55 protein-coding genes, 1 tRNA gene and 1 pseudogene (1 of these 57 only partly in view) are annotated in these 56,592 nt (G+C 61.0%); 47 read left to right on the forward strand and 10 right to left on the reverse strand.

Translation table 11 applies throughout. The annotated features are described in order from the left end of the window. The first annotated feature begins 334 nt into the window (after positions 1-334). The 3 genes from cobT (at position 335) to AC097L_RS20445 (ending at position 5,330) form a co-directional block, all read left to right on the forward strand. Positions 335-1,363 carry a nicotinate-nucleotide--dimethylbenzimidazole phosphoribosyltransferase gene (gene cobT / locus AC097L_RS20435; RefSeq protein WP_479588561.1) on the forward strand — a complete coding sequence of 343 codons (1,029 nt, stop codon included), beginning with the start codon at positions 335-337 and terminating at the stop codon, positions 1,361-1,363. 201 nt (positions 1,364-1,564) lie between these two features. Then, on the forward strand, positions 1,565-3,817 hold the full coding sequence (locus AC097L_RS20440) for a sensor domain-containing protein (RefSeq protein WP_479588562.1): 2,253 nt from the start codon (positions 1,565-1,567) through the stop codon (positions 3,815-3,817). After that, positions 3,747-5,330, forward strand: coding sequence for a diguanylate cyclase (locus AC097L_RS20445; protein WP_479588563.1), 1,584 nt, complete (start codon positions 3,747-3,749; stop codon positions 5,328-5,330). The genes AC097L_RS20440 and AC097L_RS20445 overlap by 71 nt, the downstream gene beginning before the upstream one ends. Here AC097L_RS20445 and nth read toward each other — a convergent pair. Together nth and AC097L_RS20455 are read right to left on the reverse strand one after the other, a co-directional pair. Continuing rightward, positions 5,300-5,944, reverse strand: coding sequence for an endonuclease III (gene nth / locus AC097L_RS20450; protein ID WP_479588564.1), 645 nt, complete (start codon positions 5,942-5,944; stop codon positions 5,300-5,302). The two genes, AC097L_RS20445 and nth, sit on opposite strands and share 31 nt — an antisense overlap. Positions 5,945-5,963: 19 nt before the next feature. After that, positions 5,964-6,764, reverse strand: coding sequence for an HDOD domain-containing protein (locus tag AC097L_RS20455; protein WP_479588565.1), 801 nt, complete (start codon positions 6,762-6,764; stop codon positions 5,964-5,966). A gap of 180 nt (positions 6,765-6,944) precedes the next feature. Between AC097L_RS20455 and AC097L_RS20460 the strand changes: the two genes are divergently transcribed. After that, on the forward strand, positions 6,945-8,120 hold the full coding sequence (locus tag AC097L_RS20460; protein WP_479588657.1) for an aminotransferase-like domain-containing protein: 1,176 nt from the start codon (positions 6,945-6,947) through the stop codon (positions 8,118-8,120). Positions 8,121-8,220: 100 nt separating this feature from the next. Here AC097L_RS20460 and AC097L_RS20465 read toward each other — a convergent pair whose 3' ends face one another. Further along, the gene (locus AC097L_RS20465) at positions 8,221-9,501 is read right to left on the reverse strand and encodes an NRAMP family divalent metal transporter (RefSeq protein WP_479588566.1); all 1,281 of its coding nucleotides are present in this window, start codon (positions 9,499-9,501) and stop codon (positions 8,221-8,223) included. Between the two features lie 240 nt (positions 9,502-9,741). On the opposite strand from AC097L_RS20465, the pseudogene tnpA reads away from it, so the two are divergent. Continuing rightward, positions 9,742-10,201, forward strand: a pseudogene (gene tnpA / locus AC097L_RS20470) (IS200/IS605 family transposase). Positions 10,202-10,374: 173 nt separating this feature from the next. After that, positions 10,375-11,091 (forward strand): hypothetical protein, encoded by a 717-nt coding sequence (locus tag AC097L_RS20475; protein WP_479588567.1) that lies wholly within the window; start codon positions 10,375-10,377, stop codon positions 11,089-11,091. Here AC097L_RS20475 and AC097L_RS20480 read toward each other — a convergent pair. Further along, positions 11,080-11,790 carry a tetratricopeptide repeat protein gene (locus tag AC097L_RS20480; protein WP_479588568.1) on the reverse strand — a complete coding sequence of 237 codons (711 nt, stop codon included), beginning with the start codon at positions 11,788-11,790 and terminating at the stop codon, positions 11,080-11,082. The genes AC097L_RS20475 and AC097L_RS20480 overlap by 12 nt on opposite strands. A 124-nt stretch (positions 11,791-11,914) precedes the next feature. Then, a complete protein-coding gene (locus AC097L_RS20485) occupies positions 11,915-13,111 on the reverse strand; it encodes an amino acid aminotransferase (RefSeq protein ID WP_479588569.1) in 1,197 nt (398 codons plus the stop codon). Between the two features lie 203 nt (positions 13,112-13,314). On the opposite strand from AC097L_RS20485, the gene AC097L_RS20490 reads away from it, so the two are divergent. The 11 genes from AC097L_RS20490 to AC097L_RS20540 all read left to right on the forward strand — a co-directional run bounded on the left by AC097L_RS20490 (position 13,315) and on the right by AC097L_RS20540 (position 22,741). Continuing rightward, on the forward strand, positions 13,315-13,980 hold the full coding sequence (locus AC097L_RS20490) for an ion channel (RefSeq protein WP_479588570.1): 666 nt from the start codon (positions 13,315-13,317) through the stop codon (positions 13,978-13,980). 121 nt (positions 13,981-14,101) lie between these two features. Next, positions 14,102-16,210, forward strand: a complete 2,109-nt coding sequence (uvrB, locus tag AC097L_RS20495; protein WP_479588571.1) for an excinuclease ABC subunit UvrB — start codon at positions 14,102-14,104, stop codon at positions 16,208-16,210. A 250-nt stretch (positions 16,211-16,460) separates the two neighbouring features. Beyond that, complete coding sequence (iscR, locus tag AC097L_RS20500; RefSeq protein WP_479588572.1) at positions 16,461-16,997, forward strand: Fe-S cluster assembly transcriptional regulator IscR; 537 nt, start codon at positions 16,461-16,463, stop codon at positions 16,995-16,997. Between the two features lie 58 nt (positions 16,998-17,055). Then, the gene (locus AC097L_RS20505; RefSeq protein WP_479588573.1) at positions 17,056-18,273 is read left to right on the forward strand and encodes an IscS subfamily cysteine desulfurase; all 1,218 of its coding nucleotides are present in this window, start codon (positions 17,056-17,058) and stop codon (positions 18,271-18,273) included. Positions 18,274-18,297: 24 nt separating this feature from the next. Further along, positions 18,298-18,702, forward strand: a complete 405-nt coding sequence (iscU, locus tag AC097L_RS20510) for a Fe-S cluster assembly scaffold IscU (protein WP_479588574.1) — start codon at positions 18,298-18,300, stop codon at positions 18,700-18,702. A gap of 2 nt (positions 18,703-18,704) precedes the next feature. Next, a complete protein-coding gene (gene iscA / locus AC097L_RS20515) occupies positions 18,705-19,028 on the forward strand; it encodes an iron-sulfur cluster assembly protein IscA (protein WP_479588575.1) in 324 nt (107 codons plus the stop codon). 71 nt (positions 19,029-19,099) lie between these two features. Continuing rightward, complete coding sequence (gene hscB / locus AC097L_RS20520; RefSeq protein ID WP_479588576.1) at positions 19,100-19,612, forward strand: Fe-S protein assembly co-chaperone HscB; 513 nt, start codon at positions 19,100-19,102, stop codon at positions 19,610-19,612. 27 nt (positions 19,613-19,639) lie between these two features. Continuing rightward, positions 19,640-21,505, forward strand: coding sequence for a Fe-S protein assembly chaperone HscA (hscA, locus tag AC097L_RS20525; protein ID WP_479588577.1), 1,866 nt, complete (start codon positions 19,640-19,642; stop codon positions 21,503-21,505). Between the two features lies 1 nt (position 21,506). Further along, complete coding sequence (fdx, locus tag AC097L_RS20530) at positions 21,507-21,845, forward strand: ISC system 2Fe-2S type ferredoxin (protein ID WP_479588578.1); 339 nt, start codon at positions 21,507-21,509, stop codon at positions 21,843-21,845. A 58-nt stretch (positions 21,846-21,903) separates the two neighbouring features. Beyond that, positions 21,904-22,617 (forward strand): DNA polymerase III subunit epsilon, encoded by a 714-nt coding sequence (gene dnaQ / locus AC097L_RS20535; RefSeq protein ID WP_479588579.1) that lies wholly within the window; start codon positions 21,904-21,906, stop codon positions 22,615-22,617. A 49-nt stretch (positions 22,618-22,666) separates the two neighbouring features. Next, positions 22,667-22,741, forward strand: a tRNA-Val gene (locus AC097L_RS20540). A gap of 87 nt (positions 22,742-22,828) precedes the next feature. Here the strand turns inward: AC097L_RS20540 and AC097L_RS20545 are convergent. Then, a complete protein-coding gene (locus tag AC097L_RS20545; protein ID WP_479588580.1) occupies positions 22,829-23,284 on the reverse strand; it encodes a hypothetical protein in 456 nt (151 codons plus the stop codon). Between the two features lie 299 nt (positions 23,285-23,583). Between AC097L_RS20545 and AC097L_RS20550 the strand changes: the two genes are divergently transcribed. The 4 genes from AC097L_RS20550 to AC097L_RS20565 are packed head-to-tail and all read left to right on the forward strand — an operon-like array spanning position 23,584 to position 27,513. After that, entirely contained in the window at positions 23,584-24,432 is an 849-nt protein-coding gene (locus AC097L_RS20550; protein ID WP_479588581.1) for an undecaprenyl-diphosphate phosphatase, read from the forward strand. Beyond that, positions 24,422-25,447 (forward strand): FtsH protease activity modulator HflK, encoded by a 1,026-nt coding sequence (hflK, locus tag AC097L_RS20555; protein WP_479588582.1) that lies wholly within the window; start codon positions 24,422-24,424, stop codon positions 25,445-25,447. Before AC097L_RS20550 ends, hflK (AC097L_RS20555) begins: the two co-directional genes overlap by 11 nt. A gap of 8 nt (positions 25,448-25,455) precedes the next feature. After that, complete coding sequence (hflC, locus tag AC097L_RS20560) at positions 25,456-26,340, forward strand: protease modulator HflC (protein WP_479588583.1); 885 nt, start codon at positions 25,456-25,458, stop codon at positions 26,338-26,340. An 18-nt stretch (positions 26,341-26,358) separates the two neighbouring features. After that, on the forward strand, positions 26,359-27,513 hold the full coding sequence (locus AC097L_RS20565; protein WP_479588584.1) for a TerC family protein: 1,155 nt from the start codon (positions 26,359-26,361) through the stop codon (positions 27,511-27,513). Between the two features lie 2 nt (positions 27,514-27,515). On the opposite strand, the gene AC097L_RS20570 is transcribed toward AC097L_RS20565, so the two are convergent. After that, a complete protein-coding gene (locus AC097L_RS20570; protein ID WP_479588585.1) occupies positions 27,516-28,271 on the reverse strand; it encodes a PP2C family protein-serine/threonine phosphatase in 756 nt (251 codons plus the stop codon). A 99-nt stretch (positions 28,272-28,370) separates the two neighbouring features. Between AC097L_RS20570 and AC097L_RS20575 the strand changes: the two genes are divergently transcribed. Together AC097L_RS20575 and AC097L_RS20580 are read left to right on the forward strand one after the other, a co-directional pair. Next, the gene (locus AC097L_RS20575) at positions 28,371-28,574 is read left to right on the forward strand and encodes a YdcH family protein (RefSeq protein WP_315241545.1); all 204 of its coding nucleotides are present in this window, start codon (positions 28,371-28,373) and stop codon (positions 28,572-28,574) included. Then, a complete protein-coding gene (locus AC097L_RS20580; protein WP_479588658.1) occupies positions 28,574-30,601 on the forward strand; it encodes an ATP-dependent DNA helicase in 2,028 nt (675 codons plus the stop codon). Before AC097L_RS20575 ends, AC097L_RS20580 begins: the two co-directional genes overlap by 1 nt. Here AC097L_RS20580 and AC097L_RS20585 read toward each other — a convergent pair. Next, entirely contained in the window at positions 30,564-31,370 is an 807-nt protein-coding gene (locus AC097L_RS20585) for an outer membrane protein assembly factor BamD (RefSeq protein WP_479588586.1), read from the reverse strand. The genes AC097L_RS20580 and AC097L_RS20585 overlap by 38 nt on opposite strands. Before the next feature lie 32 nt (positions 31,371-31,402). Between AC097L_RS20585 and AC097L_RS20590 the strand changes: the two genes are divergently transcribed. The 22 genes from AC097L_RS20590 to AC097L_RS20695 all read left to right on the forward strand — a co-directional run bounded on the left by AC097L_RS20590 (position 31,403) and on the right by AC097L_RS20695 (position 53,032). Then, positions 31,403-32,416: an RluA family pseudouridine synthase gene (locus tag AC097L_RS20590; protein ID WP_479588659.1), complete on the forward strand. Its 1,014-nt coding sequence runs from the start codon at positions 31,403-31,405 to the stop codon at positions 32,414-32,416. A 147-nt stretch (positions 32,417-32,563) separates the two neighbouring features. Continuing rightward, positions 32,564-33,238 (forward strand): SMC-Scp complex subunit ScpB, encoded by a 675-nt coding sequence (gene scpB / locus AC097L_RS20595; RefSeq protein ID WP_479588587.1) that lies wholly within the window; start codon positions 32,564-32,566, stop codon positions 33,236-33,238. Next, positions 33,225-34,493 (forward strand): pseudouridine synthase, encoded by a 1,269-nt coding sequence (locus AC097L_RS20600; RefSeq protein ID WP_479588588.1) that lies wholly within the window; start codon positions 33,225-33,227, stop codon positions 34,491-34,493. Before scpB ends, AC097L_RS20600 begins: the two co-directional genes overlap by 14 nt. A gap of 140 nt (positions 34,494-34,633) precedes the next feature. Continuing rightward, positions 34,634-35,062 (forward strand): nucleoside-diphosphate kinase, encoded by a 429-nt coding sequence (gene ndk, locus AC097L_RS20605; protein ID WP_367849884.1) that lies wholly within the window; start codon positions 34,634-34,636, stop codon positions 35,060-35,062. 26 nt (positions 35,063-35,088) lie between these two features. Continuing rightward, complete coding sequence (gene rlmN / locus AC097L_RS20610) at positions 35,089-36,330, forward strand: dual-specificity RNA methyltransferase RlmN (protein WP_479588589.1); 1,242 nt, start codon at positions 35,089-35,091, stop codon at positions 36,328-36,330. A gap of 3 nt (positions 36,331-36,333) precedes the next feature. After that, positions 36,334-37,203 (forward strand): type IV pilus biogenesis/stability protein PilW, encoded by an 870-nt coding sequence (gene pilW / locus AC097L_RS20615; protein ID WP_479588590.1) that lies wholly within the window; start codon positions 36,334-36,336, stop codon positions 37,201-37,203. Continuing rightward, positions 37,196-38,041, forward strand: a complete 846-nt coding sequence (locus AC097L_RS20620) for a helix-turn-helix domain-containing protein (RefSeq protein WP_479588591.1) — start codon at positions 37,196-37,198, stop codon at positions 38,039-38,041. Before pilW ends, AC097L_RS20620 begins: the two co-directional genes overlap by 8 nt. Continuing rightward, positions 38,041-39,327, forward strand: a complete 1,287-nt coding sequence (gene ispG / locus AC097L_RS20625; protein WP_479588592.1) for a flavodoxin-dependent (E)-4-hydroxy-3-methylbut-2-enyl-diphosphate synthase — start codon at positions 38,041-38,043, stop codon at positions 39,325-39,327. The genes AC097L_RS20620 and ispG overlap by 1 nt, the downstream gene beginning before the upstream one ends. Before the next feature lie 81 nt (positions 39,328-39,408). Continuing rightward, positions 39,409-40,701 carry a histidine--tRNA ligase gene (gene hisS / locus AC097L_RS20630; protein ID WP_479588593.1) on the forward strand — a complete coding sequence of 431 codons (1,293 nt, stop codon included), beginning with the start codon at positions 39,409-39,411 and terminating at the stop codon, positions 40,699-40,701. 87 nt (positions 40,702-40,788) lie between these two features. Beyond that, positions 40,789-41,496, forward strand: coding sequence for a YfgM family protein (locus AC097L_RS20635; protein ID WP_479588594.1), 708 nt, complete (start codon positions 40,789-40,791; stop codon positions 41,494-41,496). An 8-nt stretch (positions 41,497-41,504) separates the two neighbouring features. Continuing rightward, entirely contained in the window at positions 41,505-42,632 is a 1,128-nt protein-coding gene (bamB, locus tag AC097L_RS20640; protein WP_479588660.1) for an outer membrane protein assembly factor BamB, read from the forward strand. A 30-nt stretch (positions 42,633-42,662) separates the two neighbouring features. Further along, entirely contained in the window at positions 42,663-44,003 is a 1,341-nt protein-coding gene (gene der, locus AC097L_RS20645) for a ribosome biogenesis GTPase Der (protein ID WP_479588595.1), read from the forward strand. 114 nt (positions 44,004-44,117) lie between these two features. Beyond that, positions 44,118-44,372 (forward strand): RNA chaperone Hfq, encoded by a 255-nt coding sequence (hfq, locus tag AC097L_RS20650; RefSeq protein ID WP_295955116.1) that lies wholly within the window; start codon positions 44,118-44,120, stop codon positions 44,370-44,372. Between the two features lie 107 nt (positions 44,373-44,479). Continuing rightward, positions 44,480-45,649: a GTPase HflX gene (gene hflX, locus AC097L_RS20655; RefSeq protein WP_479588661.1), complete on the forward strand. Its 1,170-nt coding sequence runs from the start codon at positions 44,480-44,482 to the stop codon at positions 45,647-45,649. 20 nt (positions 45,650-45,669) lie between these two features. Beyond that, positions 45,670-47,055 (forward strand): FtsH protease activity modulator HflK, encoded by a 1,386-nt coding sequence (gene hflK / locus AC097L_RS20660; protein ID WP_479588596.1) that lies wholly within the window; start codon positions 45,670-45,672, stop codon positions 47,053-47,055. A 9-nt stretch (positions 47,056-47,064) separates the two neighbouring features. Continuing rightward, positions 47,065-47,976, forward strand: a complete 912-nt coding sequence (hflC, locus tag AC097L_RS20665; RefSeq protein ID WP_479588597.1) for a protease modulator HflC — start codon at positions 47,065-47,067, stop codon at positions 47,974-47,976. A gap of 2 nt (positions 47,977-47,978) precedes the next feature. After that, the gene (locus AC097L_RS20670) at positions 47,979-48,173 is read left to right on the forward strand and encodes a DUF2065 domain-containing protein (RefSeq protein ID WP_479588598.1); all 195 of its coding nucleotides are present in this window, start codon (positions 47,979-47,981) and stop codon (positions 48,171-48,173) included. Between the two features lie 185 nt (positions 48,174-48,358). Then, positions 48,359-49,507: an ATP phosphoribosyltransferase regulatory subunit gene (locus AC097L_RS20675; protein WP_479588599.1), complete on the forward strand. Its 1,149-nt coding sequence runs from the start codon at positions 48,359-48,361 to the stop codon at positions 49,505-49,507. Between the two features lie 13 nt (positions 49,508-49,520). Beyond that, complete coding sequence (locus tag AC097L_RS20680; RefSeq protein ID WP_479588600.1) at positions 49,521-50,861, forward strand: adenylosuccinate synthase; 1,341 nt, start codon at positions 49,521-49,523, stop codon at positions 50,859-50,861. Positions 50,862-51,072: 211 nt separating this feature from the next. Then, entirely contained in the window at positions 51,073-51,597 is a 525-nt protein-coding gene (locus tag AC097L_RS20685; RefSeq protein ID WP_479588601.1) for a phosphoribosyltransferase, read from the forward strand. Between the two features lie 23 nt (positions 51,598-51,620). Continuing rightward, on the forward strand, positions 51,621-52,829 hold the full coding sequence (locus tag AC097L_RS20690) for a PLP-dependent transferase (protein ID WP_479588602.1): 1,209 nt from the start codon (positions 51,621-51,623) through the stop codon (positions 52,827-52,829). Positions 52,830-52,861: 32 nt separating this feature from the next. Beyond that, positions 52,862-53,032 carry a hypothetical protein gene (locus tag AC097L_RS20695; protein ID WP_479588603.1) on the forward strand — a complete coding sequence of 57 codons (171 nt, stop codon included), beginning with the start codon at positions 52,862-52,864 and terminating at the stop codon, positions 53,030-53,032. Here the strand turns inward: AC097L_RS20695 and AC097L_RS20700 are convergent, their stop codons facing one another. Then, entirely contained in the window at positions 53,033-53,656 is a 624-nt protein-coding gene (locus tag AC097L_RS20700; protein WP_479588604.1) for an arylesterase, read from the reverse strand. Positions 53,657-53,671: 15 nt separating this feature from the next. Here AC097L_RS20700 and AC097L_RS20705 point away from each other — a divergent pair, with 15 nt between their 5' ends. Together AC097L_RS20705 and rlmB are read left to right on the forward strand one after the other, a co-directional pair. Then, positions 53,672-54,352, forward strand: a complete 681-nt coding sequence (locus tag AC097L_RS20705) for an ABC transporter ATP-binding protein (RefSeq protein ID WP_479588605.1) — start codon at positions 53,672-53,674, stop codon at positions 54,350-54,352. A 234-nt stretch (positions 54,353-54,586) separates the two neighbouring features. Further along, on the forward strand, positions 54,587-55,321 hold the full coding sequence (rlmB, locus tag AC097L_RS20710) for a 23S rRNA (guanosine(2251)-2'-O)-methyltransferase RlmB (protein WP_479588606.1): 735 nt from the start codon (positions 54,587-54,589) through the stop codon (positions 55,319-55,321). Positions 55,322-55,603: 282 nt separating this feature from the next. On the opposite strand, the gene AC097L_RS20715 is transcribed toward rlmB, so the two are convergent. After that, a protein-coding gene (locus AC097L_RS20715) for a phospholipase D-like domain-containing protein (RefSeq protein WP_479588607.1) crosses the window boundary here: on the reverse strand, positions 55,604-56,592 show its 3' portion. Its footprint extends 409 nt past the window's final position; only the last 989 of its 1,398 coding nucleotides appear in the window; the start codon falls outside the window, past its right edge — the gene reads right to left on this strand; it ends in the stop codon at positions 55,604-55,606.

The following is a 56,592-nucleotide window of genomic DNA, read 5'->3' on the forward strand; positions in this document are numbered from 1 at the left end:
GTCTTGAAGGTGAAGGGTTCGTAGGTCGGGTCGATGGCGACTTTGAGGTCTTTGCCTTGCGCCAGGGCGGCAGCAGCGAGGGCGGTCAATGCGAAAGTCAGTAGGAGTTTTTTCATCAATATTTCCTGGTAATTCAGTTACAAAAAGTGAAGGCACATACACACCATAACCCATAAATTTTAGGTTCCAAAATGGTGCATTCTTGCTGGTGTTTGCCCTTAACAGCGCTGTTGCGGTGAACGCAATTCCCATACCAGCGGCGCTATTAGGCGCGGTAATGCCCGTTTTTTCATGTAATGTGCAGGACTTTTGTTGTGAACCACGAGCCCCTTGTATGACCTTGTCTGACCTGTCCAATCCCGCCCTGCGCCGAGCCCTGCAAACCAAACTGGACCAGAAAACCAAGCCCCTGGGTTCGCTGGGCGGTCTGGAAGCGCTGGCCCTGCAATTGGGCGAAATTCTGGGTACCGATGCGCCCCAATTGGTGCAGCCCCAGCTAGTGGTGTTTGCGGGCGACCACGGACTGGCGGCGCGTGGTGTGTCGGCCTACCCCAGCGATGTGACCTGGCAGATGGTGGAGAACTTTCTGGCCGGCGGCGCCTGCGTGAGCGTGTTGGCGCGCCAGCACGGGATTGCCCTGACGGTGGTGGACTGCGGCGTGCGCCACGATTTTGCGCCACGCCCCGGCTTCCTGGATTACAAGATCGCCTACGGCACCGCCGACTCCCTGAACGAAGCCGCCATGGGCGCGGCCGAATGCGAACGGGCCATCGCCCAGGGCCGCGCGATTGTCAAAAGCCTGCCGGGTAACGTGCTATTGCTGGGTGAAATGGGTATTGGCAATACTTCGGCGGCATCGCTCCTGATGGCGCGCCTGACCGGGCTGCCGATTGCCGACTGCACTGGCGTTGGCACCGGGCTGGACGATGCGGGTCTGCAGCGCAAAGTGGCGGTGCTGGCCCAGGTGCTGGAGCGCCATGCCGCTGTCCACGACCCGCTACATGCCTTGGAGGTGTTTGGTGGTTTCGAGATGGCCACCATGCTGGGTGCGGTGCTGCAGGCGGCCGAAGAGCGGCGGGTGGTGGTGGTGGATGGCTTCATCACCACGGCGGTGGTGATGGTGGCGCATGCGTTGCAGCCGCTGGTGCTGCAGCGCTGCGTGTTTGCCCACCGCTCAGGCGAGCATGGGCACAGCCGGATGCTGGACAACCTAGGTGCGCAGCCGCTACTGGATGTGGGACTGCGGCTGGGCGAGGGCTCGGGTGCGGCGCTGGCCTGGCCGCTGCTGCAATCGGCCTGCCTGGTGCTGGCCGAGATGGCCAGTTTTGCCTCTGCAGGTGTGTCGCAAAGCGGAGCCGTATAAGGCGATTTGCTATTGAATAAATAGCTAATAGCGTATATAAAATATACGCTGGATGCCGATTTTATGCCTAATTTTTCTTGCTGCAGACGGCGGTAGGCAGCGCTGCTGTATGAGGGTTTGCATGGTTAATGGCGCTCTAAACTTGTTCACTATTTCGCATGCTGGTTGGTAAACTGGATTGAATACTTCCACAATGCGACCATGCAAACCTCAAGCCTGCTTGCTGTTGTTGACCGGGAAGCCGACCCGCTAGGCGCAGGCCATGGCCGCACCCAGGAAAACCCCTTGTACCAGTTGCTGCAGGTGGTGAACCAGAGCGACAACGCCTTTATCGTGGGCGGGCCCGACACCCGTATCACCTTTGCCAATGCGGGCTTTACCAGCATGTTTGGCTATACCCTGGAAGAGGTACTGGGCCGCACCGTCAGCACCACCTTGTCTGGGCCCCATACCGACATGCAGGTAGTCGAACGCATCAAACAGCAGCTGCTGCTCCCCGGCGGGGGCCGTGCCGACATCTTGCTGTACACCAAGGCTGGGCGACCACTGTGGGTGTCTGTCGTGGCGAATCCTTTGTTCGATGCAGACGGCAAGTTCTCTGGTGTGGTGGGCGTGCTGACCGACATCACCCAGACCAAAATGCACGAGGTGCTGCAGTACAAGTTGCTGCATGCCATGGCCGAAGAGTGGCCGCTGCCGCAGTTGATGGACTTGGTGTGCCGCGAGGTAGAGCGTATTGCCCCTGAAGTGGTTGCTTCGATTTTGGCGGTGGATTGGCAAGGCCAGTTGCAGCCCTTGGCCGCACCCAGCCTGCCCATTGAGTTTTCCAACGCTATCACCGGTGCCTGCATCGGCCCGAATGTCGGTTCGTGCGGTGCGGCAGCCTGGCGTGGCGAGCCGGTGGCCGTGACCGACATCGCCAGTGACCCGCTTTGGGCTCCTTACAAACACCTGATCCTGCCTTATGGGCTCGTGGCCTGCTGGTCTAGCCCGATCAAGGCCCATGATGGTCGGGTGCTTGGCACCTTTGCGTTTTACTACCGCACCCAGCGCGGCCCCGATGCCCTGCACCAGCGGCTGATCGACGTCAGCCTGCACCTGTGCGCGCTGGCCATGGAACGGGAGGAGTCGCGTGCCCATATCCACCATCTGGCTTTTTATGATGCGCTTACCAGTCTGCCGAACCGAAAAATGCTGCGTACCAAGGCCGAGCGGGCGGTGGCCGAGTCGCAACGCGCACAGGAGCCGCTTGCCCTGTTATTTGTCAATATCGACCGCTTCAAGCATGTCAATGAAGAGCAGGGCCACGGCGCCGGCGATGCGCTGTTGAGCGAGATCGCCAACCGACTCAGCCAGGAGGTGCGGGGCCGCGATTTGGTAGGCCGCCAAGCGGGTGACGAGTTTGTGGCCGTACTTTCAGAGTGCAGTACCGAGCAAGCCGCTGCAGCGGCCGAGCGTTTGCTGGCCGCTATTGCCGCACCCCTGACATTGCCCTCTGGGGCAACCTTGCACCCCAACGCCAGCGTGGGTGTCGCCATGTTTCCCGAGGATGGACAAGACTTCGACACGCTGCTGCGCCAGGCCGATCTGGCCATGCACCAGGCCAAGCACGACGGGCGCGGCTGCCTGCGCTTCTTCAACGATGCCATGAACCGCCGCACGCTGGAACGGTTGTCGCTGGAGGCCGCACTGCGCGAGGCGCTGCGCCTGGGGCAGTTGCGCCTGCACTACCAGCCCCAGGTCAGCGGCCCGGCGGGTTCGGTGCTGTATGGCGTGGAGGCGCTGGCCCGATGGGACCATCCGCAATTGGGTGCCGTGTCACCGGCACAGTTCATTCCGCTAGCGGAAGAATGCGGGCTGATCGACGAGCTCACCCGTTGGGGTTTGGGCGAGGCTTGCCGCCAGATGGCCGACTGGCGCGCGCGCGGCGTGGCCGTGCCCCGGGTGGCGGTGAACGTGTCGGCCCGCAATTTTCAGAACCCCGGTCTCCCCGGTCTGGTGGCCGGGCTGCTGCGCCAGCACGGCCTGTGCCCGCAAGACCTTACGCTGGAGATGACCGAAAGCGTGGCCATGGACACCACCGAAGGCGTGTCCGCCACCATTGAGGCAGTGCAGGCCTTGGGTGTACACCTCTCGCTGGACGACTTTGGCACCGGCTATTCGTCGCTGGGCTACCTGCACCACCTGCCGATCCACGAGCTGAAGCTCGACAAAAGCTTCGTGCAAGATTTGGCCGAGAACGCCGTCGCCCAGGCCCTCACCAACACCGTGCTACGCATCGGTGATGGCTTGAACCTCACCGTGGTGGCCGAGGGCGTGGAAACCGAGGTGCAGGCCGACTTTCTGATTGCGCGCGGCTGCCCGGTGCTGCAAGGGTATTTGTATGCCCGCCCGCTCTCAGCCGATGGTCTGGAGCAGTGGTTGGCTGTGCGGCGTGTCCATAGTGAAGCCTGATCCTTCGCCGGAGGCATTGCAAAACCACCTGGGTTTCGCGCGCCGTAGCTATTTTTCGCGCATGGCCGGGCTGGCCCTGGGGTTCTTGATGAGCGGCGCAGTTTTTGTCCAGAATGGTGCGCCTGCGTGGGTGTGGATTGGCCCGGTGTTGCATTGTTTTGTGGGTCCCCATGTGGCGTGGTGGCTGGCACGCCGTGCAGCCAACCCGCGCGAGGCCGAGCGCCGCAATCTGTTGGCAGACCACTTTCTGGGTGGCATGTGGATGGTGCTGATGCAGTTCAACCTGTTGCCCAGCGTGCTGACGGTCAGCCTGCTGAGCATGGACTCCATGGCCGGGGGTGGCACGCGCTTAGTAGTGCGTGGTCTGGTCTGGCAGGCCTTGGGCGTGCTGCTGGGCGTGGCCTTGTTTGGGCTGCATGTCCAGCCAGATGCCGCCCGCTGGACTGTACTGGCCTGCCTGCCATTGCTGGTGTGCCAGCCTATTTTGATCAGCCATATCGCGCGCAAAGCCATCCACCGGCTAAAAAAACAAAGCTTGGCCCTGGAGCACCAAAGCCAGCACGACGGTTTGTCGGGCCTGTACAACCGTACCCATTGGGAGCAGCTGGTGCGCGCCGAGTTTGCGCGGTTTCGCCGCCAGGGCAAACCTGCCGTGCTGGTGATGGCCGATCTGGACCATTTCAAGCGTATCAACGACCTGCACGGCCACGCGGCAGGCGACCAGGCCATCTGCCGCTTTGCCGATGCCCTTAGTCGTGTGCTGCGGGAGACCGATGTTTGCGGCCGCTACGGTGGCGAAGAGTTTGGTGTGCTTTTGCCCATGACCTCGGCCCCTGCTGCCCGGGATGTACTGGACCGGCTGCGCCGCGATCTCTACGACCAGCCGCTGCTGGACAGCGTGCTCGTCACCGCCAGCTTTGGCGTGGCCGAGCTGACCGCCGACGTACCCAATGTGGAAGCCTGGTTGCGACTGGCCGATCAGATGCTGTACCGGGCCAAACACCGAGGCCGCGACTGCGTGGTAGTGCTGGGCGAAGATGTTGCTACCCAGCCAGGTGCGCTGGTGCCCATGTCTGTACGCACCAGCTACAGCACCCCGGCGGCGCTGACCGATCCGTTGCGGGTGGCACAGCTTCTGGCAGGTCTAGACATCGGCGAAGCGCCGTTTGCGTTGTTTGACCCATCCGACCGGCTTGCGGTGGCGAACCCGGCATTCATCAGTTTGTATGCTGTGCAACATGATACGGTCAGCTTTGCCGACATCGTCCGTTACAGCCATGCCCAGCAGGTCGGTCCGCGCATTGCCACCAATGACATCGAAGCCTGGCTGCGGGCTGCGGATGGCAAACGGCGTAGCCAGCCGCAGCGCAATTTTGTAGTGGATATGGTCGATGGGCGCTGGTTCCATTTGTTTGAAACCTCGTACAGCGACGGCTGGCTGATGGTGGTGATGTTTGAAACCCGTGCGCCCACCGTTGGCGTTCAGCCTGCTTCTGCCACCGTCTTGGGCTGAAAGTCGCAAAACTGCGCCACGCCGCACTGCCAGCACAGCGGCTTGCGGGCCTGGCAGACGTAGCGGCCATGCAGGATCAGCCAGTGGTGCGCGTCCACCATGTAGGCAGGCGGGATGCGTTTGAGCAAGCCTTTTTCCACCTCCAGCGGGGTTTTGCCCGGTGCCAGCCCGGTACGGTTGCCCAGGCGAAAAATATGTGTGTCCACCGCCATGGTGGGCTCGCCAAAAGCTACGTTTAGCACCACGTTGGCGGTCTTGCGGCCCACGCCAGGCAGCGCTTCCAGCGCCTCGCGGCTGCGCGGCACCCGGCCGCCATGCAGTTGCACCAGCATCTGGCAGGTTTGCAGCAGGTGCCGGGCCTTGCTGTGGTACAGACCTATGGTTTTGATATAGCCCTCCAGCCCGTCCAACCCCAGGTTCAGAATGGCCTGCGGTGTGTTGGCCACTGGAAATAGGCGGCGGGTGGCCTTGTTGACCCCCACGTCGGTGGCCTGGGCCGACAGCAGCACGGCGGTAAGCAGCTCGAACACACTGGTGTACTCCAGTTCGGTCACCGGCATGGGGTTGGCGGCCTGGAGAGTGGCAAAAAATCCGGCAATGGCGTCGCGTTTCATGCCGGGATTACACCCCAGATCAATTGACTTGGATGAACGAGTCGGGCAGGGGGAACTTGGTGCGCATCCACTCGGGGTTGAGTTGCAGTTTCTTCACCACTTCTTCGGGCAGCGCGTCCAGCATCTCGGGGCCACCGGGGGGCATATCGGCCAGCAGCATGGCCAGGTGGACGATGCCGCCCAAGCGGTTGAAGGGCTTGGCTTCCAGGGGCTCAGAACTGGTGTCCAGCGCCCGCACGATCTCGGCAGGAAAGTTCCAGCGGCGGGCCAGCTCGGCAGTAATCTGGCCTTCGCTGAAGCCGATCAGGCGTTGCTCGCGTTCCCAGCGCCCACCGGGCTGGTGCGGCAGTTTTTCAATCTCGGCCAGGCTGTCGGGCTGTACCTGGGCAATCATCAATTCGCCCAGCCGCACCATCATGCTGGCCAGCCAGGCTTCGCTGCCATCCAGCCCCAGGTGGGCGGCCAGCCACTGGGCGTAGCCTGCACTCACCATGCAGCTGCGCCAGAACTCGGCACGGCTCAGTCCATCGACTACCGGAAACGCATCGCCCATGGACGCTGCCAGGCCCAGTGTGCGCACCCGGCCCATGCCCACCAGGCTGATGGCATCGTCCAGCGAGCTGACGCTGCGGCTCAGGCCAAAACTGGCGCTGTTGGCCAGCCGCAAAAGCTTGGCCGTGAGCGTAGAGTCTTTGGCGATGATGGCTGCCACCTGCGGGCCGGTCGCATCGTCGTCGTTCAGCGTGCGAATCAGCGCATGCGCCACTTCGGACATGACGGGCAATTTGACCGTTTGAAAAAATACCGCGATGTCGGGCATATGGTGCGTCCTGTGTTTTAAATTGGAATTAATTGCTTACATCCGACCCTATTCTGAACGATTTATGGTTCGCTTTTGGGTATGTAAAGTCCGCATTGCGTCGGCGCAGAACCGCAGTGTGCCGATTGGCGACAATAGCGGCCCCAAAGCGAGTACATCCCCATGCCATTGCCTGTTTCCCTGCCGTTTGCCCAGCGCCTCCAAAACGTTGAAACCTCTGCCATCCGCGAACTTTTCAAGCTGCTGGGCACGCCCGGCATCATCAGCTTTGCGGGTGGTTTCCCCGACCCGGCGCTGTTCGATGTGGAAGGCATTGCTGCGTCCACCGCCGCCGTGCTGGCCACAAACCCCGGCCCGGTGCTGCAGTACGGTGCTACCGAGGGTTTCAACCCGCTGCGCGAGCAACTCAGCCGTTTCATGGCCCACAAAGGCGCGACAGTGGCCCCGGACGGCCTGATAGTCACCACCGGCAGCCAGCAGGCGCTGGACCTGGTGGGCAAAACCATGATCAACCCCGGCGACACGGTGATCGTGGAAGCGCCCACTTTTTTGGCCACCATCCAGTGCTTCCGCCTGTACGGCGCCAAGCTGATTGGCGCACCTATTGACGCGAACGGTGTGGACGTAGACGCGCTGGAAAAACTGATCGACCAATACAAGCCCAAACTGGTCTACCTGATTCCCACCTTCGGCAACCCCAGCGGGGCCACGCTGAGCCTGGAGCGGCGCAAACGCATCCTGGAAATTGCGGTGCGCACCCAGACGCTGATCGTCGAAGACGACCCCTACGGTGAGCTGTACTTTGACCAGCCGCCCCCGCCCAGCATGCTGGCCCTGAGCGACGGCGTGCCCGGTAGCCGCGAGTGGCTGGTGCACTGTGGTTCGATGAGCAAAATCTTGAGCCCCGGCCTGCGCGTGGGCTGGATGATCGCCCCGCCCGCACTGCTGGCCGTGGCCACCATGTGCAAGCAGTTCAGCGATGCCCACACCAGCAACCTGACCCAGGCCACCGCCGCCCACTACCTCACTCTGAACCGCCTGGACGGTGCCTTGGCCGTGGTGCGCACCACCTACGCCGAGCGCGCGCGGGTGATGGCTGCCAGCCTGCAACGCGAATTGGGTTCCGCCATTGCCTTCAACGCCCCACAAGGCGGCATGTTCTTTTGGGCCCGCCTGACCGAAGGGCGCGATGCCAGCGCTTTTGCCAAGCGCGCCATCGAGAAACTGGTGGCCTTTGTGCCCGGCGCGCCCTTCTTTGCGCACGACCCGGATGGGTCCACCCTGCGCCTGAGCTTCGCCACAGTGGGCGTGGACAAGATTGAAGAGGGCATTGCGCGGCTGGCGCAGGCTCTGTGAGCCGCTCTTCGCTTAGATTGAATTTATAGAAAAAATGGCTCCAGCGCAGTCTTTACCTATGCTGATAGCTATTTATTTGATAGCAATAGCGGAGCCAGGCCTACATGGTCAAAAACATGGCCACAACGGCTAAGGCCATCATCAGCGTGGCTAGCCAGCCGAGCAGCTTCAAGGGGGTTGAAATCGCAAATTTCCCCATAATTTCGGGCCGTACGGCCATCAGCATCATCACAAACATAATTGGAACGGAAATAACCCCATTGATCACTGCGCTCCAATACAGGGCTTTGATCGGGTCCATGGGCGTAAATCCAAGTGCGATGCCAATCACAGTGGATACCGCAATAATTGCGTAGAAGCGTTTGGCGTCCATTGGCGCACGTTCAAGGCTGTTTTTCCACTGGAATGCACCGGCCATGGCATAGGCGGAAGACCCGGCCAAAACGGGAATTGCCAGCAGCCCGGTGCCGATAATCCCTGCGCTGAATAGCAAGAAGGCGAAATCTCCGGCAATTGGGCGTAATGCGGTGGCGGCTTGTGCCGAGGTTTGGATATCGGTCACGCCATGCAGGTTCAAGGTGACTGCCGTAGTCAAGATAATAAAAAAAGCCACCAGATTCGAAAACCCCATGCCCATATAGGTATCAATTTTGATACGTCTTAAATTGGCGGCTGCCTGCTCTGGCGCGCTGATCAATGGCCGGGCCTCGGGGTTGGCCAACTGCTCCTCTACTTCCTGCGATGCCTGCCAAAAGAATAGATACGGGCTGATGGTGGTGCCAAACACCGCCACCACGGTAGTGACGTACTCGGGCTTCCAGGACATTTGGGGAAACACGGCTTTGGCAAATACCTGCATCCAAGGGGTATGCACGGCAAATGTCGTGGCCACGTAAGCCAATAAAGCCAGTGTCAGCCATTTCAAAATGCGTACATAGCGCCGGTATGGAATAAATACCTGCAGTAGCAAAGAGATAAGGCCAAAACCAATGGCGTATATTTGTGCTGGTCCACCAAAAATCAGTTTTAAGGCTTCGCCCATAGCCGAAACATCGGCGGCGATGTTAATCGTATTGGCAATCAACAATAGCCCCAACACGCTGTATAAAAGCCACGCAGGATAATACAGTCGGATATTGCTGGCCAAGCCATGGCCACTCACCCGGCCAATTCTGGCGCTGACGATTTGAATGCCCACCATCAAGGGGTAGGTAAATAAAACCGTCCACAGCATATTGAAGCCAAATTGCGCACCCGCTTGAGAATAAGTGGCAATGCCACTGGGGTCATCATCGGCTGCGCCTGTAATCAAGCCGGGCCCTAGTTTCTTCAACCATGAGTTTTCAGCTTTTGCTGTATTAGCCCGTGTGGATGGGTTCATTTGTGTACGTTTATCTATGAAAAATAGCTACCCGATTTTGCGACCTATTGAAGTGGTAGGGTGGAGAGATTCAAAAACTTTGCAAACTACACCAGGGTTTGCATTAATAGGGTAAATCCAATCGGTAATCTCCCGGCTATTCCGAGGTGACAGCAGAGGTTTGACGTATGCGTATGTATGGGATGTCCATCCTGGAAACTCTAATCGTGAGCCGCCAAGCAAACGAAAGGAGAAACCAAAATGGACGAGATAGAAAGCCTAAACCACACGAAATGGGAGTGCAAGTACCACGTGGTATCCATCCCAAAGGGAAGCCGCAAGGTGCTGTACGGCCAGCTACGGGAAGAACTCAAAGAGGTCTTCCGGGGGCTGGCGCGGCAAAAGGAGTGCTGGATAGAAGAAGGGCACTTGATGCCCGACCCACGTACACATGCTGATTGCGATCCTGCCCAAGCACGCGGTATCACAGGTAGTGGGGTATATCAAAGGAAAAAGCGACATCCATTTGGTGCGGACGTACGGAGAAAGCAGAAGAAACTTCACGGGCCAAAGTTTCTGGGCACGGGGGTACTTCGTATCCACGGTGGGGCGAGACCAAAAAGGGATCCGCCGCTACATCAGGAACCAGGAAAAGGAAGACGAGCGGTTGGCGCAGCTCGGATTGTGGAGATGGGAAGGTAGGTTGCCACCGAAGAGGTAGCGCAAAGAGCTGGGGCCGCGTTAGCGACCTCGTTTAGCCGCTTTGAGCGGCTCACCAATTGAAAACCCCCGGCTTTGCCGGGGGATGGTTATTGCAATCTAGGTGCCAGTCGGGCCGGGGGGGCGGGCATTGGCTATGCTGTGCGTTGTCAAAACCTGCCCCGCCTGCGCCCTATGCACCACATCACCTTCCGCTGCGACCCTGCGTTGATCGACCTCTTGCCGCGCCCAGTACCGGCCAAACAGACCTTACCCGGTTGGCTGCGGGCTATGCCGTCCAAGGCGTTCTCAGAGTTGCACGGACGCGACATCCGCACCGTCAAGCAGTGCCCGCCGTTTGTCGATGCCATGGGCCACGGCTTCATGGTGCTGCTGCCCTGCGATGTGCGGGTGGAGGGTGGCCGCTTTAGCTGGGACTGGGACTTGCCGCCGCTGGCGGTAGAAGCCCATCCGCGGGCACCGCTGAGCTTTCATGTCCCGGCGCAGCTGGCGGGCGCGCCGTTCCAGCAGGGCCAGGCCTCGGCCTTGAAGTTCAACAGCTTTTGGACCATTGAGCTGGAGCCGGGCTGGTCGCTGTTTGCCACCCATCCGGTGAACCGCGACGATCTGCCTTTTCGCCTGCTCACCGGCCTGGTGGATGCGGACCGGTTCAGCGATGCGGGCATCAACTTTCCCGCCATGTGGACCGCGCCGGATTTCAGCGGTGTACTGCCCAAAGGTACGCCCATCGCCCAGTGCTTTGCCGTGCCACGGGCCGCGCCCACGTTGGTGTTCGAGGCGTTTACGCCGGAGCGCACGGCCCGCTATGACGCGCTGGTGGGTGAGGTGCTGGCTACGCCGGGCATTTACCGCAAACGTTTTCGCGCCAAGCGCGGGGGCTCAGGCCAATAGTGCGCGCAGCGCGGCCAGATCCAGCCACAAGGCCCCGTGCGGGCTGGAGGTGAGGGCCTGGGCAATGCGGCCAAAAGTGTCGGGCCGCAAGCGGTAGGCCTGGCGGTAGGCCTGCATCGCGTCGGGCAGCTGGTCCAGCTCTTGCAGCGCGATACCCAGATTGACGGCGGCTTCGGCATGGCTGGGCTGGTGCTGCAATGCCGCTTGAAAAGCGGCCACCGCAGCGGGCAGGGCGCCCAGATCCTGCCGTACCACCCCCAACTGGAACCACGCGGCTGCATGCTGCGGATACGCTAGCACCAGGGCTTGCAGGACCTGGGCGGCGGCGGCCTGTTGGCCTTGCTCCAGCAACGTCAGCCCGTGTAAATAGGCTGGCTCAGCGCTGGCGGGGTGGCGCGCGGCAGCTTGTTCAAACAGGTGTGCCGCCCCGACCAGGTCGTCCCGTGCCCGGGCGATCTTGCCCGCCAGCAACAGGGCGGGCGGGTAGCCGGGCCGGGCCTGCAGGCTGTGCTGGATGTGGTGGTGGGCCGGTGCAGGCTGGCCGCTCTGCAGATGCAGCAGGGCCAATAACTGGTGGGCGGCGGGATCGTCCGGGCGTTGCCGCAGGATGTCGGCGCAGATGGCCATGGCGGCATCCGGCTGCTGGGCATTACAGGCGGCAATGGCGGCACCCATGGCCTGTTCGTAGGTGGGTTGCAAGGTGGCCTTAGAGTGGATTTATACGTAAAAATAGCTGCTAGCGCAGGTAGGATATGCGCTAGCAGCTATTTATTTAGGAGCAAGTAAAAATTCATGCCCCCTGAACCGTTTTACCCTTGGCGCTTTAGACCACTTTGGCGATGGACGCGCAGACGTAGTCGATGTTCTTGCTGTTCAGCGCGGCTACGCACATGCGGCCGGTATCCGTGCCGTACACGCCGAATTCTTCGCGCAGGCGCACCATCTGGTCCTTGCGCAGGCTGGAGTAGCTGAACATGCCGATCTGCTTCGTGATGAACGACATGTCTTGCTGTACACCGGCAGCCTTCAGGCCATCGACCAGCTTTTGGCGCATGGCCTTGATACGCACGCGCATTTCGCCCAGCTCGCCTTCCCACTGGGCGCGCAACTCGGGGGTGTTGAGCACCGTGGCCACCACGGTGGCACCGTGGATTTGCGGGTTGCTGTAATTGGTGCGGATGCAGATCTTGAGCTGGCTCAGCACGCGGCTGGCTTCTTCCTTCGACTCGCACAGCACCGTCAAGGCACCCACACGTTCGCCGTACAGGCTGAAGCTCTTGCTGAACGAGGTGGACACAAAAAAGCTCAGGCCGGCGGCCACAAACTTGCCGATGACCGCGCCGTCTTGCTCGATGCCGTAGCCAAAGCCCTGGTAGGCCATGTCTAGGAAAGGGGTGAGCTTGCGGGCCTTGACCACGTCGACCACCTGGTCCCACTGGGCGGCGGTGATGTCGTAACCCGTGGGGTTGTGGCAGCAGGCGTGCAAGACCACGATGGTGCCGGCCGCGGCAGCGTTCAGCGAGGCCAGCATGCCGGCGAAGTTCACGCCACGGGCGGCCGCATCGTAGTAGGCGTAGCTTTCCACTTCGAAACCGGCGTTCTGGAACAGCGCACGGTGGTTTTCCCAGCTCGGGTCGCTGATCATGACCTTGGCGTTGGGGCTGAGCTTCTTCAGGAAGTCAGCACCAATCTTCAGGCCGCCGGTGCCGCCAATGCCTTGCACGGTGACCGCACGGCCCGAGGTGACGGGCTCGGACTCGGCACCAAACACCAGGCCCTTGACCGCAGAGTCGTACGCCGCCACGCCGTCGATCGGTAGGTAGCCACGGGGCTTGGGCGCATCGGTCATTTGCTTTTCTACGGTTTGCACGCAGGCCAGCAAGGGTAGTTTGCCGTTGTCGTCGAAGTACACGCCCACGCCCAGGTTGACCTTGTTGGGGTTGGAGTCGGCATTGAATTGCTCGTTCAGGCCCAGAATCGGGTCGCGCGGTGCCATTTCGACGGCGGTAAACAGTGACATGGAAAAATCCTTTGGAGGTTGTCAATAGCGGCTTGCCCGCGTCCACGGGCAGCTTCGAATTTTAGCTGCCGTGGCGCGCGGCCCGGCAGGCCATTCGGTTGGATACTACGGTTTTAATAGCTGCCAGCGTAGGTTCTATATACGCTAGAGGCCAATTTGGTATGTATTTTTAGGGTGCTTGCGCGGTGCGGGAGAATCTGCCCATGCGCTACCTCCGCCTTTACGCCCAAACCCGCCGCCACCCGTCCGCCATTTTGCTGCTGGTGCAGCTGCTGGGGCTGGTGCTGTACCCGTTTATCGAGAACACCGACGCGGGCCGCATTGGTTTTGGCGCGTTTGGCATTGTGGTGCTGGCCATTACTACCCGCATGGTGCGCAGCACGCCGGGGCTGGCCTGGGTCAGCGTATGCATCGCGCTGCCGTCGATTGTGCTGCTGGCGCTGCAAGCTCTATACGGCATGCCGCACCTGCTGCCCTGGTCGGCCGGACTGGAGGCGGTGTTTTATTTCTACGCGGCTTTCAGCCTCATCGCTTACATGCTGGAAGACCACCGCGCCACCACCGACGAGCTATTTGCGGCAGGCGCCACCTTCACCCTGCTGGCCTGGGCGTTTACCTACTTGTTTGTGCTGGCCCAGGCGCTGCAGCCGGGCTGCTTTACTGCTGCGGTGAACGCCGACCAGCCGCGCACCTGGACGGAGCTGATGTTTTTGAGCTTTGCACTGCTGTCCAGCACCGGCATTGGCGACGTGATTCCCATCACCCCGCATGCGCGCTCGTTGGCCAGCCTGGAGATGTTTACCGGGGTCATCTATCTGGCCGCTGTGGTGTCGCGTTTGATTGGTTTAACCCTGCAGCCGCGCAAGTAAGCCTGTATTCCTATACAGTACACGGCTCACGCAGAGCCCCATGTGCGCCCTTAGGGCGACACAGGGGGCGCTGCGTAAGTCCTTAAGTATTTGGTTTTCCGTCGCTCTGGAAGCTTTGCCCATGACCGAAATCGTCTCTCTGTACCCTTCCACCTCGCCCGAGCAGCCCGAGGGCGAGTTCGTCAGCTTCCCTGGCTCGCCGTTCGAGCTGTTCATGCCGTACCCGCCCGCAGGCGACCAGCCCGAGGCCATTCGGCAACTGGTAGAAGGTGTGGGCGATGGCGAGGTGTTCCAGACCCTGCTGGGCGTGACCGGCTCCGGCAAAACCTTCACCATGGCCAACGTGATTGCCCGGCTGGGCCGCCCGGCCATCATTTTTGCGCCCAACAAAACCCTGGCGGCACAGCTCTACAGCGAGTTCCGCGAGTTCTTCCCCAAGAATGCGGTGGAGTATTTCGTCAGCTACTACGACTACTACCAGCCCGAGGCCTATGTGCCGCAGCGCGACCTGTTCATTGAGAAAGACAGCGCCATCAACGAGCACATCGAGCAGATGCGCCTGAGCTGCACCAAGAGCGTGCTGGAGCGGCGCGACGTCATCATCGTGGCCACGGTATCCGCCATCTACGGTATCGGCCAGCCCGAGGCCTACCACCAGATGGTGATGACGCTGCGCCACGGCGACAAGATGGGCCAGCGCGACGTGATTGCCCAGCTCATCCGCATGCAGTACCAGCGCAATGACATGGAATTCAGCCGTGGCAAGTTCCGAGTGCGCGGCGACACGATTGACGTGTTTCCGGCCGAGCATTCCGAGCTGGCCATCCGCATCGAGCTGTTTGACGACGAGATCGACAGCCTGCAGCTGTTTGACCCGCTCACGGGCCGCATCCGCCAAAAGATTCCGCGCTTCACCGTCTACCCCAGCAGCCACTACGTGACCCCGCGCGACAAGGTGCTGGCCGCCGTGGAAACCATCAAGATGGAGCTGAGCGACCGGCTCAAAGAACTGGTCGGCATGGGCAAGCTGGTGGAGGCGCAGCGGCTGGAGCAACGCACCCGGTTTGATCTGGAAATGCTCACCGAGATCGGCCACTGCAAGGGCATCGAAAACTACACCCGCCACCTCAGCGCCGCGCTGCCGGGCATGCCGCCGTCTACGTTGACGGACTACCTGCCCAAAGACGCGCTGATGTTTCTGGACGAAAGCCACATCCTCATAGGCCAGTTTGGCGGCATGTACAACGGCGATAGGGCGCGCAAAACTACGCTGGTGGAGTATGGCTTTCGCCTGCCCAGTGCGCTGGACAACCGGCCCCTGAAGTTCGAAGAATTCGAGACCAAGATGCGCCAGGCGGTCTTCGTTTCGGCCACGCCCGGCAACTGGGAGAAAGAACACACCGGCCAGGTGGTGGAGCAACTGGTGCGCCCCACCGGCCTGGTCGATCCGCAGGTGGAAGTGCGCCCCGCCACCCACCAGGTGGACGATGTGCTGCAAGAAATCCGCATCCGCGTCGAAAAAAGCGAGCGCGTCTTCATCACCACACTCACCAAGCGCATGGCCGAGCAATTGACCGACTACCTGACTGAAAACGGCGTGAAAGTGCGTTACCTGCACAGCGATGTGGACACGGTGGAGCGGGTAGAAATATTGCGCGACCTGCGCCTGGGCACCTTTGACGTGCTGGTCGGTATCAACCTGCTGCGGGAGGGACTGGACGTGCCCGAGGTCTCGCTGGTGGCGATTCTGGATGCCGACAAAGAAGGCTTCTTGCGCTCCGAGCGTTCGCTGATCCAGACCATTGGCCGCGCTGCCCGCAACCTGAATGGCCGGGCCATTCTGTACGCCGACAAGGTCACTGAATCGATGCGCAAGGCCATCGACGAGACCGAGCGCCGCCGCACCAAGCAAATCGCCCACAACCTGGAGCAGGGCATCACCCCGCGCAGCATCGTCAAGCAGGTGAAAGACCTGATCGACGGCGTGTACAGCGAAAAATCAGGCCGCGAAGCCGAAAAGCTGGCGCAAGACGCCATCCAACGCGCCAAAGTGGAAGACATGGGCGAAAAAGACATCGCCCGCGAAATCAAACGGCTGGAAAAGCTGATGCTGGAGCACGCCCGCAACCTCGAGTTCGAAAAAGCCGCCCGCGTTCGCGACCAGTTGGCGGTGCTCAAAACCCAGGCTTTTGGGGCATCGGGCCACGACAATATTGCCGTGGGAAACTAATCGTTCTAAAATAAGACCGATCAGTATGCTTACCCGACGAATTCGATAGGCTTCTCTGCTATAATTAGTTCTGACAATAAAAAACCAGAAGTTGAGGGTGGCTACCGTGATTTACACACGGAAGCACGCTGGAGGAAGCGGATCTAAGACTGTCTTAACGCAGTTTTAGTTCCATGTGTAACCCCAGTACTGCCTACAAGAGGCGCGCGGCCACCGTGCGCCCCATGGCCCACTAAAACAGGAGCTTGCGATGCGACTCACCACTAAAGGCCGTTTTGCGGTCACCGCCATGATTGATCTGGCCCTGCGCCAGAACAACGGCCCCGTCACGCTTGCGGCCATCAGCCAACGGCAACAAATCTCTCTCTCGTACCTGGAGCAACTGTTCGGCAAACTGCGCCGCCACGAGCTGGTCGAATCCACCCGTGGCCCCGGCGGCGGTTACACACTAGGCCGTAAAGCCACTGATATCACCGTGGCCGACATCATCGTCTCGGTCGATGAGCCGATGGATGCTACCCAGTGCGGCGGCAAAGAAAACTGTCTGGGCGAAGCCGGCCGTTGCATGACGCACGACCTGTGGGCCTCGCTGAACACCCGCATGGTCGAGTTTCTGGACTCGGTGAGCCTGCAAAAGCTGGTGGACGAGCAGCTCGCCAAGGGCGTGCAGATCGAAAGCAAGCCCATGGTCAAGCGCGCCATCTCCAGCATGCCTGTGGTCAAGCCCATACGTATTACCGGGCCGAATTCGGTGTTCGCCCTTGGCAATGTCTTTGCCAAGTCGTAATCCCTTAACCGCGCTTTTTAAAAGCCAGCCTTCACCCCAAGTTTCCGAGAGCTAGCCAATGGACACCCCACACTTCCCCATCTACATGGACTACAGCGCCACCAACCCCTGCGACGAGCGGGTGGTGGATGCCATGATTCCCTGGTTGCGCGAGCACTTCGGCAACCCCGCGTCGCGCAGCCATGCATGGGGCTGGGAGGCCGAAGCGGCGGTGGAAAAAGCCCGCGAACAGGTGGCGGCATTGATCGGTGCCGACCCGCGCGAAATCGTCTGGACCTCGGGTGCTACCGAGTCCAACAACCTGGCCCTCAAGGGTGCGGCGCATTTCTACAAGACCAAGGGCAAACATATCATCACGGTCAAGACCGAGCATAAAGCCGTGCTCGACACCTGCCGTGAGCTGGAGCGTCAGGGTTTTGAAGTCACTTACCTGGATGTGCAGGCCGATGGCCTGGTCGATCTGGAAGCTTTCAAGGCCGCCATCCGCCCCGACACCATTCTGGCAAGCGTGATGTTCGTAAATAACGAAATCGGCGTGATCCAGGACATCGCCGCCATCGGTGCCATCTGCCGCGAAAAGGGCGTGATTTTCCACTCCGATGCCGCGCAAGCCACGGGCCGCGTCGAATTCGATTTATCGATAATGCCTGTCGATTTGATGAGCTTGACCTCGCACAAAACCTACGGTCCAAAAGGCATCGGTGCGCTCTTCGTGCGCCGCAAGCCGCGCATCCGCCTGGAAGCGCAAATGCACGGCGGTGGCCATGAGCGCGGCATGCGTTCCGGCACACTGCCCACGCACCAGATCGTCGGCATGGGCGAGGCCTACCGCATTGCCAAGGAAGAAATGGCCCTGGAAAACGTCCGTATCCAAGCCTTGCACGACCGCATGTTGGCCGGTTTGAAAGACGTGGAGCAGGTGTTCATTAACGGTCACGAAACGCAACGTGTGCCACACAACCTGAACATGAGCTTTAACTACGTCGAAGGCGAGTCTTTGATCATGGGTATCAAGGGATTGGCGGTTTCCAGCGGTTCGGCGTGCACATCCGCCAGCCTGGAACCCAGTTACGTGTTGCGCGCCCTGGGCCGCAGCGATGAGCTGGCCCACAGCAGCCTGCGCATGACTATTGGCCGCTGGACCACCGAAGCCGACATCGACTACGCGGTCGATACCATCAAGGTCAACGTGGCCAAGCTGCGCGACCTGAGCCCTTTGTGGGAAATGTACCAAGATGGTATTGATATCAGCACCATCCAATGGTCCGCACATTGATTTGAATTGAAGAGGTAAAACACCATGGCTTATTCTGAAAAAGTGGTTGACCACTATGAAAACCCCCGCAACGTTGGCTCGTTTGAAAAAGGCGACGACAGCGTAGGAACCGGCATGGTCGGTGCACCGGCTTGTGGCGACGTGATGAAGCTGCAAATCAAGGTCAACCCCGTCACTGGTGTGATCGAAGATGCGCGTTTCAAGACCTACGGCTGCGGCTCGGCTATCGCGTCCAGCTCACTGGTCACCGAATGGGTTAAGGGCAAAACCTTGGACGAAGCGGCGGCCTTGAAAAACAGCCAGATCGCCGAAGAACTGGCGCTGCCCCCGGTCAAGATCCACTGTTCCATCCTGGCCGAAGATGCCATCAAGGCTGCGGTTAGCGACTACAAGCAAAAACACGCTGCGGCGGCTGCCCTGGTTCACTGAACATGGCTGTCACGCTGACTGAGGCCGCTGCCCGGCATGTCACCCGCTACTTGGCCAAACGCGGCAAGGGCGTGGGCGTGCGTCTGGGTGTCAAAACCACGGGTTGCTCGGGCCTGGCTTACAAGCTGGAGTATGTGGATGAATTCGCCCCCGAAGACGCGATTTTCGAAGGCCATGGCGTTAAAGTGCTGGTCGATCCGAAAAGCCTGGCCTATATCGACGGCACGCAACTCGATTTCGTGCGGGAGGGCTTGAACGAAGGCTTCAAGTTTGAAAACCCGAACGAACGCGACAAATGTGGGTGCGGAGAGAGCTTCCGAATCTAGGCTTTCCGCACCCGCCACCAACCGCCCGAGCCAAGCAACCTGCTTGCCGCGGCGGTTTTTTCTTGGTAGCCATGAACCTTCAATCCAACGACTTCGCGCTGTTTGACGTCCCCGTGCAGTTCACGCAAGACCATGCCGCCATGCAAACCCGCTGGCAGGCCTTGCAGCGCGAGGCGCATCCGGACCGCTTTGCCGCCCAGGCCGGTGCGGCACAGCGCGTGGCCATGCAGTGGTCGGTGCGCATCAACGAAGCCTGGGCGCGGCTGAAAGACCCGCTCAAGCGCGCAGCCTACCTGTGCGAGCTCCATGGCGCGCCCATCCAGGCTGAAAATAACACTGCCATGCCCATCGCATTCTTGGTGCAGCAGATGGAGTGGCGCGAGGCCCTCGACGATGCCAATAGCGCAGCTGTTTTGGAAGCCTTGAACGCGCAAGTGCTGCAAGCCCGCCGCGAAGGCCTGGCCCAATGCGCGCAGCTGCTGGACGAGGCCAAAGACTACGCCGCCGCCGCCCAGCAGGTCCGCGCGCTGATGTTCATCGAGCGCTTTGCCCGCGACGTGGACGATGCTATCGACCGCCTGTGACAATCGACGAATAACTTCCTACTTCCCATGGCGCTCCTCCAAATTTCTGAACCCGGCCAGTCGCCCGACCCGCACCAGCGTCGCCATGCCGTCGGCATCGACCTCGGCACCACCCATTCCCTGGTCGCCACGGTGCGTAGCGGCGAAGCCGTGTGCCTGCCCGACGACCAGGGCAGGGTGATCCTGCCCAGCGTGGTGCGCTATCTGGCGGGCGACAAACGCCAGATCGGCCATGACGCACTCGCCGCCCAGGCTAGCGACCCCGAAAATACCATCGCCTCCGTGAAGCGTTTCATGGGCCGCGGCCTGGCCGACATCGCCCAGCGCGAAAAGCTGCCCTATGTCTTCATCGACAAACCCGGCATGGTCGGCCTGCACACGGCGCATGGCGAGAAATCGCCGGTCGAAGTCAGCGCCGAGATCCTGGCTACCCTGCGTTTCCGTGCCGAAGACAGCTTTCTGGACGACGTGTACGGTGCGGTCATCACCGTGCCCGCCTACTTCGACGATGCCCAGCGCCAGGCTACCAAGGACGCAGCACAACTGGCCGGGCTGAACGTACTGCGCCTGATCAACGAGCCCACGGCCGCGGCCATCGCTTACGGGCTGGACAACGGCAGCGAAGGCATTTACGCGGTGTACGACCTGGGTGGCGGCACCTTCGATATCAGCATCCTCCGCCTGAGCCAGGGCGTGTTCGAGGTGATTGCCACCGGCGGCGACGCTGCCCTGGGCGGCGACGACTACGACCGCGCCCTGGCCGACTGGGTACTGGCCCAAACCGGTCAGCAGGCCGTATCCGCATCCGACAAGGTGGCGCTGAACGCCGCAGCGCGGGCTTGCAAGGAAGCGCTGTCTGCTACGGATTTAGTAGCTATCCGTGCAGATCTATCAAGCGCTAGCATCGGATTTAACGTTAAAAAATCAGACTTTGAAGCCGCCACCGCACACCTCACCACCCGCACCATGGCCGCAGTGCGCAAGGCGCTGCGCGATGCCAGGTTGGGCGTAGACGAAGTGCAGGGCACGGTGATGGTGGGCGGCTCCACCCGCATGCCGCAAATCCAGCGCGCCGTGGCCGACTTCTTTGGCCGCGCGCCGCTCACCAACCTGAACCCCGACGAAGTCGTCGCCCTGGGTGCCGCCATCCAGGCCAACCAGCTGGCGGGCAATCGGTCGGTAGATGGGGCAGGGGACTTGCTGCTGCTGGACGTGATTCCGCTGTCGTTGGGCATTGAAACCATGGGCGGCCTGGTCGAGCGCATCGTGCCGCGCAACCAGACCATCCCTACGGCGATGGCGCAAGATTTCACCACTTACCAGGACGGCCAGACGGCGTTGGCCTTGCACGTGGTGCAGGGCGAGCGCGACCTGGTGGCCGACTGCCGCAGCCTGGCCCGTTTCGAGCTGCGCGGCATCCCGCCCATGGCCGCTGGTGCCGCGCGCATCCGAGTCACCTTCACGGTGGATGCCGACGGCCTGCTCAGCGTAGCCGCGAAAGAGCAGGGCAGTGGCGTGGAAGCGCAGATCACCGTCAAGCCCAGCTACGGCCTGAGCGACGAGCAGATTGCCCAGATGCTGCAAGACAGCTTCCACACCGCCGCCCAAGACATGCAGGCCCGCGCCTTGGTCGAAGCCCGAGTGGATGCCGACCGCATGCTGCTGGCCACCCAGAGTGCGCTGGCAGCGGATGCCGATTTGTTATCTGCAGACGAGCTGTCCACCATCGAAGCCTTGCGGGCCGAGCTGGTCCAGGCCAAGCTACTTACCGATGCCAAGCTGGTCGAAGCCGTTACCAAAAAACTGGCCGATGGCACCGAAGCCTTCGCCGCCGCCCGCATGAACAGGGGTATCCAGCACGCCCTGTCTGGCAAGAACATCGAGACCCTCTGATATGCCCATCATCAAAATCCTGCCCCATCCCGAATATTGCCCGCAAGGTGCCGAGATCAGCGCGCCCGCCGGCACCTCGATCTGCGAAGCCATGCTGGACAACCACATCAACATCGAGCACGCCTGTGACATGAGCTGCGCTTGCACCACCTGCCACGTCATCGTGCGCGAGGGTTTTCAGTCGCTGGGCGAGCTGGACGAAAATGAAGAAGACCTGCTGGACCGCGCCTGGGGTCTGGAGCCGCAGTCGCGTCTGGGTTGCCAGGCGTTCCTGAGCCAGCAAGACGTGACTGTGGAAATCCCCAAATATACGGTGAACCACGCCAAAGAACTCCATTGATAAAAACGGCCGCTAGCGCAGGTGATGCCTGCACGAGTAGCTATTAAAAAGATAGTTTATGCGCCAAATTATTCTGGATACCGAAACCACCGGCCTGTCGGCAGCGGGCGGTGACCGTATTCTGGAAATCGGCTGCGTCGAGCTGCTCAACCGCAAGCTCACCGGCCACCATTTCCACCGCTACATCAACCCCGAGCGCGACAGCCATGAAGACGCGCTGCGGGTGCACGGCATCACCACCGAGTTCCTGCGCGACAAGCCCAAGTTTGCCGAGATCGTGGACGCATTTTTGGCCTACTGCACTGACGCCGAGCTGGTCATCCACAACGCCGCGTTCGACGTCGGCTTTCTGAACAAAGAGCTGGAGCGTCTGGGCAAGCCGCCGCTGAAGCATTTTGTCAGCGGCGTGATCGACACCCTGGCCATGGCCAAGGAGCTCTACCCCGGCAAGCGCAATTCTCTCGATGCCCTGTGCGACCGGTTGGAAGTGGACCGTTCGGGCCGCGGCGTGCATGGCGCTTTGCTGGATGCCGAGCTGCTGTCGCAGGTCTACATCAACCTTACCCGTGGCCAGGATGCGCTGCTGATTGACGTGGGCGATGAAGACGCCAACGTGGCGACTGTGCCGCAGATGGACTTGAGCGGCTTTGTGCTGCCCGTACTGCATATCAGCGAAGAAGAGGCCGCTGCCCACCAGGACTTGCTGAAACAACTCGATAAATCGAGCGGCGGCAAGACGGTCTGGCGAATCCTTGAAAAAGATGTTGTATAATCTGTGGCTTACCTGATAGCGATTAAAAATCGCAGTCCAACAAATATCAGGGCGATTAGCTCAGGGGTAGAGCACTGCATTCACACTGCAGGGGTCGCAAGTTCGAAACTTGCATCGCCCACCAATTAAAGCCTTCCAAGTCATTGATTTGGAAGGCTTTTATCGTTGTGTACCCATGCTGGGGCCCGCTCGGACTCCATGCCGTGCAGAGTCACGCGAATGCGGAAAACGCGCTGATTAAATTCTGATTTTGGTTATCCGCAACCACCAAGTACGCCAATGTTGGATTGCTTTTCAATGCGGCCGTCCAGTTCGCCGTGGTGGTGTCTGTTGGACTGCCTGCCAAGCTTGTGTACTCGCCCGAGGCAACTGCCAACTGGCTGCTGGTAACCGGCACTCCGGTTTCCGTTGCACCTAGTAAATCCGCCAAATTGGATTGGGAAGTATCCACAGAAACGCCCGTACCGGCTTGTAAATACGAGTTCAGCAGGCCAGCAGCGGTATGGGTGGCAGGTGTTCCTGCTGCTGTGCCAAACGATGCAATGATGGAGGCATTATTGGACTGTTGTATGGCCGAATCCGTCAACTGGCCGAGACCCGTGATCGCGCTGCTCGCCGCATAGGGCGAGCCAAAACTGCTGGGTGTCGGTCCTGATATGGCTGCCATGGTGGATGCATTTTCTGTCCGCAGCCACTATTTTTCAAGCACCTTTACACCCCAAGTCGACTCCCCAAGCCGAGGTCCAGGCGCTTGCAAAACTGCCATTTTTCGGCTTTTAAGTCCACTGGATCAAAGCAATTGGTACCAGCCGCCAGGTGTTTTTTTTATCCGCATGCGCTGCGGCCATACCCGCAGTAAAGATTGCTTTACAAACGATAACCGCCCCTAGAATTCCGAAAATTCTAGGGACTCTGCCAGGGTCTCGTTCGCTACGTCCGACGTAGCATTTCTTTGCAATTCACCCCATGACCTTATTGAATGTGCTGGTCCTTGCGTTTGTGCAAGGCATCTGCGAACTGCTTCCAGTGTCCAGCTCGGCCCACGTCATCATGGCAGAAAAGTTGATGGGCCTGGACCCCACCTCTCCCGAAATGACGCTTTTGTTGGTGATGCTACACACGGGCACCATGTTCGCGGTGATTGTGTACTTTTGGCGTACTTGGCGCAGTACCTACTTCGCATCGGCCCAGGCCTTGCGGACCAACGGCCTTCATTTAGTGGTGGCCACCGTATTGACCGGCATCGTCGGTTTGACGCTGCTGCAAACCATCAAACACCTGTATGCCGCGAACAACCCGGCCTTTGAGATCGAACACTTATTTGGCAACCCGCAGATCATGGCGGCCGGGTTGGCCGTTACCGGACTGTTGATTTTGGTCTCGGCCTTTGGCAACACCCGCAAAGGCGATACCGGTGGCCCACTGACCGTGCGCAGTGCGGGCGTGGTGGGGGCGGTGCAGGGCATTTGCCTGCCGTTTCGTGGCCTGTCGCGTTCGGGTGCCACCATTTCCACCGGGCTCGCCCTGGGCGTGTCGCGGGCGCGGGCGGAAGCGTTCAGCTTTGCATTGGCCGTGGTGCTGACCCCGGCCGTCATCGTGAAGGAAGGCTACCGCTTTTTAAAGACCCCCCTGGCCAGTGGTGCCGGTGCTAGCGTGCTGCACCTGCTGGTGCCAAGCCTGTTGGGCATGGCGATGAGCTTTGTGGCGGGCTTGCTGGCCTTGCGCTGGCTTTCCAGTTGGCTGGCGCACGAGCGTTGGTATCTATTTGGTATTTATTGCCTGCTAGCGTCCATGGTCGTGTTTTTTGTCGGCTGAAGACGCTGCGCCACAGCTGCCCGAAACCAAGCCCTATGCCTGGTTGCAGTGGGTTCGGTACTACCTGGACTTGTTCGGATTGCGAGACAAGGGCTTGCTCTTGTTGGGTGGCCTGGTCTTGGTTGGCTGGGTGAATGCTGGTATTTACAAGGTGCAGCCAGACGAGCAAGGCGTGGTGCTTCGTTTCGGCAAATATATCGAGACTACCGGCCCGGGTTTGCATTACCACTGGCCTTACCCTGTAGAGACGATTTTGCTGCCCAAGGTCACGCAGGTGAACCAGTTGCAGCTAGGCGACAGCACTGCGGCCAAGGAGGGCGAGGATTCCCATGTGCGCCAAATGCTGACAGGGGACGAAAACATCGTGGAAGCCGAGTGCGCAGTGTTCTGGCGCATCAAGGATGCAGGGCAGTTTTTGTTCCGCATCAACAACCCCGAAGCGGCGGTGAAGATCGTGGCCGAGAGCGCGTTGCGCGAGATCATTGGCCGCACGCCCATCCAGGCGGCCATGTCCGATAAGCGCCAGCAAATCGGCGACCAGACACGCGAATTGCTGCAAAACCTCTTGGACAGGCAAAATTCGGGCATATTGATCACCCAGGTGCAGTTGCAGCGGGTAGATCCTCCTGCCGCAGTGATTGACGAGTTCAATGATGTGCAACGTGCCCGTGCCGACCAGGAGCGGGCCCGCAACGAGGCCGATGCGTATTCCAACGACATCATTCCGCACGCGCGCGGAGAGGCATCGCATATCCAGCAAGAAGCCGAGGCCTACAAAAGCCAGGTGGTGAACCTGGCCCATGGCGAGGCGCAAAGCTTTTTGTCGGTGTACCAAAGCTATGCCAAGGCCAAAGACGTGACAGCGTGGCGCCTGTACCTTGAGAGTGTGGACGAGGTGCTGAAGAAGGCCAGCAAGGTCATCATCGACACCTCGGGCAAAGGCGTGTCGGGTGTCGTTCCTTACATGCCCCTGGCCGAGAAAGACAAGCCCCGCGTGGTGGAGGTGGTCAAGTGAGTGCCCGGTTGCCCCGAACCCGTACGATGCTGGTGCTGGCTGCCTTGTTTTTGCTGTGGCTGGTGTCGGCCTCCACCTATTCGATCAGCGAGACACAGCAGGCCTTGATTGTGCGGGTAGGTAAACCGATTGCCGTGGTCTTCACCCCGGGCCTGGGTTTCAAGCTGCCGTTGATGGATTCGGTGGTGACCTACGACAAGCGTTTGCTAACGTTGGAGCCGCCGGCCGAGCAGGTGATTCTGGGTGACCAAAAGCGGCTGGAGGTGCAGACCTACACCCGCTACCGTATCGATGACCCGCTGCGCTTCTACCAGTCGCTGCGCACTTTGGAGCAGGCCAACCCGCAGTTGACGCAACTGGTGAGTTCGTCCTTGCGCAAAGAACTGGGGCAGGTGATGCTGCGATCACTGTTGTCGCAAGAGCGCACCCGCATCGTGGAACACATCCAGAAAGAGGTGCAAGAAAAAGCCCGCTCCCTGGGGATTGAAGTGTCAGAAGTGCGCTTTCACCGTGCCGATCTTCCGCTGGAGACCAGCCAGGCAATCTACAACCGCATGAAGTCCGAGCGCCAGCGTGAAGCCAAGGAGCTGCGCGCCCAGGGGTTCGAATGGGCGCAGGAAATTCAGGCCAAGGCCGATCGGGAGCGTACTGTGATTTTGTCTGAGGCGCAGCAGCAGTCTAAAATTATCCGTGGCGAGGCAGATGCGCAAGCCAGTGACATATTGGCCAGTGCGTTCCAGAAAGATCCCTCGTTTTACCGGCTGTACCGGTCTTTGCAGACCTACCGGCAGGCCCTGGCGGACGCGGGCCCGACCATCGTGCTGTCGCCCGATACCGAGTTCTTGCGCAACCTGAAATTCGGCCCTGGCCTGTCGACTGCAGCTCAAAAGTAGGGGCATATTGCGCTAGCCATGGACCCGGATAGTTTTCTCCACTACGCCGATCTGGCGCTGAAGAGTGCCTTCGTTGATCTGTTGCTGAGCGGAGACAACGCGGTGATGATTGCCATGGCGTGCCGATTTTTACCTGCTCCCCAGCGGCGGCAGGCCCTGTTGTTTGGTACGGTGTGCGCTATCGTTTTACGTCTGCTGCTGGGCACCGTGGCTGGGCTGTTGTTGGCTGTGCCCTATGTGAAGCTGGTCGGCGGTGTGGCGCTGGTAGCTATTGCAATCAAGCTTTTGGTGGTGGACCAAGCTGCCGATGAATCTTCGGATCCGAGCTTGCAGACTGCCGGATTCTGGCCGGTTTTTGGTGTCATCTTGCTCGCCGATCTGGTGATGGGTATCGACAACGTCGTCGGGCTGGTGGCCGTATCGCAGGGCAGTATGGGGGTGTTAGCGATCGGTTTGATGCTGAGCGTGCCCCTGCTGATGTATGGCAGCATGTTTGTCATGGACGTGCTGGGCCGTTATCCGCAGTGGGTGCTGGCCGGTGGGGTGGTGATGGGCTGGTTTGCCGGGGATATCGCCGTGGGCGACCCCACAGTGTCGGGATGGGTGTTGGCGCAGGCACCGTTTCTGGCGGATGTGGTGCCGTTGTTGGCGGCCGCTTTTGTTTTTGCCGAGAGCTACATTATTTCAGGGCAAAAGCAAGTGCTGGCTGCGCGACGCCCACACACGGTGCTGGCGACCCCGGTGCGGTGTGTTGCACAGGTAGCCCAAATCACCAACTCAAGCCCGCCGACAGAATTGCCCAAAAATAAACTGTATTGGAACTGGCGCAGTCTGCAAATGGCCGGAGGCGGTCTGGCGGGTGCCGCCTTATTGGGCTTGGCGTACGCTGAATTGCCGCTGTACACCGGATCGGATGCACTGCGCCGCTATGACTGCAACGCGCCTGCCGGGGCGGTGGTGTACTACCGCCCCGGCAGTGGCATGCTGATCATGGGTTCCCAGTTGAACAGCGCAACAGGCATGGTTTCCAATAACCAAGTTGACTGGGGTGACAGCCGTGCATCGCGTACCGCGTTGGGTTTCGCACCGCCCACGGCATTGGGCAATGTAGGTCCGACAGCGATAACGCTCAACGGCGGCGCATTTTCTGCAACCCGTTGCGTTGCGCATTGAACTTATAGCGCTCCGATGTGGATGACGATCATGGACAGGTTGTCGCCGGTACCGCGTGCCCGGGTGCGCGCTGTCTCCATCAACAACACGGTCGCTTCCTTTGGCGGCATGCTGCATAGCACCTCGCCGAGCTCGCTCTCGGAAAAGTAATGCCAAACGCCGTCGCTGCAGGCCATGATCACATCGCCGGGGCGCACCTGCGGCAGGATATGGATGTCTACCGGCGGGTCGGCTTCGGTACCTAAGCAGCCGAGCAAAATGTTGGAGTCAGGATGGCTGTTGGCTTCCTCGGGGGTGATTTCACCGCGTTCTACCAAGGTTTGCACATAAGAGTGGTCCAGCGTGCGCTTCACCAATTGGGTTTGGTGGTAGTGGTAGATGCGTGAGTCGCCAGTGTGGGCCCAGAAGCATTGGCCTGATGGTTGGATGACGAACAGCGCTGCCGTGCTGTGGGGCTCTTCTTCGGCCGAGATGGCGGTGAGCTTGATGACCAGGTGGGCTTCTTCGATGATGTGCTTGAGCATGCTGGGTGCATCGTCGGTGTAAGGGTCGAAGCGTTCAAATAGTTGCTTGGCCGTCATCATCACTTGGTCTGAGGCTTTGCGCCCGCCGCTGCGTCCGCCCATGCCGTCGGCTACCACGCCCAGGATGCAGCCGTTGACGCGCGCATGGCTGATCAACGTCAGCTGGTCTTGTTGGTAGTCACGATCGCCTTTGTGCAGGCCCGTAGAAGCGGTGATTTTGAAACCTGGGGTCATGGTGCAATGCTTTGCTGGTGGTTGGCGCAAAAGACGCGGCTCATAATGGCGAACGCCAGTTTATCCCTAGCGGCTTGCCTCTCTACCTAGACCACTGCCTTGACTGCCAATCTCCATTCCCCTGAACGCCAACTGATAGAACTGCGCATGGAGCATGCCGATCTGGATGCCACGATCGACTACCTGGTCGAACACAAGCCACTGGATGAATTGATGTTGCAGCGTCTGAAAAAACGCCGCTTGGCCCTGCGCGACAAAATTTCGCGCCTGGAAATCTCTTTAGATCCCAAAGAGCCCGCTTGATGGACCTGCAAAGCCAGGTGCGCGAGGCGTTTGCGCCGCAGGGCGCGTTAGCCCGCACGGCCGAACACTTCCAGCCCCGGCAAGGGCAATTAGACATGGCATTGGCGATTGGCCGCACCATAAAAGAGGGCGGTGTACTGGTGGTAGAGGCGGGCACCGGGGTAGGCAAGACCTTTGCCTACCTGGTCCCGGCGCTGCTCAGCGGCGAGCGGGTGCTGCTGTCTACCGCCACCAAAACCCTGCAGGACCAGCTTTTTGGCCGCGACCTGCCCGGTTTGTTGAAAGCCCTGGGTTTGCCACTCCGCACCGCACTGCTGAAAGGGCGGAGTAGTTATTTGTGCCTGCACCGCCTGGGCCAGGCCCGCTCGGACCAGCACCATTTCGAGCGGCCTGTGCTGCAAACCTTGGCCGATATCGAGCAATGGGCGCAGGCGACTCGCAGCGGGGACCTGGCAGAGCTATCGGATCTGGATGAACGCTCGCCCCTGGTGCCGCTGGTCACCTCGACCCGAGAGAACTGCCTGGGTGCGCAATGTCCGCAGTTTCGCGCCTGCCATGTCAATTTGGCGCGGCGCGAAGCCCTGGCGGCCGATGTGGTGGTGCTGAACCACCATGTATTTTTTGCCGATCTGGCGGTGCGCGAATCGGGGATGGCCGAGCTGTTGCCTACCGCGCGTATCGCCATCTTTGACGAGGCGCACCAGCTCAATGAAACCGGTGTGCAGTTTCTGGGTACCCACCTCAGCACCGGGCAATGGCTGGACTTTGCCCGCGACGTACTGGCGATAGGCATGCAGCAGGCACGGGGTTTAGTGGATTGGCAACAGGTGGTGTTGGTGCTGGAGCGGGCCGTGCGCGAGTTACGCCTGGTGGTCGGAAAGCTGCCCGCGGGCAGCAAACTGCGCTGGTCTGGCGTGGCACCCGATGGCGTTCCGGAGGCCTTGTGGAGCGATGCCATGGCGGAGGTGGTGGGGGCCTTGCAGCAAGCAATTGTGGCGCTGGATACCGTCACTGAGTTGGCCCCCGACTTTGTGCGCCTGCATGCGCGGGCCGTGGGTTTGGCCGAACGTGTGCAGCAGTTTGCCCAAGCTTGCGAACCGGCATCGGTGCGCTGGCTGGATGTGGGCCAGCAGTTGCGCCTGACCGAATCGCCACTCGACATTGCCCACGCAGTGCAAACCCGGTTGCTCCCACCCACCGAGGGTGCGCAGGCCAAATCGTGGATTTTTACCTCGGCAACTTTGGGCGACGACGCGCGCCTGGGCTGGTTTACCGAGCGCTGTGGCCTGCAGGATGCCACTTGTCTGCGGGTCGAGAGTCCGTTTGACTACGCCACGCAAGCCGCGCTGTATGTACCGCGCCATCTGCCCAAGCCTAGTGACCCGTTGCACAGCGCGCAGGTTGCAGCATGGGCCGCGGTGGCCGTTCGGCAACTGGGCGGACGCACGATGGTGTTGACTACCTCGCTGCGCGCCTTACGCACCATTGGTGACAGTTTGCAGATCGCATTTGCAGGCAGCACAGAGATCGAGGTTCTGGTGCAGGGCCAATGGCCCAAGCGCCGCTTGATGGAGCGTTTGCGCCAGGGCGGTGCGGATGGCATGCCGGGTTGCGTGCTGGTGGCATCTGCCTCATTTTGGGAGGGGGTGGATGTGCCGGGCGAGATGTTGCAGCTGGTCATCATCGATAAGCTGCCGTTTCCGGCACCCAATGACCCGGTGGTGGAGGCGCGCACCCAGCGCATCGAGGCAGAGGGCGGTAGCCCTTTTATGGATTATTTTGTTCCCGAGGCCGCGGTGGCCTTGAAGCAAGGTGCTGGCCGCCTGATACGGCATGAGTCCGACCGGGGGGTGCTGGTGGTCTGCGACACCCGGCTGGTGGCCATGGGCTATGGCAAGCGCATCCGGGCCGCGTTGCCGCCCATGCGGACACTGAAAACCGATGCCGAGTTTCAGGAGGCCCTGAAAGCTTTACAAGGACTTGGATCGATTACCACACCTTCCACCACGGCGAATCCTTGGTCTTGAAGCCGCTGGCGGTGTACTGGCTATTGGGGTAGTTGATGGCTAACACCCGTTGGGTGTCGTCACGCAACTGCGTCATGCCAAGGGCTTCGTACGACTTCACCATGATGTAGAGGCCTTCTTCCAGTGCAGGCACATTGCTGTAGTCGGCCAGTGCTGCCTGGGCACGGTTTATGGCCGCCACATACGCACCCCGGCTGTAATAGTAGCGCGCCACATGCACCTCGTACTGCCCCAGCGAGTTCACGATGTACACCATGCGCTGGCGAGCATCTGGTGTGTAGCGTGAGTCGGGGAAGCGGGTACTCAGTTCTTTGAAGGACTCAAACGACTCCTTGGCCGCTTTTTGATCCCGTTCGGACAGGTCTTGTCGGCTCAAGAATGAAAACAAGCCGAGGTCTTCGTTGAAGTTGATGATGCCTTTGAGGTACAGCGCGTAATCCAGCGCAGAACTGGACGGATGGAGCTTGATAAAGCGGTCGAGTGTTGCCAGCGCCTGGGCCTTGTCGCCGGTTTTGTAATAGGCGTAAGCTTTTTCCAGCTGCGCTTGCTGGGCCAGTGGTGTGCCGGCGGCACGGCCTTCGAGCTTTTCAAACAAATTGACGGCCTTATCGTAGGCCCCAGAATTCATCTCGTCCTTGGCCTCCGAATAAATCTTGTTCGGGCTCCAGCCAACGGTTTTGTCTGCTTCCACCGTAGCGCAGGCGGACAAGACCGCTACAAGACCGACCGTCAGAAGGCTGGGGAACACCGATAATCTAGAACGAAACATCTCAGGCTACTTTCTTGAAACTAAGCAATTCGATTATATCGACCGACCCCGCAGGCGAAGAGTTTGCCGAAAACGCTCCGGACATTGCGGAATCCGGCCTCGATTCTGTTTTGGAGAGCGAGCTGCGCCCCCTCACCATCACCGAGGCCCAGCATGGCGGGCGGCTGGACCGCGCGCTGGTCGACCTGGTGCCCGAATTCTCGCGCAGCTATCTGCAACAGCTGATTGAGTCCGGGGCGGTGACCTTGCAGGGCCGTCTGGCCACTAAGCCGTCGGCCAAGGTGCGGGCCGGCGAGGTGGGTGCTATCGAGTTGCGCCCCACCTTGCAAAGCAAGGCTTTCAAGCCAGAAGCGATGGCGCTCGATGTGGTGTTTGAAGACGAACACCTGCGCGTCATCCACAAGCCCGCCGGGCTTGTGGTGCACCCCGCACCTGGCAACTGGAGCGGCACCTTGCTCAATGGGTTGCTGGCGCGGGATGTACAGGCCCAGATGCTGCCCCGGGCTGGTATTGTCCACCGCTTGGACAAAGACACCAGCGGTCTGATGGTGGTGGCGCGCACCCGGGCGACCATGGATGCCTTGGTAACCCTGATTGCGGCGCGTGAGGTGAGTCGCCAATACCTGGCCTTGGCGCACAAGCCCTGGGCTGGTCCGGCCCACCGCACCGTAGATCTGCCGATTGGCCGCGACCCGCGCAACCGGCTGCGCATGGCCGTGGTGGATCTGGCAGTGCAGGGAGGTAAAACCGCCCGGACCGATGTTGCCTTGCTGCATAACTTCGACCAGGGCTGCTTTGTGCGCTGCACCCTGCACACCGGTCGTACCCACCAGATACGCGTGCACATGGCTACTGCTGGACACCCCCTGGTGGGCGACGGGGTGTATGGAGGAACCCCGGCGGCGGGACTGGCGCGGCAGGCCTTGCATGCGACGCAATTGGCATTTGTGCACCCCATTACCGGCGAGGCATTGAAATTCCATGCGCCGTTGCCTGCTGACATGCGTGCTGCGTTGGCCGAGTGGGGTCTCAGTTACAATGGCTAAAAGCGTTTTGAAGCTCAGGCAGCAGTTCTGACGCTCGCCGGTTTTTGCAACACCCTGTGCACAGAGCTGAGGGCTGGCTGCAATTCGAAACCCACGCTGTCGATTTTGTGCAGTCCCAGGCACGTTTTCCCGGAATATTGAACCACCATGAACACGGCAGAGGCCAAGCGCGTCCTCGAAGCTGCGCTGATTTGCGCGCAGCAGCCCTTGCCTGTGCGCGATATGCGGGTGCTGTTTGAAGACGCCCTGGCTGCAGATACCGTGAAAGCAATGCTGCTGGAGCTGCAAAACGATTGGGCCCAGCGCAGCGTCGAGTTAGTGCAGGTAGCCAGCGGCTGGCGTTTTCAAAGCCGACCCGAAATGCGCGAGTACCTGGACCGCTTGCATCCCGAAAAACCCCCGCGTTACAGCCGTGCCACGCTGGAAACCTTGGCCATCATTGCCTACCGCCAGCCCGCCACACGGGGTGACATGGAGGAAATCCGTGGTGTCACCATCAGCGCCATGATCATCAAGCAGCTGGAAGACAGGGGCTGGATCGAAGTGATTGGCCACCGCGAAACCGTGGGCCGCCCGGCCTTGTTTGCCACCACCCGGCAGTTTTTGGACGATTTAGGTCTGTCATCGCTAGACCAATTGCCACTGGCCGACGACCCTGTGCAGCGTGCCGAATTGCTGGCATCGCTGACCCGCACCGAAGAGCCCACCCTGGTGGAGCTTGCCCCCATTCCTCCTAGTTTTCCCATTTCCCCGATTTTCCCCGAGGGGCCTGTCGATACGGTGGCAGCCCCGATAACCGAGATACCCCATGAACATCCCTGAAGAATCTACGCCGCTGCCCACCCCCCTTTTGAAGACCGAGGAGGGCAACCGCTTTCTGGATGTGGTGTCTGGTCAGTTCGATGCCGACGAAGAGGTGGCGGACCTGGCACCTGCCAAGCGGGTACTGCTGCCCCAGGCCGAAAGCCCCAAGCTGCACAAGGTGCTGGCCCAGGCCGGTATGGGTTCGCGCCTGGAGATGGAGCAGCTTATCCTGGAGGGCCGTATCTCGGTCAACAACGAGCCCGCCCACATCGGCCAGCGCGTGCAGTTTGGCGACTCGGTCAAGGTCAACGGCAAACCCGTGCGTTTTCGTATCGAGCCGCCGCCCGCCCGCGTGATTGCCTACCATAAGCCCGTGGGCGAAGTGGTCACCAACGACGACCCGCAAAACCGTCCCACCGTGTTCCGCCGCCTGCCCAAGCTGCACCAGGGCAAGTGGCAATCGGTCGGTCGGCTGGATCTGAATACCGAAGGCCTGCTGCTGTTCACCAGCTCGGGCGAGCTGGCCAACCAGCTGATGCACCCGCGTTTTGGCCTGGAGCGGGAGTACGCGGTGCGCGTGCTGGGCGCTTTAAACAAGGAAGAAAAGCAGCGCCTGCTCGACGGTGTCAAGCTGGACGACGGCATGGCCTCGTTCGGCAGCATTGAAGAAGGCGGCGGCGAGGGCTCCAACTGCTGGTACCGGGTCACCATCTCTGAAGGCCGTAACCGCGAAGTCCGCCGCATGCTGGAAGCTGTGGGCCACGCCGTGAGCCGGCTCATCCGTATCCGCTACGGTGCCATGCTGCTGCCGCGCGGCCTCAAGCGCGGTGGCTGGATGGAGCTGGACGAGCGCGACATCCAGGCCCTGGTCCGGGCGGCCAACAAGGCCCCGGCAGGCGAATTCGACGAAGTACCCCGCCAGGCCCGTGCACCCAGCCACCGTCCGCCCAATCCCCTGGATAAACGTGAAGCGCCCAACCGTACCCGCGGTGGCCGCAACACCGGTGGCCGCGGCCCACGCCCATCGGGTGCCAATGCGCCTATGGCGCCCAACCCCCTGATGACCAACCAGATTGGTGGCAAAGGCCGTGGCCCGGTGCGTAAAGATGCTGGCGGCCAGCCCGACCCGATGAAAACCTCGCTGGGTTACATCGGTGCCGATAGCCTGGTGCGCCAGCGCAAGGAGCCGAATCAGGGCGGGCCACGGCGTGGTGGTAGCGGTAACGGAGGCAATGGTGGCAACGGTGGCGGCAGAGGCGGCCGTAACCGTTAAGCGCCTCGCCAGGCACCGCAATCGCCTACACCACGGCGGCCTATTCGTAAAGAGGACATGCTGCCGGGTTAAACTCGCAGGCTTTGCTTAGTTGGCAAAATTCCCATAAAACCCAATTTCTGAATCTCATAGGAAAAATCATGGCAATCGAACGCACTCTCTCCATCATCAAGCCCGACGCCGTTGCCAAGAACGTCATCGGCCAGATTTACGCCCGTTTTGAAGCTGCTGGCCTGAAGGTCATTGCTGCCCGCATGGCCCACCTGTCGCGCGGTGAAGCCGAAGCTTTCTACGCTGTGCACGCTGCCCGTCCTTTCTTCAAGGACCTGGTCGAGTTCATGATCTCTGGCCCCGTGATGATCCAGGCCCTGGAAGGTGAAAACGCCATCCTGAAGAACCGTGACCTGATGGGTGCTACCGACCCCAAGAAGGCCGACGCTGGCACCATCCGCGCCGACTTCGCTGACAGCATTGATGCCAACGCTGTGCACGGCTCCGACGCAGCTGAAACCGCCAAGGAAGAAATCGCTTTCTTCTTCGCCGGCATGAACGTTTACGCCGCCAAGTAACTAGCGCTCTCCTTCGCGCTTTTGCAATGACGGCCAACCTGCTCGACTTTGACCTCGACGGCTTGGCCGCGTTTTGCGAACGGCTCGGTGAAAAGCGTTTCCGCGCCACCCAGCTGTTCCGCTGGATCCACCAACGTGGAGCTACCGATTTCGAGCAGATGAGCGATTTGGCCAAGTCCTTGCGCAACAAGCTGGCCACCAGCGCGCATGTGCAGGGCCTGCCGCTCATCAGCCAGCACGCATCCACCGACGGCACCATCAAGTGGCTGTTCGATGTGGGCGACGGCAACGCCGTCGAAGCGGTATTTATTCCCGAGTATGGAGACGCCGGGCCGCCCCAAGGCGCAGTACCGCACCCTCGGGGGGCGGTTGCCGCAGGCAGCCGGGGGTCGTCAGTGCTTGACCGGGGCACCCTGTGCGTATCGTCTCAGGCGGGCTGTGCCGTAGGCTGCCGCTTTTGCTCCACCGGCCACCAAGGCTTCAGCCGCAACCTCACTACTGGTGAAATCGTTGCGCAGCTCTGGTTTGCCGAACACTTCCTGCGCAAGCACCTCAACACCTCTGAACGTGTCATCTCCAACGTGGTGATGATGGGCATGGGCGAGCCCTTGCAGAATTACAACGCTCTGGTGCCCGCCCTGAAAGTCATGCTGGACGACCACGGGTACGGCCTGTCGCGCCGCCGGGTCACGGTGTCCACCTCGGGCGTGGTACCGATGATTGACCGGCTGGGCCTGGATTGCCCCGTCGCCCTGGCCGTGTCGCTGCACGCACCGAACGATGCGCTGCGCGACAATCTGGTGCCGCTAAATAAAAAGTACCCGCTGGCCGAGTTGCTGGAGTCCTGCAACCGCTACCTGGCGCACGCGCCGCGCGACTTCATTACCTTTGAATACTGCATGCTGGACGGCGTGAACGACCAGCCCGAGCACGCCCAGCAACTGATTGCCCTGGTGCAGCAATACCGCCAGCCCGGCGTGTGGTGCAAGTTCAACCTCATTCCGTTCAACCCTTTCCCGGCATCCGGTCTGCTGCGCTCGCCCATGGCCCGGGTCACGGCGTTTGCCAAGATGCTCAGCGATGCAGGCATCATCACTACGGTGCGCAAGACCCGGGGTGACGATATCGATGCCGCCTGCGGACAGCTCGCAGGCGATGTGAAAGACCGCACCCAGGTCGTCAAGCGCATGGCGCAGCAACGGGTGGTGATGATGGCGCAGGTTCTGACCGCGGTGGACGCATTGGACAATCAGGTTAAAGGGGCTTGAGGCATGCAAAAATTTCTGTGTACAGCGGTGCTGGTTCGGTTGTTGGCGGGTTTTTCTTTGTTGGCGGGCCTCCAGGCCTGCACCACGACCACAACCACCACCAGCACCTCCAACAGCAGCACGGTGACTACGCCCACACCCCGAGCAGCCCCGGTGCCTGTAGCGCAGGGCGAATTGCTCACCGATTCTGACGAGCCGGAGGCCCGAAAGCGTGCCCGTACCCGCATGCAACTGGCTGTGGCTTATTTCGAGCAAGGCCAGACGACCGTGGCACTGGATGAGTTGAAGCAGGCCCTGGTGATCGACCCGTCTTTCTCTGATGCCTACAACCTGCGCGGCCTGATCTACATGCGGCTCAACGACATGCGCCTGGCCGAAGACAGCTTTCGCCGCGCCCTGGCCACCAACCCCCGCGAACCCAACACCTTGCATAACTACGGCTGGCTGATGTGCCAGCAGGGCCGTTACCCCGAGTCGATCCAGATGTTCGAGCAGGCGCTGGCCAACCCGACCTATGGTGCCCGTTCTAAAACCTGGATGGCCGAGGGACTGTGCCAGCAGCGCGCCGGCCTGCTGCCCGAGGCTGAGCGCAACCTGGCCCGCGCCTACGAGCTGGACGCGGGCAATCCCATCATTGCCTACAACCTGTCGACCCTGCTGTTCCAGCGTGGAGAGTGGTTGCGAGCGCAGTTCTACATCCGCCGATTGAACAATTCCGAGCTGGCCAACGCCGAGTCCTTGTGGCTTGGCATCAAGGTCGAGCGCCGCATGGAAAACCGCGAAGCCATGCTGCAGTTGGTGGACCAATTGAAAAAACGTTTTGGCCAGTCGCGTGAGCTGGCCGCATATGACAGAGGGGCATTCGATGAGTGAGCCAGTGGGGCAAGAGGGAATTGCGTTGAACGCGGTGCCGGATAGTGCCGCCTCCGCCGTAGAGGCTGGCAATTTGCTGCGCAAGGCGCGCGAAGCCACCGGCCTGCACGTCGCCGCCTTGGCCGTGTCGCTGAAGGTGCCGGTGAACAAGCTTGAGGCGCTAGAAGCAGGGCGCATCGACCTGCTGCCCGACCTGACCTTTGCGCGGGCGCTGGCCGCCAGTGTGTGCCGCACGCTCAAAATCGACCCCACCCCGGTGCTGGCGCATTTTCCGGCCACGGGTGTTTCCCGGCTGGGTGCCGAGGCCCCGTCCATCAACACGCCGTACCGCCCGACGGGCTCAGGCCCGCGCATATCGCTTCGCGGGCAGATGCTGAGCCCGTCGGTATTGGCGGTGGCTGCCTTGCTCGTTGCTGCAGTGGCGGTGGTGCTCTGGCCCAAATCTTCCGATGACAGCAAAGACGCGGTGGCCGTATTGGCCCCGGGTGTGGAGGCCACAGAGGCCCCCGTAGCGCCAGTGCCGATGGCCGATGCATCCGAGCCCATGCCTGCCGAGGCGGTAGTTGCCCCCACGGTCGCCGCGGCTTCGTCCGCATCTGCAACCCAGGGTCTGGTACTCACGGCCCAGGCGGAGTCCTGGGTCAAGGTGACCGATGCCAAAGGGGTGGCGAGTGTGGGCCGCAACCTTAAACCTGGTGAAACTGTGGAAGTCACTGGTCCTTTCCCGATGGCCATCGTGGTGGGACGTGTGGATGCCGTGCAGTTGCAAGTGCGCGGCCAGCCTTATGACATGGCGGCTTTCCCCAAAGACCGTGTTGCCCGTTTCGAGGTGAAGTGATGCCCTCCACATACTCTGCGCTGGACTTTTCCACCCCGATTGACGCTGCCGCACCCCGTGTGCGCAGCACCTACCAGGCCCATGTGCGCTGGGGCGCCCGTGATGTGACCGTCGGTGGTGATGCCCCGGTGCGGGTGCAGTCCATGACCAATACCGATACGGTAGATGCCATCGGCACCGCCATCCAGGTCAAAGAACTGGCGCTCGCGGGCTCGGAGATGGTGCGCATCACCGTCAACACCCCCGAGGCCGCCCAGGCCGTGCCCTACATCCGCGAACAGCTTGACCGCATGGGCATCGACGTGCCCCTGGTCGGCGATTTCCACTACAACGGCCACCGATTGCTGACCGATTTTCCGGCCTGCGCCGAAGCCTTGTCCAAATACCGCATCAACCCCGGTAACGTGGGCAAGGGCGACAAGCGCGACCGCCAGTTCGGCCAGATGATCGAGGCCGCGGTACGCTGGAAAAAAGCCGTGCGCATTGGCGTGAACTGGGGCAGCCTGGACCAGGAACTGCTGGCCGGGCTGATGGACGAAAACAGCCGCCGTGCGGTGCCCTGGGATGCCAAGCCGGTGATGTACCAGGCGCTGATCACCTCGGCCATCGAGTCCGCCCGGCTGGCCGAATCCATGGGCCTGCCGCCCGAGCAAATCATTCTGTCGTGCAAGGTCAGCGGTGTGCAGGACCTGATTTCGGTTTACCGCGCTTTGGCCCAACGCTGCCGCTACGCCCTGCACCTGGGCCTGACCGAAGCCGGCATGGGCACCAAGGGCACGGTGGCCTCCAGCGCCGCGCTGGCCGTGTTGCTGCAAGAAGGCATTGGTGACACCATCCGCGTCTCGCTCACGCCCCAGCCCGGCGAGGCCCGCACGCAAGAGGTGGTGGTCGCGTCCGAAATTCTGCAGTCGCTGGGCCTGCGCAGCTTTGTGCCCAGCGTCACCGCCTGCCCCGGCTGTGGCCGCACCACCAGCACCACCTTCCAGGAGCTGACCAAGCAGATCGACGACTTTTTGCGCGCGCAAATGCCCGTCTGGCGCGAGCAGTACCCCGGTGTCGAGGCCATGAAGGTCGCGGTGATGGGTTGCATCGTCAACGGCCCGGGCGAGAGCAAGCATGCCGACATCGGCATCAGCCTGCCGGGCACCGGTGAAGCGCCCGCCGCGCCGGTCTACATCGACGGTGAGAAGAGCGTCACCTTGCGGGGCGACAAAATCGCCCAGGAATTCCAGGTGATCGTAGAAAACTATATCGCCAAGCGCTTCGGTAGCCCTGCGCTGGCCTAGTTGAAAATTAAGTGTCAAATCGGCCTCTGGCGTATATAAAGTATGCGCTAGTAGCTATAAAAATAATAGTGAATAGGATGTATGGCTGACAAAATCAGTGCCGTCAAAGGCATGAACGACATACTGCCACCCGACTCGGCGCGTTGGGAATGGCTGGAAGACAAGGTCCGCACGCAGATGGCGCGCGCAGCCTACCGCATGGTCCGCACGCCCATCGTCGAACCCACCGCCCTGTTTGTGCGTGGCACGGGTGAGACCACCGACATTGTCGAGAAGGAGATGTACTCTTTCGAAGACCGCCTCAACGGCGAGCAGCTCACCCTGCGCCCCGAAAACACCCCCGGCGTGGTGCGCGCCGCCATCCAGCACAACCTCACCTACGACGGTGGCAAGCGCCTGTACTACATGGGCCCGATGTTCCGCCACGAGCGGCCCCAGCGTGGCCGCTACCGCCAGTTCTACCAACTCGGTGCCGAGGCCCTGGGCTTTGCTGGGCCGGAGGTGGATGCCGAGTTGATGCTGCTGGCCCACGAGTTGCTTGCCGGTCTGGGCCTGCGCAATGTGCGCGTGGAGCTCAACAGCCTGGGCGTACCCGCCGAGCGCCAGGCCCATCGCGCGGCCTTGATCACGTACTTTGAGCAGCACCGCGAACTGTTGGATGCCGATGCCCAGCGCCGCCTGCTGACCAATCCGCTGCGCATCCTCGACACCAAGAACCCTGCCATGCAGGCCATGGTGCAAGACGCGCCACAACTGCTCAGCTACCTTGGCGATGCCTCGCGCAAGCACCTGGACACCGTGCAAAGCCTGCTCACCGCCTGCGGCGTGCAGTGGACCATCAATCCGCGCCTGGTGCGTGGGCTGGACTACTACAGCCACACCGTGTTCGAGTTCATCACCGACGAGCTAGGTGCCCAGGGCACGCTGTGCGGAGGAGGGCGCTACGACGGCCTGTTCGAGCTGCTGGGTGGTAAACCCACCCCGGCGGTCGGCTGGGGCATGGGCATCGAACGCGTGCTGGAACTCATCAAGGAACAGGGTGCCGAGCTGCCCGCGTTGGTGGCCGATGCCTACGCCGTGGTGCCCGATGCCGCCGCTTTGCCGGTGGCCATGCAAACCATCCAAACCTTGCGCCGTGCCGGTGTGCAGGTGCAGATGCACGCCGGTGCCTCTGAGGGCATGGGCAGCATGAAGTCGCAACTCAAAAAGGCCGACAGCAGTGGGGCCAGGTACGCGCTGATTTTTGGTGCCGACGAGCTGGCGCAAAACCTGGTGTTGGTGAAATCCCTGCGCGACGGCAGCGGTGTACAAACCACCCAGCGTCTGGGCAGTGAGGCCGACGTGGCCGCTTGGGCCACCACCCTACAATCGTAAATTCGACTACAACAGGACTTACGCAAGTTCCCCCTGTAAGCCCGGAGGGCGTTACTGGGGCGCTGCGCAAGTTCTATACAAAAACTTATGGCAAACCACCTCGACCTTGAAGAACAAGAGCAGCTTGACGAACTCAAAGCTTTCTGGAACCGTTTTGGCAATCTCATCACCTGGTCGCTCATCGTGGTGCTGGCCGGTTTTGCGGGCTGGAACGGCTACCAGTATTGGCAACGTACCCAGTCCGCCCAAGCCGCAGCCCTGTATGACGAGGTAGACCGCGCTGCCAAGGCCGGGGATACCGCCAAGATTGAGCGCGCTTTCACCGACATGAAAGACAAGTTTGGCCGCACCACCTTTGCCCAGCAAGCTGGTCTGCTCGCCGCCAAAACCCTGTTTGACAAAGGCAATGTGGATGCCAGCAAGGATGCCTTGACCTGGGTGGCCGAGCAGTCGTCCGAAGACGGCTACCAGCCTGTGGCGCGCCTGCGCTTGGCCAGCGTGTTGCTCGAATCCAAGTCGTATGACGAAGCGATGAAGCAGTTGTCGGGCAGCTTCCCCAAAGAATTCGAGCCCCTGGTGGCCGACCGCAAAGGTGATGTCTTCGCCCTGCAAGGCAATAAAGCCGAGGCGATTGCCCAGTACAAAGCCGCCTACACCGGCTTGGACGCACTGGACGACTACCGCCGCATCGTCGAGATCAAACTCAACAGCCTGGGCATCGATCCCCGTCCTGCTGCTCCTGTGGCCCCTGTAGTCACTGCTGCCAGCCCCGTCACCGTAGAAGTTAAAAAATAATGAAAAAAATGCCTCTAGCGCATATTTTGCGTACGCCAGTAGCTATTTTTTTGGTAGCGGCCTTGGCTGCGTGCTCCAGTACGCCAGACAAGCCTAAGCCGGTTGATCTGCCCGCCAACGTGGCCTTGCTGGGCGTGCGCCAGGCCTGGAACGCCAAGCTGGGCGATGTCAGCTTCCCGCTGACGACCAGTGTCAGCGGCAGCACGGTGGCCGTGGCGAGCAACAACGGCACGGTACTGGCGTTGGATGGCGCGACCGGCCGTGAACTGTGGCGGGCTTCGGTGGGCGCCCCCCTCTCGGCGGGCGTGGGCAGCGACGGCAAAGTCACCGCCGTCGTCACCCGCGAGAATGAAGTCGTCGCTCTGGAGGCGGGCCGGGTACTGTGGCGCCAGCGCCTGGGCGCACAAGCCTATACCGCGCCTTTGGTGGCCGGTGGCCGTGTTTTCCTGCTGGCGGCCGACCGTTCGGTGGCCGCCTTTGATGGCCAGACCGGCCGCAAATTATGGAACCAGCAGCGTACGGGCGAGGCCCTTGTGCTGGGCCAGTCCAGCGTCTTGATGGCGGTGGGCGACACCTTGGTGGCCGGCATGTCGGGCCGTCTGGTGGGCATGAACCCGGCCAATGGAAGCACCCGCTGGGAAGCCGCAATTGCCGCGCCGCGGGGTACCAACGAAGTCGAGCGCCTGGTCGATCTGGTGGGCAGCGTCAGCCGCGTTGGCAATGTGGTTTGCGCCCGCGCATTCCAGTCGGCGGTGGGCTGCGTAGATGCCCAGTCGGGCCGTTTGTTATGGACCAAGCCCGCCGTAGCCTCGGAAGGCGTGGGCGGCAACGACACCGCGGTCTTCGGCACCGAAAACGATGGCAAGGTGCTGGCCTGGAGCCGTGTGGACGGTGAACGCCTGTGGTCCTCGGAGCGCCTGCGCTACCGTACTTTGTCGGCTCCGCTGGCCGTGGGCCGCTCGGTGGTGGTGGGCGATGGCACGGGTCTGGTACATTTCCTGTCCCGCGAAGACGGGTCAGCCTTGACCCGCGTGTCCACTGACGGCTCCGCCATTGCGGTCGATCCCGTGCTTGCGGGCAACACGGTTGTTGTGGTGACCCACAACGGCGGTGTTTTTGGCTTCCAGCCTGAATAACTATTTGCGTCAGCCGATCTGCGCCATCCTATGAAACCAGTTTTGGCCCTAGTCGGTCGCCCCAACGTGGGCAAATCCACTCTTTTTAACCGCCTCACCAAGACGCGTGATGCGATCGTGGCGGACTTCGCTGGTCTCACCCGCGACCGCCACTACGGCAATGGCCGCCAGGGCAAGCACGAGTACATCGTCATTGACACCGGCGGTTTCGAGCCCGATGCCGACAGCGGCATCTACAAAGAAATGGCCAAGCAGACCCGCCAGGCCGTGGCCGAAGCCGATGTGGTGATTTTTGTGGTCGATGCCCGGGGCGGCCTGTCCGCCCAGGACCACGACATCGCCAAATACCTGCGCCGCCTGGGCAAGCCCTGTATTTTGACGGCCAACAAGGCCGAGGGCATGACCGAAGGCCACCAGTTGATTGAGTTCTACGAACTGGGCCTGGGTGCGGTGTACCCGATTTCTGCCGCGCATGGCCAGGGCATCCGCGACCTGGTCGATCTGGCGCTGGCCCCGTTGAACCTGGCCGACCCGGATGAAGAGGCCGAGGCCGAAGACATCGGCGTGACTAAGCTGGCCGTGGCCGGTCGCCCCAATGTGGGCAAGTCCACCCTGATCAACACCTGGTTGGGCGAAGAGCGCCTGGTGGCCTTTGACATGCCTGGCACCACCCGCGATGCCATCAGCGTGCCGTTTGAGCGTAACGGCCATAAGTTTGAGCTGATCGACACCGCCGGTTTGCGTCGCAAGGGCAAGGTTTTTGAAGCCATCGAGAAGTTCTCGGTGGTCAAGACCTTGCAGGCGATTGAGACCTGCCACGTGGTGCTGCTGCTGATCGATGCCACCCAGGGCGTGACCGACCAGGACGCCCACATTGCGGGCTACATCCTGGAAAGTGGCCGCTCGGTAGTGCTGGCGATCAACAAATGGGATGCAGTGGATGCCTACCAGCGCCAATTGGTGATGCGCTCCATCGAAACACGGCTGGCATTCTTGAAGTTTGCCTCCATGCACTTTATTTCGGCCATCAAGCGCCAGGGTTTGGGGCCATTGTGGGCCTCGATTCTGCAGGCCCACCAGGCGGCCATGTGCAAGATGTCCACCCCGGTGCTGACGCGTTTGCTGCTGGAGGCCACGTCTTTCCAGAGCCCGCAGCGCGCCGGTATGTTCCGCCCCAAATTGCGCTACGCCCACCAGGGTGGCATGAACCCGCCGATCATCATCATCCACGGCAACTCGCTGGAGCATGTGACCGAATCCTACAAGCGTTTTCTCGAAGGGCGCTTCCGCAAGGCTTTCAATCTAACCGGTACGCCACTGCGTATCCAGATGAAGTCGGCAGCGAATCCGTATTCAGACAAAGACGACTGATATAGCCCCAGTCTCCGCAATTCAATGGGGGCTTCCCTTATTTCAGGGTAAGTGCTGGAAACCCTGTGGTAAGGTCCGCATCTTCTTTAACCTCTTCACAACACGGAGAATATCGTGAGCAATAAAGGGCAGCTTCTTCAAGACCCATTTCTCAATACCTTGCGCCGTGAGCATGTACCCGTGTCGATTTACCTCGTCAACGGCATCAAGCTCCAGGGCCAGATTGAGTCTTTTGACCAGTACGTTGTGCTGTTGCGCAACACCGTGACCCAAATGGTCTACAAGCACGCTATCTCCACCATCGTCCCAGGTCGCGCAGTCAATTTCTCGGCTGCAGACGACACGACGGCGGCAGAGCCAGCGGCTTAATCCGCGGTTCATCCTCTTGGTGGCTGGGTACCTGTTTCGGTACCCAGCCCGCCACAGCCTCTTTTCCTTACCGACATCCCGATTTGAGTTCTGCTGATACTCCTGACATGCCGCTGGCCGTTTTGGTCGGCGTTGACTTAGGCACTCCCCATTTTGACAAAGAGCTCGAAGAGCTAGGCTTGCTGGCCGACACTGCGGGCATGCGTGTGGTGGCCCGCATCACTTGCAAGCGCCAGGCACCCGATGCCGCCTTGTTTGTCGGCAGCGGCAAAGCCGACGAAATCAAGCTGTTGGCGCAAATGCACGGCGCGACCGAGATTTTGTTTGACCAAAGCCTGAGCCCGGCCCAGCAGCGCAACCTGGAACGCCACTGCGAGCTACCGGTCAACGACCGGACCATGCTGATCCTGACCATCTTCGCCCAGCGTGCGCGCAGCCATGAAGGCAAATTGCAGGTTGAACTGGCGCGGCTGCAGTACCTGAGTACGCGGCTGGTGCGCCGCTGGTCGCATCTGGAGCGGCAAAGCGGCGGTATCGGCATGCGCGGCGGTCCCGGCGAGAAACAAATCGAGCTGGACCGCCGCATGCTGGGCGAGTCGATCAAGCGTACCAAAGAGCGGCTTGCCAAAGTGGTGAAGCAGCGCAGCACCCAGCGCCGCCAGCGGGCCCGCCGCGATGCCTTCACCATCTCCCTGGTGGGCTACACCAATGCGGGCAAGTCCACGCTGTTCAATGCCCTGGTGAAGGCCCGCGCTTACACCGCCGACCAGTTGTTTGCCACGTTGGACACCACCACCCGCCAGCTCTACCTGGGTGAGGCTGGACGCTCGGTGTCGCTATCAGATACTGTGGGTTTCATCCGCGATTTGCCGCACGGCCTTGTCGATGCCTTCCGCGCCACACTGCAAGAGGCGGCGGATGCCGACCTTCTGCTGCATGTGGTGGATGCATCCAATCCGAATTTCCCGGAGCAGATGGCCGAGGTGGCTCTGGTACTGCGCGAGATTGGCGCGGCCGATGTGCCCCAGCTATTGGTGTTTAACAAGCTGGATGCCCTTGATAAAGCCCGCTGGCCGCTTCAACTACAGGATATGTTTGAAGTGGATGGCCAGCGAGTACCCCGCATATTTTTGAGTGCCCAGAGCGGCGAGGGGCTGCCCGCATTGCGCCTGCAACTGGCAGAACTGGCGATCACCAAAATGCCTACCGCCGATGGCGTTGCCCAATCCCCTGGGTGGAATGGGGATGCTGCCCGATTGGGCACAATAGACGAATGACAACCAAGAGACCTGAGCGAATGAATCTCAACTTACGGGCCCTTAGCCACCACATCCATTTGGCCGCCTTGCCGGGTCGCATCCGGGGCATGTTCAATTTGAACGATCCCCGCTGGGGCCGTGGTGACGACAAGTCGGAAGCCGACGGTACCCCCAAGCCCGATGAACCACCCAAAAACACGCCCAACAAAGGCCAGGGCCCGAACCAGGGCCCGCCCGATCTGGACGAATTGTGGCGTGACTTCAACCGCAAACTAGGCGGCCTGTTTGGCGGCGCCAAGGGCGGCCAGCGCCCGAATAACAGCAACAAAGGCGGTGGCAACGGCGGCTCTGGTGGCGGTTTCCAGCCCGACATGAAGAGCGCCGGTATCGGCATGGGCCTGATCGCTGCTGTTGTGGTGTTGATTTGGCTGGGCACAGGTTTCTTCATTGTGCAAGAAGGCCAGCAGGCGGTGATCACGCAGTTTGGCAAGTACAAATCTACCGTAGGTGCCGGTTTTAACTGGCGCCTGCCATACCCTATCCAGCGCCATGAGCTGGTTTTTGTGACGCAGATTCGCTCCGTCGATGTGGGACGTGACTCCATCATCAAGGCTACAGGGTTGCGTGAGTCGGCCATGCTCACCGAAGACGAAAACATCGTCGAGATCAAATTTGCTGTGCAATACCGCTTGAGCAATGCCCGCGCTTTCTTGTTTGAAAGCAAGGATCCCACGGGTGCGGTCGTGCAAGCGGCCGAAACCGCGGTGCGCGAAGTGGTCGGCAAGATGAAAATGGATTCGGCTCTGGCCGACGAGCGCGATCAAATTGGCCCCCGCGTGCGTACTCTGATGCAGACGATTCTGGACCGCTACAACGTCGGGATCGAAGTGGTGGGCATCAACATGCAGCAAAGTGGCGTGCGCCCCCCGGAGCAAGTGCAGGCAGCGTTTGACGATGTGTTGAAGGCCGGGCAGGAGCGTGAACGTGCCAAAAACGACGCGCAAGCCTATGCCAATGACGTGGTGCCCCGTGCCGTGGGTTCTGCCTCGCGCCTGAAAGAAGAGTCCGAAGCCTACAAGGCCCGCATCGTGGCCCAGGCTGACGGTGATGCGCAGCGTTTCCGCTCGGTACTGACCGAATACCAGAAAGCCCCGCAGGTCACCCGCGACCGCATGTACCTGGACACCATGCAGCAGGTCTATGGAAACGTAACCAAGGTGCTGGTGGACTCGCGCCAGGGTTCTAACCTGCTCTACCTGCCGCTCGACAAAATCATGCAGATGTCGGGCCAGACGGGTGCAGCTGCAACCGCAACTGTTGACCCATCTGCCGCTGTACCGGTGGCACCCACCGCACCCGTGTCTTTGTCTAACGATGCCCGTTCGCGCGATGTTTCGCGCTCGCGCGACCGCGACGTACGCTAGGAGAATGTTTTGAACAGAATTGGTTTTATCGGATCTTCCCTGCTGGTGGTGCTGGCACTGCTGAGCTCGATGTTGTTTGTGGTGGACCAGCGCCAGTTTGGTGTGGTCTATGCGCTGGGCCAGATCAAAGAAGTGATCACCGAGCCGGGCTTGAACTTCAAGCTGCCGCCGCCGTTCCAGAACGTCAGCTACCTCGACAAACGCCTGTTGACGCTGGACAGTACCGATGCCGAACCCGTGTTGACGGCCGAAAAGCAGCGTGTGGTGATCGACTGGTACGTGCGCTGGCGCATTACCGCCCCGTCGGACTACATCCGCAATGTGGGTTTGGATGAAAACGCCGGTGCCAATCAGCTCAACCGTGTGGTGCGCAATGCCTTCCAGGAAGAAGTCAACAAACACACCGTGAAAGACCTGTTGTCGCTCAAGCGCGAAGTGCTGATGGCCGACGTGAAGCGTGAAGTGCTGGAAGCTGTGCAGGGTGCCAAACCCTGGGGCGTGGACGTGGTGGATGTACGTATTACCCGGGTGGACTATGTGGAAGCCATCACCGAGTCGGTATACCGACGCATGGAGGCCGAACGCAAGCGCGTGGCCAACGAACTGCGTTCCACCGGCGCGGCCGAAGGCGAAAAAATCCGTGCCGATGCCGACAAGCAACGCGAAGTGACGATTGCCAACGCCTACCGCGATGCGCAGAAAATCAAGGGTGAGGGTGATGCCGAAGCTTCACGCCTGTACGCCGATTCGTTTGGCAAGGATGCGAGTTTTGCGCAGTTCTACCGCAGCCTGGATGCGTACAAATCCAGCTTCAGCAAGAAAAGCGATGTGATGGTGCTAGACCCATCCTCTGACTTCTTCAAAGCCATGCGTGGCAGCGGCAGCACTGGTAATACGGTTGCCGCACCGGCCAAGAAATAATCTTGGAAGACGCAGGCAATAGTCTTTGGGCCGCGCTGGCCCTGGTGCTGGTGATAGAAGGGCTGTTGCCGCTTCTGTCGCCGGGCGGCTGGCGGCGCGTGTTCCAGCAAATGTTGGCCTTGCAAGATGGCCAATTGCGTTTTTTTGGCCTGTGCAGCATCGTTGCAGGCCTTTTCCTTCTCTGGCTGGTGGGCTGACGAACGCCCTCGGGCTTGCCCAGTGCATGCGGCGGCTCCAACTCTTTTACAGGGGGTAGCGCCGGTATTACGGCGTAGCCGGTTATGCGGTATTTCGGGATGATGTTGGTCAAAACCTGTCATGGTTTTGAAACCCAGTGTTTCCGCCCGGTAAAATCTCTTTTTTAACAGCCTCCCAAAACTCCATGTCTGCTTGGGTCCTCCCGGATCACATTGCCGATGTTCTGCCTTCCGAGGCTCGGCACATCGAAGAACTGCGTCGCGCCTTGCTCGATGCCGCCCGTGGCTATGGCTATGAACTGGTCATGCCGCCGCTATTGGAGCACCTGGAATCTTTGCTTACCGGCAACGCCGAAGCACTGGACCTGCAAACTTTCAAACTGGTAGACCAACTCTCGGGTCGCATGATGGGTTTGCGGGCCGACACCACGCCCCAGGTCGCCCGCATTGACGCCCATTTGCTGAACCGCCTGGGTGTGACGCGTCTGTGCTACTGCGGCCCAGTGGTCCACACCCGGCCCGACCGCCCCCACGCCACCCGCGAACCGCTGCAGCTGGGTGCAGAAATCTACGGCCACGCCGGGCTGGAAGCCGATCTGGAAATCTTGCAACTTTCGCTGGACTGTCTGCGGGCCGCCAATGTGCAGGATTTAACTGTGGATATGGGCGATGCCCGTATCGCCCGTGCGCTGCTGGCCGATTTGGGTCTCTCAATTGAGGACCTGGCCCGCGTGCATGCCGCACTGGCCAACAAGGACGCGACTGAGCTGGCCAGCCTGTGCCAGGATTTCCCGGCAGCTTCGCGTGACGGCGTGTTGGCCCTGGTCCAGCTCTACGGCGATGCCAGCATCCTGCAGACCGCCGAGCGCGTGTTGCCCGCCTTGCCCGCCATCCAGGCTGCCCTGCGCGACCTGCAATGGCTGTCGGCGCAATTGGACGGCACGCCCGTCACATTTGACCTGGCCGACCTGCGTGGCTACGCCTATTACAGCGGTGCCCGCTTTGCGATTTATGCGCAAGGCGCGGGCGATGCCCTGGTGCGCGGTGGCCGTTATGACGAAGTGGGTGCGGTATTTGGCCGCAACCGCCCGGCAGTGGGTTTTAGCCTGGACTTGAAGCAGGTCGTGGGCGCGGTGGGCCCGCGTCCGTTACGGGCGGCGATCCGTGCGCCCTGGGACCCTGGGGCCGATGTGCGCGGTGCCATTGCCGCGCTGCGCGCCCAGGGCGAAACAGTGGTCTGCATCCTGCCCGGCCACGAGAGTGAAGTTGATGAATTCCATTGCGACCGCATGCTGACCCAAGCTGCGGGCCAGTGGATCGTGCAAGCTATTTAAGAAAATTTCCGAGATGAACACCCAAAACAATTTAGTACCTGGCCGCAATGTCGTCGTCGTTGGCACACAGTGGGGCGACGAAGGCAAAGGCAAGCTGGTCGATTGGCTCACCGAGAGCGCCCAGGGCGTGGTGCGCTTCCAGGGCGGGCACAATGCCGGCCACACGCTGGTCATCAACGGCGTGAAAACGGCTTTGCACCTGATCCCCAGCGGCATCATGCGTGCGGGTGTGAAGTGCTACATCGGTAACGGCGTGGTGCTGTCGGCCGCCAAGCTGTTCGAAGAAATCGAAGGCCTGGAAAAAGCCGGTGTGGAAGTGCGCTCGCGCCTGCGCATCAGCGAAGCTTGCCCGTTGATTTTGCCTTTCCACGCGGCCATCGACATCGCCCGGGAATGCCTGCGCGAAAAGGGTGGTACCGAGAAGATCGGCACCACCGGCCGCGGTATTGGCCCGGCGTATGAGGACAAAATCGCCCGCCGCGCCCTGCGTGTGCAAGATTTGAAGTACCCCGAGCGCTTTGCCAACAAGCTGCGCGAACTGCTGGAACTGCACAACTTTGTGCTGACCCAGTTCCTGCACGCCCCGGCCATCGAATTCGACACGGTGTACGCAGAATCCATGCGCCACGCTGAACTGCTCAAGCCCATGATGGCCGACGTATCGCGTGAACTCAACGATGCCCACGCGCGTGGTGCCAACTTGCTGTTTGAAGGCGCGCAGGGCACGCTGCTCGACGTGGACCACGGCACCTACCCGTACGTCACCTCCAGCAACTGCGTGGCCGGTAACGCAGCGGCAGGCTCCGGCGTGGGCCCGGGCATGCTGCACTACATTCTGGGTATCACCAAGGCCTACTGCACCCGCGTTGGCGGCGGCCCGTTCCCCACCGAACTCGCCTGGGAAGAGCCCGGCACCCCCGGCTACCACATGAGCACCGTGGGTGCTGAAAAAGGCGTGACCACCGGCCGCAGCCGCCGTTGTGGCTGGTTCGATGCCGCTTTGCTCAAGCGCAGCGCCCAGGTCAATGGCCTGAGCGGCCTGTGCATCACCAAGCTGGACGTGCTGGACGGTATTGACGTGCTGCAACTCTGCACCGGCTACATGCTGGACGGCGAGCTGATCGACATCCTGCCCATGGGCGCGGAGGACATTGCCCGCTGCGTGCCGGTGTATGAGGCCATCGACGGCTGGACCGATTCCACCGTGGGCGTGACCGACTACGAGAAGCTGCCGGTTAACGCCAAGCGCTACCTCAGCCGCATCGAGCAGGTGACTGGCGTGCCCATTGCGATGGTGTCCACCAGCCCGGACCGGGACCACACCATCCTGCTGAAGCACCCATACCAGGCTTAACACTCACCCCCAGGCTACAGTGCTACGCATCTTTCGCCAACCCCCTTGCAGGGGGCAACACCAGCAGCCTGGCAAAGCCAGTTCTGCAGTGTTTCGCGACAATGTGCGTTTGAGCATTCACTTGGCAGAGTCGTTAAAAAATTAAGATAAGAATAGGCACTTACCGTAAGCAGTGCCTATGCGAGTAGCTATAGTTTCAGGAGTATTCCCCATGTTGACAGAAGACGGTAGACACCTGTACGTGAGTTATGACGAGTACCACAACCTGATCGAAAAACTGGCGCTCAAAGTGCACCAGTCGGGTTGGCAGTTCGACACCATCCTGTGCCTTGCACGGGGTGGCTTGCGGCCTGGCGATGTGCTGTCGCGCATCTTTGACAAACCGCTGGCCATCATGTCTACCAGCTCCTACCGCGCCGATGCCGGTAAGCAGCAGGGTACGTTGGACATCGCCCGTTTTATCACCACGCCCAAGGGCGAGATTGCGGGCAAAGTGCTGCTGGTGGACGATCTGGCCGATACCGGCCACACCTTGCGCTCGGTGATCCAGCAGCTCAAGACCAACTACCCGCCCATCACCGAACTGCGCAGCGCCGTGGTCTGGACCAAGGCGGTGTCGGTGTTCACCCCAGACTACTCGGTGGAGTTTTTGCCCACCAACCCGTGGATCCACCAGCCTTTTGAAGGCTACGATGCCATGCGCCCCGAGCAATTGATGGAAAAGTGGAAACTTTGATGCACGTTTGACGGAGATGTTGTTTGCCTGACCTGACCACCCAACTCATCCACCACCCCTACCAGCCACCGGCCGATTTTGCGGCTCCGCAGCCAGGGGTGTTCAAAGCCTCCACCGTCATCTTCCCTAGCGTTGCCGCTATGCGCGAACGCGACTGGAAGGACAAATCCGGCTATACCTACGGCCTGCACGGCACGCCCACCACCTACCAGCTGGAAGAGCGCCTGTGCACTATCGAGGGTGGCACCTATTGCGTGCTGGTGCCCAGCGGACTCACGGCGATTGCCAATGTGGCCCTGGCCCTGCTCAAGACCGGCGACAGCATGCTGGTGCCCGACAACGTCTACGGCCCTAACAAGTCGTTTGCCGATGGGCAGTTGGCGCGCTGGGGCATCACCACCCAGGTGTATGACGCGATGGACCCGGCCGATTTGGCCGCCAAAATCACCAACTCCACCCGGCTGGTGTGGGTTGAAGCCGCCGGTTCGGTCACGCTGGAGTTCCCCGATCTTCCCGCTCTGGTGCGCATCTGCCATGACCGGGGCGTGGTCTGCGCGCTCGACAACACCTGGGGTGCGGGCCTGGCCTTCAACCCATTCGATCTGCTGCCCGGCACCAGCCCGGCGCTGGGGGTGGATATTTCGGCGCATGCCCTGACCAAATACCCCAGCGGTGGCGGCGACGTGCTGATGGGCAGCGTCATCACCCGCGACCCGGCCTTGCACCGCAAGATACAGCGCACCCACATGCACCTGGGCCTCGCCGTGGGGGCCAACGATGCCGAGCTGGTGCTGCGCTCCTTGTCCAGCATGGCCTTGCGTTACCACGCGCACGATGCCGCCACCCGCACTTTGGCGCGGTGGTGCACGCAGCAGCCTGCATTTGCCCAGGTGCTGCACCCGGCCTTGCCTGATTCACCGGGCCACGCCCACTGGCTCACGCTGTGCCGCACGGATGCGGCAGCGGGCCTGTTCAGTGTGGTGCTGGATGCCCAATACACGAGCGCGCAGGTCGACGCGTTTTGCGATGCCTTGCAGCTTTTCAAGATCGGCTACAGCTGGGGCGGCCCCATGAGCCTGGTGGTTCCATACGAGCTGGCCAGTATGCGCAAACAGTGGCCATCGGGTATTGCGCAAGGCACCTTGGTGCGCTTTGCGGTGGGATTAGAGTCGGTGGCGGATCTGCAGGCCGACTTGGCGCAGGCGCTTCAAACACTGGTTGCAAGCTGTTAAAGTGGCAGCACACTACTTGAAAGAAGAAGACCTTGGCAACACCTAATTACGGATACGAAAAGCGCCAAAAAGAGCTGGCCAAGAAGAAGAAGAAAGAGGACAAGCTCAAAACCAAAAGCGAACGCAAGCACGACGAGCATGCGCCAGAGGATGGCAGCGCCCCGGCGGACGGCCAGCCGCCCGAGGCTCCTACAGAGTCCTGATTACTTCAATAGCTTCTTCAGCTCCGGCCACACGTTGTTCAGCAGCGTAGGATGCGCCTCCGCCTTGGGGTGGATGCGGTCCGGCTGGAACAGGTTTACCGCATCCGGCACATCCGCCACGCCTTTCAGCAGAAACGGCACCAGCGCGGCTTTCTCCCCCTTGGCAACCTTGGCAAACAGACCACTGAAGCGTTCGGCATAGTCGCGTCCGTAATTGGGCGGCACCTGCATGCCCACCAGCAGCACTTTGGCCCCGGTTTTCTGTGCCGCTTCGGTCATGCTGCGCAAGTTGTCTTCGGTGCCCTGCAAGGGCAGGCCGCGCAAGGCATCGTTGCCGCCCAGCTCAATCACCACCACGCTGGGTTTGACGCTGCTCAGCAGGGCGGGCAGGCGGGCGCGGCCACCGGGTGTGGTGTCGCCGCTGATGCTGGCGTTGTGCACCGTGGCAGCGATTTTTTCAATGGCCAGGCGCTTTTCCAGCAAGGCCACCCAGCCCGTGCCGCGGGCCAGGCCGTACTCGGCGCTCAGGCTGTCGCCCACCACCAAAATCGAAGGGTTTGGGGCGGCCGATGCCCCTACGGCCAGGACGAGGCTTGCCGCCGCGATAAAGTGTCTACGTTTCAAAACTCAAAGCCTTTCATGCCAACTCTGTCCACCGGTGCCGTCATTGCGGTAGAACACATCTCCAAATCCGTCACGGATTCCACCGGGTCACTGACCATTTTGCGCGATATCGATTTCTCACTCGCGGCCAGGGAGACTGTGGCCATTGTTGGCGCGTCGGGTTCGGGTAAAAGCACGCTGCTGTCCATCATTGCCGGGCTGGACACGCCCAGCCAGGGCACGGTGCGCGTGGCCGGGCAGGATATTTTTGCTTTGACCGAGGACCAACGCGCGGCAGTACGGGCGCAAAAGATGGGTTTTGTGTTCCAGAGCTTCCAGTTGATGGGCAATTTGACCGCGTTAGAGAACGTGATGCTGCCGCTGGAGCTGGCCGCGCGCAAAGATGCCCGCAAAGCCGCTACAGAGATGCTGGAGCGTGTGGGCCTGGGTGCACGCCTGGGCCACTATCCCAAGCTGCTCAGCGGTGGCGAGCAGCAGCGTGTGGCCCTGGCGCGGGCCTTCGTGGTCCAGCCCGCCGTGCTGCTGGCCGACGAGCCCACCGGCAGCCTAGACTTTGCCACCGGCGAAAAAGTGATGGAGCTGATGTTCGCCCTGAACCGCGAGCAGGGCACGACCCTGGTGCTGGTGACCCACGACCGCGCCATCGCCGCCCAATGCGAACGCCGCATCACCATCGAAGCCGGAGGAATGGTCTAAACCCCAGGCGACAGCGCAAGCGCTTTGCGGCTATCCCCTTGGAGGGGGCAACACCAACAGCGTAGCGAAGCCAGTCCTGCGGTGTTTCTGGACGGAGTGTGTTCTGTGTGTACCAGGGAACAGAGCGGTACAGAATTTATAAGAAATCGGCTTCTAGCGCAGATTTTGCTTACGCTGATAGCTATCAAAAGAATAGTGTGGCGCAGTGGGCGCGCCAGCGTCGATAATCTCCCCATGTCTTCCCCTAAAGTTCTCTTCGGCTTCCATGCCGTGGGCGTGCGCCTGAAAACCGCGCCCAAATCCATCATCGAAATCTACTACGAGCCCACCCGGCGCGACGCGCGCATGCGCCAGTTCCTGGAAAAAGCCAATGAGGCAGGTGCCCGCCTGATCGAGGGCGACAGCATGCGCCTGGCCAAGCTCTGCGGCAGCCATGGCCACCAGGGCGTGGCGGCACGGGTGGAGCACATCCCCCAGGTGCATTCGCTCGACGACCTGCTCGACAGCCTGACCGAACCCGCTTTGTTGCTGGTGTTGGACGGCGTGACGGATCCGCACAATTTGGGTGCCTGCCTCCGGGTGGCCGACGGTGCCGGTGCCCACGCGGTGATTGCCCCCAAAGACCACGCCGCGGGCATCAACGCCACGGTGGCCAAGGTGGCCAGCGGCGCGGCCGAGACGGTGCCGTACTTCATGGTCACCAACCTGGCGCGCACCCTGGGCGAGCTCAAAGAACGCAGCATCTGGTGCATAGGCACCAGCGACAACGCGCCCAAAACCCTGTACCAGGTGGACCTGACAGGCCCGGTGGCGCTGGTGCTGGGCAACGAAGGCGACGGCATGCGCCAACTGACCCGCAAGACCTGCGACGAGCTGGTGGGCATCCCCATGCATGGCGCGGTAGAGAGCCTGAACGTGTCGGTGGCCAGCGGCGTGTGCCTGTATGAGGCGTTGCGCCAAAGGCTATAGCTACGCAGGGTTGCGGTAACAGGCGTGTACCTTCCAGAAACACCGCAGACCTGGCTTTGCCAGGCTGCTGGTGTTGCCCCCTGCAAGGGGGGGGGAGGATTAGTGCGTAGCACTGGAGCCTGGGGGTGTGCAGTTACCCCCGGTTGCACTGGATAACTTTGGGGATAACTCTGAAATTGGCCAGAATAGAGAGGGTAAACCCTTGATCTATAAGGGTAAACCTTGCACTGCTTGTTATTTACGCAGTTGACAAGTCTCTCGCATCTCCTATCACAGTCTCGATCAGAGCTGAAAAGCCACCCACCGCACCAGGCCCTCGACCAGCTCCCGCCGCAGGCTGGGCGGCCTGGGTTGGTAGGGCAGAGCGCGGCGCTGCAATGGGGTGATCCAGTCAGCAAACTGCTGCATCACGGTCGGGTCGTAAAAGGCCACCATCAGCTCGTAGTTCAAGAACAGACTGCGCTCGTCCAGGTTGGCCGAGCCCACCAGGGCCAGATCCTGGTCGATCAGCACCGCCTTGGCGTGCACCATGGTGGGTAACAGCCAGATGTGGGCCCCGGCGGCCACCAGTTCGCGCAGGGCGGCATGGCGGGCGATGTCGGCCAGGCGGTGGTTGGACTGGCGCGGTAGCACCAGATCGACGGCCACACCGCGCCGTGCCGCCAGGGTCAGGGCCATCAGCAGAGTTTGGTCGGGCACGAAGTAGGGCGTGACGGCCAGAATGCGCGTTTGCGCGGTAAAGCAGCCTGACACCAGCAGGGTGTAGAAGGTGTCGTCGGCCTGGTCTGGGCCGCTGGGCACCAAACGGCCATGCAGGCCATGGGGTGTAACTGCGCAGGCCAGGGCTGGGGCGCTGGGGCTCTTGCCGGTGGTGGCGAAGATCCAGTCCTGCTCAAAGCGCTGCTGGGCATGCCCGGCCAAGGCACCGTGCAGGTCAAAACTCAGGTCGATCCAGACCGGCTTTTTGAGCACCGACACGGTGTCGCCCTCAAAGTATTCGGCGGCCAGGTTGCGGCCTCCGCACCATAGCCAGGTACCGTCGGCCACGGCCATTTTGCGGTGGTTGCGCAGATTGGTGCGGCCCCGCAGCGGCGACGACAAGGGTGGCACGAACAAGACCACCTGGATGCCTGCAGCGCGCAGACGTTTCAGGTTCGGGTGGCCGCCCAGGTAGATGCCGATGCCATCCAGCAGCAGGCGGATTTTCAGGCCCTGGCGGGCGCGCTGCAGCAGTTGCGCCGTGATGGCATCGCCCAGCACGTCCCGCCCCA

This window comes from Rhodoferax sp. RT5P35, assembly GCF_056521385.1.

Excerpts from the sequence above, each read along its gene's own strand:
- cobT (WP_479588561.1), top strand. The coding sequence starts at position 335 with ATGACCTTGTCTGACCTGTCCAATCCCGCCCTGCGCCGAGCCCTGCAA.
- AC097L_RS20440 (WP_479588562.1), top strand. The coding sequence starts at position 1,565 with ATGCAAACCTCAAGCCTGCTTGCTGTTGTTGACCGGGAAGCCGACCCG.
- AC097L_RS20445 (WP_479588563.1), top strand. The coding sequence starts at position 3,747 with ATGCCCGCCCGCTCTCAGCCGATGGTCTGGAGCAGTGGTTGGCTGTGC.
- nth (WP_479588564.1), bottom strand. The coding sequence starts at position 5,944 with ATGAAACGCGACGCCATTGCCGGATTTTTTGCCACTCTCCAGGCCGCC.
- AC097L_RS20455 (WP_479588565.1), bottom strand. The coding sequence starts at position 6,764 with ATGCCCGACATCGCGGTATTTTTTCAAACGGTCAAATTGCCCGTCATG.
- AC097L_RS20465 (WP_479588566.1), bottom strand. The coding sequence starts at position 9,501 with ATGAACCCATCCACACGGGCTAATACAGCAAAAGCTGAAAACTCATGG.
- AC097L_RS20475 (WP_479588567.1), top strand. The coding sequence starts at position 10,375 with ATGCACCACATCACCTTCCGCTGCGACCCTGCGTTGATCGACCTCTTG.
- AC097L_RS20485 (WP_479588569.1), bottom strand. The coding sequence starts at position 13,111 with ATGTCACTGTTTACCGCCGTCGAAATGGCACCGCGCGACCCGATTCTG.
- AC097L_RS20490 (WP_479588570.1), top strand. The coding sequence starts at position 13,315 with ATGCGCTACCTCCGCCTTTACGCCCAAACCCGCCGCCACCCGTCCGCC.
- uvrB (WP_479588571.1), top strand. The coding sequence starts at position 14,102 with ATGACCGAAATCGTCTCTCTGTACCCTTCCACCTCGCCCGAGCAGCCC.
- iscR (WP_479588572.1), top strand. The coding sequence starts at position 16,461 with ATGCGACTCACCACTAAAGGCCGTTTTGCGGTCACCGCCATGATTGAT.
- AC097L_RS20505 (WP_479588573.1), top strand. The coding sequence starts at position 17,056 with ATGGACACCCCACACTTCCCCATCTACATGGACTACAGCGCCACCAAC.
- iscU (WP_479588574.1), top strand. The coding sequence starts at position 18,298 with ATGGCTTATTCTGAAAAAGTGGTTGACCACTATGAAAACCCCCGCAAC.
- iscA (WP_479588575.1), top strand. The coding sequence starts at position 18,705 with ATGGCTGTCACGCTGACTGAGGCCGCTGCCCGGCATGTCACCCGCTAC.
- hscB (WP_479588576.1), top strand. The coding sequence starts at position 19,100 with ATGAACCTTCAATCCAACGACTTCGCGCTGTTTGACGTCCCCGTGCAG.
- hscA (WP_479588577.1), top strand. The coding sequence starts at position 19,640 with ATGGCGCTCCTCCAAATTTCTGAACCCGGCCAGTCGCCCGACCCGCAC.
- fdx (WP_479588578.1), top strand. The coding sequence starts at position 21,507 with ATGCCCATCATCAAAATCCTGCCCCATCCCGAATATTGCCCGCAAGGT.
- dnaQ (WP_479588579.1), top strand. The coding sequence starts at position 21,904 with ATGCGCCAAATTATTCTGGATACCGAAACCACCGGCCTGTCGGCAGCG.
- AC097L_RS20545 (WP_479588580.1), bottom strand. The coding sequence starts at position 23,284 with ATGGCAGCCATATCAGGACCGACACCCAGCAGTTTTGGCTCGCCCTAT.
- AC097L_RS20550 (WP_479588581.1), top strand. The coding sequence starts at position 23,584 with ATGACCTTATTGAATGTGCTGGTCCTTGCGTTTGTGCAAGGCATCTGC.
- AC097L_RS20565 (WP_479588584.1), top strand. The coding sequence starts at position 26,359 with ATGGACCCGGATAGTTTTCTCCACTACGCCGATCTGGCGCTGAAGAGT.
- AC097L_RS20570 (WP_479588585.1), bottom strand. The coding sequence starts at position 28,271 with ATGACCCCAGGTTTCAAAATCACCGCTTCTACGGGCCTGCACAAAGGC.
- AC097L_RS20580 (WP_479588658.1), top strand. The coding sequence starts at position 28,574 with ATGGACCTGCAAAGCCAGGTGCGCGAGGCGTTTGCGCCGCAGGGCGCG.
- AC097L_RS20585 (WP_479588586.1), bottom strand. The coding sequence starts at position 31,370 with ATGTTTCGTTCTAGATTATCGGTGTTCCCCAGCCTTCTGACGGTCGGT.
- scpB (WP_479588587.1), top strand. The coding sequence starts at position 32,564 with ATGAACACGGCAGAGGCCAAGCGCGTCCTCGAAGCTGCGCTGATTTGC.
- AC097L_RS20600 (WP_479588588.1), top strand. The coding sequence starts at position 33,225 with ATGAACATCCCTGAAGAATCTACGCCGCTGCCCACCCCCCTTTTGAAG.
- ndk (WP_367849884.1), top strand. The coding sequence starts at position 34,634 with ATGGCAATCGAACGCACTCTCTCCATCATCAAGCCCGACGCCGTTGCC.
- rlmN (WP_479588589.1), top strand. The coding sequence starts at position 35,089 with ATGACGGCCAACCTGCTCGACTTTGACCTCGACGGCTTGGCCGCGTTT.
- pilW (WP_479588590.1), top strand. The coding sequence starts at position 36,334 with ATGCAAAAATTTCTGTGTACAGCGGTGCTGGTTCGGTTGTTGGCGGGT.
- AC097L_RS20620 (WP_479588591.1), top strand. The coding sequence starts at position 37,196 with ATGAGTGAGCCAGTGGGGCAAGAGGGAATTGCGTTGAACGCGGTGCCG.
- ispG (WP_479588592.1), top strand. The coding sequence starts at position 38,041 with ATGCCCTCCACATACTCTGCGCTGGACTTTTCCACCCCGATTGACGCT.
- hisS (WP_479588593.1), top strand. The coding sequence starts at position 39,409 with ATGGCTGACAAAATCAGTGCCGTCAAAGGCATGAACGACATACTGCCA.
- AC097L_RS20635 (WP_479588594.1), top strand. The coding sequence starts at position 40,789 with ATGGCAAACCACCTCGACCTTGAAGAACAAGAGCAGCTTGACGAACTC.
- bamB (WP_479588660.1), top strand. The coding sequence starts at position 41,505 with ATGCCTCTAGCGCATATTTTGCGTACGCCAGTAGCTATTTTTTTGGTA.
- der (WP_479588595.1), top strand. The coding sequence starts at position 42,663 with ATGAAACCAGTTTTGGCCCTAGTCGGTCGCCCCAACGTGGGCAAATCC.
- hflX (WP_479588661.1), top strand. The coding sequence starts at position 44,480 with ATGCCGCTGGCCGTTTTGGTCGGCGTTGACTTAGGCACTCCCCATTTT.
- hflK (WP_479588596.1), top strand. The coding sequence starts at position 45,670 with ATGAATCTCAACTTACGGGCCCTTAGCCACCACATCCATTTGGCCGCC.
- AC097L_RS20675 (WP_479588599.1), top strand. The coding sequence starts at position 48,359 with ATGTCTGCTTGGGTCCTCCCGGATCACATTGCCGATGTTCTGCCTTCC.
- AC097L_RS20680 (WP_479588600.1), top strand. The coding sequence starts at position 49,521 with ATGAACACCCAAAACAATTTAGTACCTGGCCGCAATGTCGTCGTCGTT.
- AC097L_RS20685 (WP_479588601.1), top strand. The coding sequence starts at position 51,073 with ATGTTGACAGAAGACGGTAGACACCTGTACGTGAGTTATGACGAGTAC.
- AC097L_RS20705 (WP_479588605.1), top strand. The coding sequence starts at position 53,672 with ATGCCAACTCTGTCCACCGGTGCCGTCATTGCGGTAGAACACATCTCC.
- rlmB (WP_479588606.1), top strand. The coding sequence starts at position 54,587 with ATGTCTTCCCCTAAAGTTCTCTTCGGCTTCCATGCCGTGGGCGTGCGC.